Origin of the sequence: Cellulomonas sp. GbtcB1, from assembly GCF_019091725.1 — a bacterium.
Lineage (GTDB): Bacteria > Actinomycetota > Actinomycetes > Actinomycetales > Cellulomonadaceae > Cellulomonas.
In genome coordinates this window covers 1-42,853 of sequence record NZ_JAGXJG010000037.1, presented here as the reverse complement: position 1 = coordinate 42,853, position 42,853 = coordinate 1, and the positions used below count along the sequence as shown (strand labels likewise).

Sequence of the window (42,853 nt, the reverse complement as noted above, 5' to 3'; positions counted from 1 at the left end):
TCGCCCGTCCACGTCCAGAGCGACCAGTCGGCGGCGCGGGCGGTGCCGGCAGCGCGGGCGGCGCCGGCAGCGCAGGTGCCGCCGGCACCGACGACTCACCGCCCGCGGGCGCCCTCGCCTCCCCCGCGCGCTGACCGCGCCGCGCCCGGGGCCGGGTCGACCCGGCGCTTGCGCAGGTGCTCGAACACGACCGAGGTGCGCACGTCGACGACCTCCGGGCGCTCGGTGAGCCGGTCGATCACGAACCCGTAGAGCGCCTCGTTGTCCGGCACCGCCACGTGGACGAGGAAGTCCTCGGTGCCGGTCGTGACGAACACCCCGAGCGTCTCGGGCAGCGCCACCACCCAGGCGCGGAAGCCCTCGATGTTCCGGCGGGTCGGCGGCCGGATCCGCACGGCGACGAGCGCCTGGACCGGCCGCCCGATCGCGGCGAGGTCGACGTCGAGAGTCGCGCCGCGGATCACCCCGCGCTCGCGCAGCGCCCGCGTCCGGTCGAGCGCGGTGGTGGGTGCGACGCCGACGGCGGCCGCGACGTCGCGGTTGGTCCGCCGTGCGTCTGCCTGCAGCTCGCGCAGGATCGCCGTGTCGAGTGCGTCGAGATCGGCCATTCGCTCACCCTATCCGTACGTCGTACGGCGGTCGTGGACAGAGGTCGTACCGGTGCCTAGCGTCGGCCCTCGTCGTCGGACGACGACCGCCGCGGACCGTCCGTGGCGCCGTCACCCAGGAGGTCGTCGTGACCACGTCCCCCGCGCCCGCCGCCACCCGCCCCGGCGCCGCTCCCACCACCACCGGGCCGGCCCCCGGCTCCGCCGTCGGCCCCGGCCCCGCCGCGGCGCCGGCGGTCGGCTTCGCGCCCGACGAGATCCGCCTGGACGAGCCGACGCGCTCCGCCCGGCTCAAGTGGGTCCTGGTCGTCGACGAGGCGCTCGAGCCGGGCCGCGCCGCCAACGCCGTCGCCTGCGTCACCGCCGCCACCGCGACCGGCGTCCCGGGTCTCATGGGCCCCCCGCGTCCGACGCCGGCGGCGACGTGCACACCGGCCTGCCCTGGACCGGCTGCACCGTGCTGGGCGCGCCCAGCGCAGCCCTCGCGGAGCTGCGCGCGAAGGCCGCGGCGGCACCCGGCGTGCACGTGGCGGACATGCCCGCCATCGCCCAGCAGATCCGCGTGTACACGGAGTACCTGGCGGCGATGGCGGAGCGGCCGGTCGACGACCACGACTACCTGGCCCTGAGCATCGTCGGGCCGCGGAATCGCGTCGACCGGCTCGTCGGGAAGCTGCGCCTGCTGCCCTGACGCCGGTCGTCCCCAGGAAGGACCCGCGCTGACGAGCGCCGATCCCCAGCCGTGCACCGCACGTGCACACCGCGTCCACAGGTCGCGGTGCCCGTCCCGCGCTCGATCCACGGACTCGTGCACAAGGTGGGGACAACTCCTGTGGACAGAGCCCGACATATCGCCCTCTCGGGTGGTCGGAGCGGCCGTTCGGGGGACGACGACGTGTGGACAACCCCGACCACCCTGTGGGTAACCGAGCCCGGGCACGGAGAAGGGCCCCTCGGAGTAAGCGTCCGAGGGGCCCTCCCCGATCGTCGTCCCTGTGCCCCCGACGGATCGGGGACCGGCGGCCGCTCTGACGGTGCGGCTCCGCCCCGGCACCCGGCGGCGACCTCGGGGGCACCAGCCGCGGGCGGGACGGCGACGATCCGACCCTCGGGGTCCTAGCGGGCCTCTGCGTCGTCATCCGCAGCTCGCCGGGTCGCCCCGCCGAGGTGGTCCGTCGTTCTCCCTCCGGTCCCGGCCCCGCCGGCTCCGCCCCGCCGGGCACCCGTCGAGGCGGGTCTCCCTGCGGTGGTCGGTGCGTCCGTCGAGGTCGTTGGAAGAGTTCTAGACCCCCCGCGACGACGGCCGCAAGGGTCTGCGCCGGCGAATTCTCGTCCACCGCGGGGTGCACATGTTGTCCACAGCGTCACCTGCAGGATCATGCGGTGTTCACAGGGTTGTGCACAGAATCTGTGGACGACGGTGCGGTCTCGCGACCGTCAGGGGCGGGTCCGGCGCGCCTGCGTCCCGCCGAGCCCGCCGGCCCGTACCGTCGTCCCCGGATCGAGGCCCCTCGGAGTAAGCGTCCGAGGGGCCTCGCCGCGTCTCCGCGGCCGGGCGGTCAGGCCCGGACGTCGTGCAGGTGGTGCACCACGTCGTGCAGGAAGTACTGCCCGAGCGTCGTGACCGTGAACGAGGACCCGTTCGACCGGCGGCCCGCGCGGTCCCACTGGTCGGGGCGCACCGCGGCGAACTCCGCCGCGAGCGCGGCCGCGGCGTCGGCGAGCTCGTCCGCGACGCGGCCCGGGTCCTGCCGGTCGTAGCGCTCCCCGGCGGCGGTGGCGTCCTGGTCCCAGTTGGCGAACAGCGGGTCGTCCTCGGCCAGCATCAGCCGCAGCCGCTCGGCGAACACCCGGTGCACGTCCCGCACGTGCGCGCCGTACTCGAGCGTCGACCACACGCCGGGCGCCGGGCGGTCCCGGACGTCCAGGCGGTTGAGCGCGGCACGCCACCGCGGCACCAGGTCGTGCACCGTGCCGGCGATGTCCGGGCCGGCCACGTCGGTGCCGGCGAACCCGCACTCGGGGCAGCGCTCGGCGATCACCCAGGTCCAGTCCTTGGCGTCCGCGTCGGCGGGGCGGTAGTCGTCGGGGTCGGCGTCGGGGTCCGGGGGCGTCGCGGCGGTCACGTCACGCACGGTAGCCCGCCCGGCCCGCCTCCGGGGACGTCCTGCCCCCGCGGCCGAGGCCCGAGGCCGGCGCCGGCGCCGGCGCCGAAGCAGGCCAGGGTAGGCAATCCTTACCCGGTGCGGTACGTTCTGACGCGTCGTCATCTCGACGGCCGCCGCGCGCCTCCCGGGAGCAGACATGACCACCACGCACGACCTGCCCGCCGCCGCGCCGCGCGCCGATCACCCGGCCGACCCGTCCGCCGCCGCGCCGCTGTCGCTGCTGCTGCGTGAGGGGACCCGTCCCGAGCACGAGGCCGCCGAGGGCTCGTCGTTCGTCGAGGACCTGCTGGGCGGCCGGCTCACGACGGCGGCGTACGTCGACCTCGCGCTCCAGCTGCACGCCGTCTACGTGGCCCTGGAGGAGGTCGGCGAGCTGGTGCGCCGCACGCCCGCGGGCGCCGGGGTCGTGTTCGACGAGCTGAGCCGCGTCCCCGCGATCGAGGCGGACCTCGCGCACCTCGCCGGGCCGGGGTGGCGCGAGCGCGCCGTGCCGCTGCCCGCCACGGCGGCCTACGCCGCCGCCATCCGCGCGGGCGGCGCGGACGTCGGCCCCTACGTCGCGCACGCGTACACCCGGTACCTCGGCGACCTCTCGGGCGGCCAGGTCATCGGCCGGATGGTGCAGCGGCACTACGCGGTCGCGGACGAGGGCGTCGGCTTCTACGCGTTCCCCGCGATCCCGAAGCCCAAGCCCTTCAAGGACCTGTACCGCGCGCGGGTCGACGCGCTCGACCTGACGGAGGCCGAGCGGGCCGCGGTGGTCGACGAGGCCCGCGCCGCCTTCCGGCACAACCGCGCCCTGTTCGCCGCGCTGGCCGAGGCGCACCGCCCCGCCTGACCCGCGGTCGCCCCCGCCACACCTGCACGGGACCGACACACGCGCGCGACCCGGATGCTGACAGGTCGTGCGATCATGTCAGCATGCCCAAGATCATCGGCGGCTCGCTGCACGAGCACCGGGAGCAGACGCGGCTGCGCCTGTTCGGCGCGCTGTCCCGGCTGATGGCCGAGCGCGGGTTCGACTCGATCACCCTCGCCGACATCGCCCAGGCGGCCGGCGTCGGCCGCACGGCGGTGTACAACCACTTCGCCGACAAGGAGTCGATGCTCGTCGGCTTCATCATGCACGAGACCGAGCAGTACGTGGCCGCGCTGGAGGCCGAGCTCGCCGGCATCGACGACCCGACCGAGCAGCTGCGCGCCTACGTCCGGGCGCAGTGCGAGCTGAAGCGCGACTACCACCTCGCCCCGGGACCGGATCTGCGGTCGGTGCTGTCGCGCAGCACGCAGCAGCGCGTCCGCGAGCACGTCGTGCTGGTCGAGGCCATGCTGCGCCGCGTGCTGTCCGCCGGCATCGAGTCCGGCGCGTTCCCCGAGCAGGACCTGGGCACGACGGTGTCCCTGGTCAACGCCTGCCTGAGCAGCCGCGGCCTGCCCGACGACCAGCCGGCCCGCGAGCGGGCCATCGAGTCGACCGTCCTGTTCGTGCTCCGCGCCGTCGGTGCCGGCGAGCGGGCCGCGACCGGCGCGCTCGAGCCGGAGGCCGTGCCCGCCTGAGGCGCGCGTTCACCCGCACGGAGGACCCGCGGTGCGCCCGCGTGTGGGCGGGAGCCCGACACGCGATGATGTCCCGGTGACCGACGCCCCGCCGCCGGCCCGGACGAGCGCGCCCCGCGGTGACGGGGACGACGCCCGGCACTTCGCCCTGCTCGCGCACCGCCTCGGGGCCGCCGCCTCGCTCGGCGAGGTGCACGAGGCCGCCGTGGTCGCCGCCCGCGACCTGCTCGACGTCGAGGTGGCCGCCGTCGCCCGGCTCGAGCAGGACGACTGGCACGTCCTCGCCGCCGAGCCCACCGACGAGCTGCCCGCCGCCGAGGAGGCGCTCCGCGACGGGGACGCCGTGCGCGCCCTCGTGCGGCGGCGCGAGACGTGGCTGTCCGCGCCCGGCGACGACCCCGCCCGGCCGAGGCCCGCGCTCGTCGCGCCCGTCGTCGTCAACGGCGACCTCTGGGGCGTGCTGTGCGCGGTGCGCGACGAGCGCGCCCCCGTGTTCACCCCGGACGACGCCGCCCGCGGCGAGGTCCTGGGCGCGCTGCTCGGGGCGCAGGTCGCGCGGCTCGACCTCGCGGAGCAGGTGCGGCACCTGGTGTCCGACGACGCGCTGACCGGCCTGAGCACGCGCCGGGTGGCGGACGAGGCGGCGCAGGCGGCCATCGACTCCGGCGACGAGACGTGCATCGTCATGTGCGACGTCGACGGCCTGAAGCGCGTGAACGACGAGCTCGGCCACGACGCCGGCGACGAGCTGCTCCGGAGCGTGGCGGGGGTGCTGCGCCGCGCGGGCGGGGGCCTACCCGGCTCGACGGTCGCGCGGATCGGCGGCGACGAGTTCTGCGTCGTGACCTCGGGCATCCCGCGGACCACGGTCGTGCAGGTGATGGACGCGACGGTGGGCGACAGCGCCCTGCCGTTCGGCGCCTCCCTGTCCTACGGCATCGCGTCCTCGGCGCGCGGCTCGCTCGGGGCGGCGCCCACGCCGCGGTCGCTGTTCCGCCGGGCCGACGCCGCGCAGTACCACGCCAAGCGCAGCCACGCCGCGGCCCGGGCCCGGCAGTACCGCGCCGACGACCCGGGGGCGGTGCTCGGCCGCACCGTGGCCGCCTCGGTGACGGCGCTGTCCGCCACCGGTCCCGCCCCGCTGTCCCGGCTGTGCGCCCTGGCGTCCGCGGCGACCGAGGCGATGGGCGGGTCGGGCTGGTCCGTGCAGCGGCACGACGGCGGGGACCCGGTGGTGGTCGCGCGGGGTGGGACGACGTCGCTGCACGTGTCGGGCGTGCGCCAGGTGGAGCTCCGCCGCGCCCCGTGGTCGGTCACGGTCGAGTCGACCCTCCCGGACGACCGCACGGTCACGACCACGCTCCAGACCCTGCTCTCGCTGGCGGTCCTGGGCGCCTCCTGACGCTGCCGAGGGGGTACTCGACACGTCGAGCGAGCACCCAGCGGGTACTCGCTCGACGTGTCGGTTGCTCGCTCGGCGAGCGCGGCGGGCGCGGCGGGCGCGGGCCCGCGGGCGGCGCGTCAGCCGTGCAGCGGGAGGGAGAGGTCCGCCGGCGCGCCCGCGGTCACGCGGACCGGGACGCCCCAGTCCTGCGAGTTGAGGTGGCACGCCGGGAACTCGATCGCCGGGTCCGCGTCGCAGCTCGCCGCGCGGGCGGTGATGTGCAGGACGCCCTCGGCGACCTCGGGGTTGATCCGCAGGGTGCGGGTCAGCGGCACGTCGTCGCCGGCGCCGTCGAGCAGCAGCTCCGCCGGGGTCGCCGACACCCGGAGCATCGTCGAGGGTCCGAACCGGTCGTCGTACTTCTGCCCGGCGGCCGGGGTGAACACGACGTCCAGCGCCAGCTCGCCCGGGGCGATGTCGGTGACCGGGCGCTGGGTCCGGTGCGCGCCGGCGTCGAGCACCTCGCCCGCCAGCGTCGCCGGGAGCGCGATCCGGGTCAGGCGGTGCGCCGCCGACTCGACGACGAGCAGCGTCACGCCGCCCGCCTCCGCGTCCGTCTGCACGACGATGCCGCTCGGCTCGGCCAGCCCGGTCGCCAGCGTGCTGACCTCGCCGGGGCCGTCGCCGTCGGCCGCGGGCGCCCAGCGGCGGACCGCGCCGTTGTAGGTGTCCGCGACGACGACCGAGCCGTCGGGCAGCACCGCCACGCCGAGCGGGTGCTGCAGCAGCGCCTGGTCGGCCGCGCCGTCCCGGTGGCCGAAGTCGAACAGGCCCGCACCGACGGCGGTGCCCACGACCGCACCCGACCAGGCGTCCGCCGGGCCGGTGGGCGCGGTGCGCGCGGCGGCGAGCGCGGCGCCGGCCCCGACCAGGCCCGCGAACCCGCCGGCCGCCGGTTCCGCCGCGGCCGAGGCCGGGGCCGCCGCCGGCGTGCCCGGGTCGATCCAGCGCAGCGCCGACACCTCGGAGTCCGCCAGCCACACCCGGCCGTCGGCGGCGAGCGCCGTGCCGGACGTCTGCGCGAACCACGCCTCGCGCGGGTCGCCGTCGGTCAGGCCCTCGTTCATGGTGCCGGCGACGGGCTCGACCACGCCGTCCCGCGGGTCGAACGCCCAGAGCTGGTGGTTGCCGGCCATCGCGACCAGCGCGGTGCCGGTCTGCGGCGACCAGACGACGTCCCACGGCGAGGACAGCGGCACCGACGTCGCGGCGCGCGCCCCGCCGGCCCGCCACAGGTCGGTGCGGCCGGGCAGCGGGGACGGCACGGTCGGCTCGCCGACCAGGTACTGCACCCCGGTCCCGGCGACGGTGGTGACGGCGCCGTCGGACAGCCGCACGCCCCGGAGTGCGTGGTTCACGGTGTCGGCCACCAGCACGTCGTAGCCCGCCTCGGCGGCGACGTCCTCGGGCAGCAGCGTCAGGCCGTTGGGCTCGCTGAACCGCGCCTCGTCCGGGCCGCCGTCGACGAGGCCGCGCTCCCCCGACCCGATCCGGCGCACCAGGGTCTCGCCGTCCGCAGCCAGCTCGGCGAGCGAGTGGTGCCCGGCGTCGGCGACCAGCAGCGTGCCGCCCGGCAGCGCCACGGCCTTCGCGGGGAACCGCAGCGTGCCCGCGGTGGGCTCCGGCGGGACGTACGGGCCGCCGCCGCGGTGCAGCGTGCCCTTGGCGTCGTGCTCGGCGACCAGGTCGCGGACCAGGCGCTCGACGTTGCTCTGGTGCCCCTCGCCCGCCATCTGGGCGACGATGTAGCCCTCGGGGTCGATGACGACCAACGTCGGCCAGGCGCGGGCGGTGTACGCGGACCAGGTGACCAGCTCGGGGTCGTCCAGCACGGGGTGGTGCACCTCGTACCGCTCGACGGCGGCGGCGAGCGCGACCGGGTCGGCCTCGTGCACGAACTTCGGCGAGTGCACCCCGACGATCACCAGCACGTCGCGGTACTGCTCCTCGAGCTCGCGGAGCTCGTCGAGCACGTGCAGGCAGTTGATGCAGCAGAACGTCCAGAAGTCGAGGAGGACGATCTTGCCGCGGAGGTCCGCGAGCGCGACGTCCTGGCCGCCGGTGTTGAGCCAGCCGCGGCCGACGAGCTCGGACGCGCGGACCTTCGGGAGACGGGTGCTGCTGGTGGTCACAGGAGTAGTGAACACGACGCGGCCCCCGGATCGTCCCGGGGGCCGCGTCGTGGTCGGGTGGGTCAGGCCGCCGGGGGCGGGGTGCGGCCCTCGTAGCGCTCGACGACCTCCTCGCGGTGCGAGGTGTGCGCCCGCTGGCTGTTGAGCACCAGCGCGAGGATCAGCGCGAGCACGCCCGCGCCCATGCAGATGTAGCCGATGACCGTGAGGTCCACGTTCGCGAGGTTGTCGCTGACGCCGAACGCGAGGATCGCGCCGATGACGATCAGGGCGATGCCGCCGCCGATGCCCATGGTCGGACTCCTTCCCGGCCCGGGCGGGGGTGCCCGGTGCTCCGGGACCGAGTCTGGCGGCGGACCCGCAGTTCCGCGCGCCGAGCGGGAGTCCGCCCGGGTGAAAGGACGCCCGGGCCGCGCGGCCGGCGCGGCCCGGGCGCCGCCGTCAGCCCAGGACCTCGGGCAGCGGCGGGAGCTCCTCGCCGCTGAGCCCGAGCACGTGCTCCGCGAGGAACGCGTCGACCACCTGGTACCAGACCTTCGCGTGCTGCGGGCTGAGCACCCAGTGGTTCTCGTCCGGGAAGTACAGGAACCGGTGCGGGGTCTCGCCGTTCTCGTCCGCGGCGAGCGCCGACCTCGACAGCAACTCGTACCAGAGCCGCAGGCCCTCCCCGATCGGCACCCGGTAGTCCTTGTCGCCGTGCACGACCAGCATCGGGGTGACGATCTTCTCGACCGACAGGTGCGGGGAGTTCGCCAGTGCCATCTCCGGCGTCATCTCCCGCTCCCAGTAGAAGGAGTGGTCCGTCGTCGGGCCGAACTGGTCGAGCGCCCACAGGCTGGCGTGGGTGACGATCGCCCGGAACCGGTCGGTGTGCCCCGCGACCCAGTTGGCCATGTAGCCGCCGAACGAGCCGCCCATCGCGGCGGTGCGGGTCTCGTCGACGTCCGCGCGCGCGACCGTCGCGTCGGTGATCGCCATGAGGTCGGTGTACGGCGCCGCGCCCCAGGCGCCCCAGCCGCGCTGCACGAAGTCCTGGCCGTAGCCGGTCGACAGCGCCGGGTCGGGGAGCAGGACGGCGTAGCCGCGGGCGGCCATGATCCAGGGGTTCCACCGCCAGGACCACGCGTTCCACGAGTTCAGCGGGCCGCCGTGGATCCACAGCAGCAGCGGCGCGGGCGACGCGGCGGAGGCACCTTCGGGGAGAACGAGCCAGGCGCGCACCTCGGCGCCGTCCTCGGCGGTCGTCGTCACCTCGGAGAGCGTGCCGGGCAGCGCGGGTAGCGGCGCGGGTGCCGGCAGGGCGACCGCCTCGACCGGCTCCCCGCCGGCGAGGGCGGCCGCGAGGTCGATCCGGACCGGGTGCGACGGGGCCGCGTAGGACACGCGCAGCGCGTACAGCGTCGTGCCGTCCGGGCTGACCCGGAGGTCGCTGAAGACGGCGTCGTCGGCGGTGACCTGCGTGACGGCGCCGGAGTCGAGCGCGACGTGGAACACCGGGCCGCGGCCCAGGTGGTCGGCGCCGACCAGCAGGCCCGCGCCGTCGCGGGTCCAGGCGATCTCGTGCGGCCAGCGGTCCCAGCCCGCGGCGACCCGGCGGGGGGCGGCGTCGGCGGCGTCCAGGTCGGCGACCCAGAGCTGCACCTGCGGCGCGGCGGTCGGCGTCGTGATCGTCTCGCGCACGTAGGCGACGCGCCGGGAGTCCGGCGAGACCACCGGGCCGGCCAGGTCGGCCGTCGGGTCGTCGACGAGCACGCGCCGGGTGCCGGTGGCGACGTCGACGGCCACGAGGTGCTGGCGGAGCGTGCCCCGCGCGCCCGGCTGCGCCCAGGAGGTCACCAGCGTGCGGCCGTCGGGCGACAGCACCGCGTCCTGGTGCTCCAGCGCCGCGCCGGCGTCGGGGGCGAGGTCGCGCAGCGCGAGCCTCGGCGCGGCGGCCCCGGCCTCGGGCGACGCGGCGACGGTGGTGAGGTCGCCCGCGAACAGCCGCGGCCTCGCGGGCCCCAGGTCGTGGTCCCAGTACCGCACCGGGTAGGAGGAGTGCAGGATCGCGGCGACCTTGGCGTCCTTGCGGGCGCCGATCAGCCGCTCGTCCTCGGCGTCGTCGGCGGCGCTCGGCAGCACGTCCGACGGGACGACCACGACGGGCGCGTCCTCGGCGACCACGACGCCGCCGATGCCGGCCCTCCGCGACGCGATCACGCGCGCCTCGGCGCCGTCGGCGGGCAGCAGCCACAGCGCGGCGGGCGGCTCGTCGTCGGGCGCCTCGGCGTCGGCGTCCGGGCGGGCGGAGGTGAACAGCAGGTCGCCCGTCGAGGCGAACCGGGCGGCGGACTCGCCCTTCGCCGACCGCGTCAGGCGCCGGGCGGGGCGGACGCCCCGGGGGTCCACCTCCCACAGCGCGGTGACGTAGCGGGTGCGCTTGGCGTCGAGCGTCGACACCGCGGTGACGAGCCGGGTGCCGTCCGGGGACAGCGCCAGCCCGGACATCCGGGGCAGGGCGACGTAGGCGTCGAGGTCGTGGAAGGGGGTGGCGGGCGTGGTCTCAGCGGCGTCGGTCACCCCGCCGTCCTATCACGGCTCCCGGGGCACCTCGCGGGAACCCGGCGCCCCGCCCGCGTCCCGCTCCGCGAGCCGGGCCAGCATCGCGTTGTACTCGTCCATCTCCGTGTCCCCGTCGCGCGCGACCTTGCGGTCCCGGCGCTTCGCGGTGCGCTCGTCGTCCCGCGCCCAGGCGAAGGCCACCGCCACCGCGAGCGCGAGCGTCGGCAGCTCGCCGATGCCCCAGGCGACGCCGCCGCCCCGCTGCTGGTCGACGATCGCGGACGGCCCCCACTCGCGCCCGAGCAGGCCGAACCAGTCGGGGACCAGCAGCACGTCGCCGGTGGTGAGCGCGACGCCGAAGAACGCGTGGAACGCCATCGTCGCGAACAGCAGCAGCAGGCGCTGCGGGTACGGCGGCCGGTTCGGGCCCGGGTCGATGCCGACCAGGGCGTTGACGAACAGGTACCCGGCGAGCGAGAAGTGCACCACCATCGCGTAGTGCCCGACCTCGGAGGTCAGCGCCCAGCGGAACACGTCGGTGTAGTAGAAGACGACCATCGACCCGGCGAAGTTCACCGCGGCGACGACCGGGTTCGCGAGGAACCGGCCCCAGCGGCTGTGCACCAGTCCCAGCAGCCACTCCCGCGGCCCGCGGGACGCGTCCGGGGCTCCTCGCCCGGCACCGGCCCGGCCGCCCCGGGACGGCAGCGCGCGCAGCGCGAGGGTCACCGGCGCGGACAGCGCGAGCAGCACCGGGATCACCATCGCCAGGATCATGTGCTCGACCATGTGCGCGCTGAACAGCACGTGCCCGTACATCGCCGGCCCGCCGGAGGTGGTCCAGAAGAACAGCACCATCCCGGCGACCCAGGACGCGGTGCGCGCCCACGGCCAGGAGTCGCCGCGGCGGCGCAGCCGGAGCACCCAGCGCAGGTAGACGACGATCCCGGCGACGGCCGCGGACGCGAGCAGCACGTCCCACCGCCACTGCGTGATCCAGGACAGCGTGGTCGGCTCGGGCGGCAGCAGGTGGCCGGTGACGATCTCGGCCGGGGTCGGGTCGGTGATCGGGTCGTCCGGCACGGGCGGCGGCGACGAGCCCAGCGCGACGGCGACGCCCGACACGGCGCCCATGACGGTGAGCTCGACCAGCACCAGGCGCCAGAACAACCACGTGGCGGGGGCGCGGGCGTCGCCCGCGAGGCGGCCGACCACGCGGCGCCGGTGCGCCAGGCCGAGCAGGCCGAGGACGCCGAACAGCGCGATCTTGACCAGCAGCAGCACGCCGTACCGGGTCGTCCAGTCCGACCACGAGCCGAGGCGGATGACGGAGTTGACAGCGCCGGAGACCGCGACGGCGACGAAGCACCACGCGGCGACGACGGAGAACCGCGCGACGGCCGGGGCGAGGTCGGCGCCGAGCCGGTGCGCCAGCGGGGACAGCGCGAGCAGCGTCCCGATCCACAGGGCGGCGCCCACGAGGTGCAGGAACATCGACGACGTGGCGAGGTCGTGGCTCGCGGCGCCGGCGGCGTGCCCGGTCTGCGCCGACTGCCACAGGGCGATCACGACGAGCAGCGCCGTCCACGCGGCGCCGAGCGGGGACGTGGTCATCAGCGCGAGCGCCGTGACGACGGCGGCCACGACCGCGACGGTGAGCAGGACGCGGCCGAGCTCGAACTGCGTCACGAACTGGCCGAGCTCCCCGCCGAACGCCGGGTCGGCGGGCGACAGGCCGGCGACGTTCGCGTAGGTGAGGACGAGCTCGACGACGGCGGTGAGCGTCCACACCGCGGCCGCGACGGCCGTGACCCCGGAGGCCGCGCGCACGATCGCCTCGTCGCGACGGACCAGGACGGTCGCCAGCAGCACGAGGCCGCCGAGGGTCGCGGACGCGGCGAGCTCGGCGCCGGTCGACGCGATCGGCAGGCCCCAGCGCACGAGGGCACCGGGGTCACGCAGGGCGGTCGGCGCCGCCGCGCCCGTGAACGCGATGCCCGCGACGACCGCGGCCACGGCCGCGACGGCGAGCGCGGCGATGCGCAGCCAGTCGGCCTGGCGGCGCTGCCCGCCGTCCGCGGTGCGGGGGCCGCGCGCCGGGCGCGGGCCCACGGGTGCGGCGACGCCGGGGGCCATCAGCCCTCCGCCCGGCCGTCCCCGCCGGTGGCGCCGGTCGGGCCGTCGGTGCCGTCGGTGCCGCCCGCCGACCCGGTGCCGTGCGACCGGCGACGCTCGCGCACCACGAACACCGCGACGGCGCCCGCGGCCAGCACGGCCACGACGATCGCGGCGACCACGCCGGCCGCCACCCCGGCGTCCTCGTCCTCGGCGAGCTCCTGCTGCGGCGCGAGCGTCGCCGAGACCGTGGCCTCGGACGCCGGCTCCTCGGCCTGGGTCGACATCGTCGGCTCGGTGGTGGGCTCGATCGTCTCGGGCGCGGCCGGGACGGCGGTCACGGACCCGGACGTCGCGGTGAACGCCAGGGTGCCGGACAGCGGGTGGCCGTCGGCCGAGGTGACCCGCCACTCGACGGAGTAGGCGCCGGCGGGCAGGTCCGCGGCGAGCGCCTGGGAGACCGTGTTGTCCACGAGCTCGGCGGTCCCCTCGCTCACGGTGCCGCCGTCCGGCCCGAGCACGACGATCTCGGTGCCGAGCGACTGCGCCGGCTGGTCGAACGTCAGCGTGATGCGCGCGGGCGGCGCGTCCACGGTCGACCCGTCGGCCGGGTCGGTGCCCAGCAGCGCGTTGTGCGCGTCGGCGCGGCCCGCGGTCAGCAGCACGGCCGCGAGCGCCAGCAGCAGGGCCGCGACGGCGGCGAGCGCGCGGGGCGCCGGGGCCGGCGCGGCGGCCACGCGGACGCGGCCGGCGTCGCGGACGGTGCGGGCGGGCGCGGGGGCGGGGGTCGGGCGCTCGGAGGGGATCACGGCTCCATCATCACCCGCACGGGCCGCCCGGTGCGCCACGGGTGGCGCGGATCACCCGCCGCACCCCGCCTCCGGTTCCCGGCGCCGCCCACGGCGATCGGCGGTGGGCGCACCGGAAGCCGTAGGCCGGTCGCCCGGCGCCCCGGGGCCGCGGGCCGGGCCTGTGGACAACTCCGGCGGCGGTGGCCGCGACGCCCCTAGGGTCGAGGAGATGCGGACCCCGATGCTCGCCGACCTCGACCCGGACCAGCGGCCCCGGGAGCGGATGCTGCGCCTGGGCGCCGACGCGCTGTCCGACGTCGAGCTGGTCGCGCTGCTGCTCGGCTCGGGGCGGCGCGGCGCCAGCGCCCTCGACACCGCACGGGACCTGCTGGTCGCGCACGGCGGCCTGGCCGGCCTGGCGCACGCGGACCCGCCCGCCCTGCTGCGCTCCCCCGGCGTCGGCCCCGCCAAGGCCACCCGCGTGGTCGCCGCCCTCGCGCTGGCCCGTCGGTTCGGGACGTCGACCGACCGGCGCGCGACGGTCCGCACCCCGGCCGACGTCGCCCGGCTCGCGGCCCCGCTGCTCGCCGGGCCGGCCGACGGTCGGGTGGTGGCGGTCGCCGGCGACCGGGCGGCGCGGCTGCTGGGAGCGGTCGTCGTGCCCGGGGCGGTCGCGCACGACGAGCCGTTCGCCGTGCGCGAGGTGCTGGCCGAGACCCTGCGCCGCGGCGGGGTGACGCTCGCGCTCGCGCACCGGCACGACCCGGAGGACCCGGACCCGCACCCCGCCGACGGCCGGTCGGCCGCCGCGCTGGCCGAGGCCGCCGCGCACTGCGGCGTCCGGGTGCTCGACAGCCTGGTCCTGCGCGGCGACGCGTGGACGTCGGCGGCGGCCATCCCCGCGCTGGGGGCAGGATGAGGGCCGTGACCGACGCCCACCCCGTCCTCCGGATCGCCGCGGCGGTCATCGTCGACGACGCGGGCCGGTGGCTCCTCGTCCGCAAGCGGGACACCGCCGCCTACATGCAGGCGGGCGGCAAGATCGAGCCCGGCGAGGACCCGCGCGCCGCCGTGGTCCGGGAGATCGGCGAGGAGCTCGCCGTCGTCGTGGACCCGGCACGGGTCCGGGACCTCGGCCGCCGGGACGCGCCCGCCGCGAACGAGCCCGGCCACCACCTCGAGGCGCACGTGTTCGCCGTGGACGGCGTGACCGGCGCGGTCCCGGCCGCGGAGATCGCCGAGGCGGTGTGGGTGACGCCGGCCGAGGCCGCGCGGCTGCCGCTCGCGCCGCTCACCGTCGACCTGCTGCGCGAGGCGGGCGCGGCGGCGTAGCGACCGCGGCGGGCCGGGCCGGCAGGGACGCCGTCGCGCCGACACCCCGCGTTCACCCGGGCGTGATCGGCTGCGACCGATGGAACCGTCGCCCGACCTCCTCGGCCCCGCCCTGGTCGTCCTCGCCGTGGGCTTCGCGCTCGAGGTCGTCCGCATCGTCCGGGAGCAGCCGCCCGTCGACCCGAGCCGCCCGACCTGGCCGCCCCGGCAGCCCGTCCCACCCGCCGGGGTGAGCGTGCTCGTCGGCGCGCACGTGCTCCGGTGGCGCCGGCGCAGCGCCACCGCGCAGGTCGCCGAGCTCGTGCGCCGGGGCGCTCTCCGGCTCGATCCCGCCGACCCCGCGCGCGTCGAGGTCGTCGACCCGCGGGCGCTCGACCCGGTCGAGCGCGCGTTCGTCGCCGCTCTCGTCGGCGCCGAGCCGCACGTCGGGAGCCGCGCGCACCTGCGGGCCGACGACGTCGAGCTCGCGGGCCGGGTGCGGGAGGTGCAGGCCGCGGTCAACGCGCTCGTGCTCGACCTCGGCCTGCGGTACCGCCCGGCGCGGCGCCCCGAGAGGGTGCCGCTGCGGCTGGCGCTCGTGGCGCTCGCCGTCGTCGCCGCCGCGCTGGCGGTGCAGGACCCCCGCGCCTGGTTCGTGGTGATCTCGCTGGCGTTCGCGGCGCTCCTCGGGCGACGGCGCGAGGTGGTCCGGCCGCTGACCGCCGAGGGCGCGGCCCTCCGCGACGACCTGCGCGGCCTGAAGGACTGGCTGCGCTTCGCGGACCTCGACGAGTCCGCCGACCTCGGGCCGCTGCTGCCGTGGGCCGTCGTGTTCGGGGAGCTGGGGCCGTGGCGGGCGCGCGGCGGCGACGAGGGTCCGGCGCTGGGGGCGCTCCTCGTCGCGCTCGGCGGCGACCGGCCGGAGCACGGCACGGACGACGAGCAGCCCGGCGACGCGTGGCAGGACCAGGCCACCGGCGGCAGCCGCGCCGAGCACGACGGCGCGTACGTGCCGACGTCGGACTGACGACGCGGGACCGACGACGCCGGCCGACGACGCCGGACCGACGTTGCCGGGCCGACGACGCCGGACCGGCGGCCCGCCCGGTCGCGGCCTAGGGTCGGGGCATGGCCCGCTCCATCGCGACGAACACGACCGTCGACCTGCCCGAGCTGCTGGACTTCGTCCGCACCCGGCACCACCTGCTGCTCGCCACCTCGCGGCGCGACGGCCGTCCGCAGATCTCCCCGGTGAGCGGCGGCGTCGACGACCAGGGCCGGATCGTCATCTCGACCTACCCCGGCCGCGCCAAGACGGTGAACGCCGAGCGCGACCCGCGCGTCTCCGTGCTCGTGCTGTCGGACGACTGGAACGACGCCTGGGTGCAGGTCGACGGCGACGCCGAGGTGCTGCACATGCCCGAGGCCGAGGACGCGCTGGTCGACTACTACCGGTGCATCGCCGGCGAGCACCCCGACTGGGACGAGTACCGCGCCGCCATGCGGGTGCAGGGCAAGAGCCTGATCCGGGTCACGCCGACCCGCTGGGGCCCGGTCGCGACGGGCGGGTTCCCGGCCGAGGTGGCCGAGCGCCTGGACGGCTGACCGACCGCCGCGCGCGAGCGCGGGAGGTCGCGCCGGACGCTCAGCCCCAGACCAGCGCCTGCGCCGGGTCCTCGAGGACCGCCGCGACGTCCGCCAGCACCATCGAGCCGAGCGCGCCGTCCACGAGGCGGTGGTCGACGCTCAGCGCGAGCTGCGTGACGTGCCGGACCTTGATCTTCCCCTTGTGCACCCAGGGCTGCTCGCGGATCGCGCCGAACGCGAGGATCGCGGCCTCGCCCGGGTTGAGGATCGGGGTGCCGGTGTCGATGCCGAACACGCCGACGTTGGTGATCGTGATCGTGCCGTCGGACATGTCGCGCGGCGTCACCTTGCCCGCGCGCGCCGTCGAGGTCAGCGCGGCGAGGCCCTCGGCCAGGTCGTGCAGCCCGAGCCGGTGCGCGTCCTTGATGTTCGGCACCACGAGCCCGCGCGGGGTCGCCGCGGCGATGCCCAGGTTCACGTAGTGCTTGTAGACGATCTCCTGCGCGGCCTCGTCCCAGGACGCGTTGACGTCCGGGTGCCGGCGCACGGCGAGCAGCAGCGCCTTGGCGGCGATCAGCAGCGGGGTGACCCGGACGTCCGCGAACTCCTTGTCCTGCCGGAGCCGCTGGACGAGCTTCATCGTGCGGGTGACGTCGACGGTCTGGAACACCGTGACGTGCGGCGCGGTGAACGCGGAGGTCACCATCGCCTCCGCCGTCCGCTTGCGGACCGACTTCACCGGGACCCGGGTCTGCCGCCCGTCGGGCGACACCGTGCCGGACGCGAGCCAGGGCTGGTCGTCGGCGGGGTAGGTGGCGAGGACCCGCGCCTCGGCGGCGGCCTGGTGGGCGAGCACGTCCTCGCGGGTCACGATCCCGCCCGGGCCGGTCGGCACGACGGAGTCGAGGTCCACGCCGAGGTCGCGGGCGAGCTTGCGCACCGGCGGCTTGGCCAGGGCGCGGCGGCCGGAGACCGCGGCGGGCTCGCCCGTCGGCACGGCTCCCGGGCGGACGGTGGGCATGGCCGCGGGCGCGGCGGTCACGGGCGCGGCTCCGCGCGAGGTACCCGGCCCCGCGGTCGTGGGCCGGACCGCGGCGGCTCCCGCGCCGGTCGCGTCCGGGCCGGCCGCGCCCGCGTCCACGTCGCCCTCGGCGGAGGTGAACCGGGCCCGGCGCGCGGTCGGCGCGGCCGCGGTGCCGTAGCCGACCAGCACCGCACCGCCCGGCTCCTCGGCCTCGGCGGCCGACGCCGACGCGTGCCGCGCCACCGGGGCCCCGGCCTGCACCGGGTCGGCGTCCGACGTCGGCCCGTGCACCGGCACCTCGGGCCCGGCGCCGGGCGCGAGGTCCGCGGGGGCGTCCCCGGTCGGGTCGGTGTCGATCTCGATGATCGGGGTGCCGACCTCGACCGTCGTCCCCTCCTCGACCAGCAGCCGCGTCACCACGCCCGCGAACGGGCTCGGCAGGTCGACCAGCGACTTCGCGGTCTCGATCTCCACGATCGTCTGGTTGATCGCCACGGTGTCGCCGACGGCGACGTGCCAGGCGGCGATCTCGGCCTCGGTGAGGCCCTCGCCGGCGTCGGGGAGGCGGAACTGCTGGAAGGACGGCACGAGCGGTGCTCCTCGGGGTGGTGCGGGCGGTGGTCGGCGTGGGGGCGCGGGCGCCCGCGGGGTCAGGAGGCGAGCACGCGGTCGACGGCGTCGAGGACGCGGTCGAGCCCGGGCAGGTACTCGTGCTCCAGCTTGGCCACGGGGTACGGGGTGTGGAACCCGCCGACCCGGAGCACGGGCGCCTCGAGGTGGTAGAAGCACTCCTCGGTGACCCGCGCCGCGACCTCGGCGCCGGTGCCGTACAGCACGGGGGCCTCGTGCACGACGACGCACCGGCCGGTGCGCCGCACCGACTCGGCGACCGTGGTGATGTCGAGCGGCGAGATCGTGCGCAGGTCGACGACCTCCACGCTGCGCCCCTCGGCGGCGGCCGCGTCGGCGACCCGCAGGGCCGTGGCGACGGTCGGGCCGTGCGCGACGAGCGTGACGTCGGTGCCCGGGCGGAGCACGCGCGCGCCGTCCAGGACGGAGGCGGCGGCGAGCGGGTCGGCGTCGGTGTCGACGTCGCCCTTCTCCCAGTACCGGCCCTTGGGCTCGAAGAACATGACCGGGTCCGGCGAGGCGACCGCCTGCTGGATCATCGTGTAGGCGTCCTGGGGGTCGGACGGGCTGACCACGCGCAGGCCGGCGGTGTGCGCGAACAGCACCTCGGGCGACTCGCTGTGGTGCTCGACCGCGCCGATGCCGCCGCCGAACGGCACCCGGATGACGACCGGGAGGTTCAGCCGGCCGCGCGAGCGGTAGTGCATCTTCGACAGCTGGGTGGTGATCTGGTCGAACGCCGGGAAGATGAACCCGTCGAACTGGATCTCGCACACCGGGCGGTAGCCGCGCAGCGCGAGGCCGATCGCGGTGCCGACGATGCCGGACTCCGCGAGCGGGGTGTCGACGACCCGGTCGCTGCCGAAGTCCTTCGCCAGCCCGTCGGTCACCCGGAACACGCCGCCGAGGGCGCCGATGTCCTCGCCCATGAGCATGACCTTCGGGTCGCGCTCGAGCGCGGCCCGCAGGCCCGCGTTGATCGCCTTGGCGAACGTCATCCGCTGCGTGCTCACCGGTGCTCCCCTCCCGCGAACGAGGCCTCGTACCGCTCGAACCAGGCGCGCTCGGCGTCCACCACCGCGTGGGGCGTCGCGTACACGTGGTCGAACATCGTGCTGGTGGCCGGGCGGCCGAGGGCCCGGACGTAGGTCCGGATCTTCTCGCCGAGGGCGTCGGCCTCGGCGGCCAGGTCGGCCCGGAAGGCGTCGGACAGCTCGCCGGTCGCGGCGAGGTGCTTCTCCAGCCGGTCGATCGGGTCGCGCTGCCGCCAGTAGTCCTCCTCCGCCGCCGAGCGGTACCGCGACGGGTCGTCAGAGGTGGTGTGGGCGCCCATCCGGTAGGTGAACGCCTCGACCAGGGTCGGGCCGCCGCCGGACCGGGCGCGCTCCAGCGCCTCGGCGGTCACGGCGTAGGTGGCCAGCACGTCGTTGCCGTCGACGCGGACGCTCGGCACGCCGAAGCCCGGGCCGCGCGCGGCGAGCGGGACGCGCGCCTGGCGGGTCGTCGGCTCGGAGATCGCCCACTGGTTGTTCTGCAGGAACAGCACCAGCGGCGCGTTGTTCACCGCGGCGAAGACCAGCGCCTCGTTGACGTCGCCCTGGGCGGTCGCGCCGTCGCCGAAGTAGGTGACGACGGCGGTGTCGCGCTCGGGGTCGCCGGTGCCGACCGCGCCGTCGCGCTGCACGCCCATCGCGTACCCGGTGGCGTGCAGGGTGTGCGACCCGATCACCAGCGTGTACAGGTGGAAGTTGAACTTTTCGGGGTCCCAGCCGCCGTGGTCGACACCGCGGAACAGCTGGAGCAGCTGCGTGAGGTCCAGGCCGCGGGTGTGCGCGACGCCGTGCTCCCGGTACGAGGGGAACACGTAGTCCTGCGGGGCCAGCGCGCGGCCGGAGCCGACCTGCGCGGCCTCCTGGCCGAGGCACTGCGCCCAGAGGCCGAGCTCGCCCTGCCGCTGCAGGGCGGTCGCCTCGGTGTCGAAGCGCCGCACGAGCACCATGTCGCGGTACAGGCCGCGCAGGGCGTCCGCGTCGAGGTGGGCGACCCGGGCGCTGTAGTCGGAGTGGTCGACGCGCTCGCCCGCGGGCGTGAGCAGCTGGACCAGGCCGTCGTCGGTGAGCGGACCGCTGGTGCTCACGCGGTTCTCCTTCGGGCTGGGGGGTGGTCCCGGGCTTCCTCGGGGCCGTGTCTAACCTACGCCAGCGTAGGCTACGCCACCGTAGGTCCAGGGCCCCGGGCGCCGTCAAGACGGGCCTGCCCCCGTTGTGGGGTCCCGACAACCCCACCGTGGACCCGCCGCCGTCCCCGCGCACGGCGACGGCCCGCCGCCCCGGGCGGGGCGACGGGCCGGTGCGGCGTCGGACGAGGTCAGCGCTGCGGCAGCCGCACGACCTCGACGAAGAACTCGTCGATCTGCCGGACGACCTCGATGAACCGCTCGAAGTCGACGGGCTTCGTCACGTAGGCGTTGGCGTGCAGCGAGTAGGAGCGCACCACGTCCTCCTCGGCCTCCGAGGTGGTGAGCACGACGACCGGGATGCTGCGCAGCGCGTCGTCGTTCTTCATCGCCTCGAGCACCTCACGGCCGTCCATGCGCGGCAGGTTGAGGTCGAGGAGCACGAGGTCCGGCGTCGGGGCGTCGGCGTGCTCGCCCTCCTTGCGCAGGAACGCCAGCGCGCTGACGCCGTCGGAGACGACCGCCAGCCGGTTCGCGACCTTGTTGTCCTCGAACGCCTCGCGCGTCATCAGGACGTCGCCCGGGTCGTCCTCGACGAGCAGGACGTCGATCACCTTGCCGTTGCGTGCCACGCTCACTCCGATCCCTCGGCCTCTCGGCCGTCCTGGTCCTGGCGGTCGTCCTGCTCGGGCTCCGCGACGGCCGGCAGCGTCCAGCGGATGCTGGTGCCCGGGCCGTCGGGCTCGCCGAGCCAGATCCGTCCGCCGTGGTACTCCACGATCTTCTTGCACAGGGCGAGCCCGATGCCGGTGCCCTCGTACAGGTCCTTGGGGTGCAGCCGCTGGAAGATCACGAACACGCGCTCCGCGTACTGCGGGTCGATGCCGATCCCGTTGTCCCGGCACTCGAGCTCCCACGAGTCTCCCACCCGCCGGGCGCTGATCCGGACCACCGGCGGCCGCTCGGGGTCGCGGAACTTGATCGCGTTGCCGACGAGGTTCTGCAGCAGCTGGACGAGCAGCGGGCGCTCGCCGCGCACGACGGGCAGCTCGTCGTACGTGACGACGGCCCCGGTGTCCTCGACCAGGTTGTCCAGGTTGTCGAGCGCGGCGCCGAGCGCGTCGGCGAGCGGCACGTCCGCCAGCTCGCCGCCCAGCCGGCCGACCCGGGAGAACCCGAGCAGGTCCTGGATGAGCTGCTGCATCCGCTTCGCACCGTCCACGGCGAACGCGATGTACTGGTCCGCGCGCTCGTCCATCTGCCCGCCGTACCGCTTCTGCAGCAGCTGGGTGAACGAGGCGACCTTCCGCAGCGGCTCCTGCAGGTCGTGCGAGGCGACGTAGGCGAACTGCTCCAGGTCGCGGTTGGACCGGCGCAGCTCCTCCGCCTGGTCCGCGAGCCGGTCGTGGGCGTCGGCGATCTCGGCGCGCTGCGCCTCCACGGCCTGCACCTGGGCGACCAGGCCCAGCCGCATCCGCTCGACGGTGTCGGCCAGGTCGGCGATCTCCCCCGGTCCGGTGGTGCGTACGGGGTGGTGCAGGTCGCCTTCGCTGACCGCGCGCGCGTCGGCGGCGAGCGCGTCGATCGGCTCGGCGATCCACGAGCGCAGCGTCCGCCAGAGGACCGCGCCGGCGACCGCGCCGGCGATCACGAGCGCGACCAGCGAGCCGATGACGACGCGGGTCCACATCGCGAGGGACGACGCGGCCTCGTCGCGGCGCTCCCGCAGCACGTCGAGGTAGTCCTGGACCGCGGTACGCGTCTCGTCGAACAGCGTGCGGCCGCCCTCGATCTCCTCCGCGGTCACCGCGGCAGGGCCGCCCGCGGCGACGGCGGCGATCGTCGGCTGCGCGAACTCCTCGTCCCAGCGCTCCGCCGCGGCGACCGCGGCCGCGGCTGCCTCCCGGACGGGCTCGGACGCCCCGCCCTCGGCGACCGCGGCGAACGCCCGCGTCGCGTCCTGGGCGTTCTCGTACGGCTCGAGCGTGCCGTCGAAGCCGGTGAGGGCGTAGCCGCGCACCGCGGTCTCGCCGTCGACCAGCTGCGTGTACGCGGTCTCGGCGTTCGTGATCGCCTCGAAGTACCGGTCGGTCACCAGGTCCTGGGCGTCGAGCATCCGCCAGAGGGCGACGCCCGAGCCGACGAACACGAGGGCCAGCACGACGCCCGCGACCACGAGGGCGGCGCCGAGGCGGCGGCGCAGCGTCGTCCGGGGCCGCGCGGCCGGGCCGGCGGCGAGGGGGGCGGCCGTCACGCGGGGGCCCCGCCCCAGCCGAGCACGACGACCGCGGTGTCGTCGACGAGCTCGCCGCCGTGCCGGCGGCGCACCTCGCGCAGCACCTCGTCCACCGGGTCCGCGGGCGCTCCAGCCAGTACCCCGTCCACCAGCTCCAGCAGACCGGCCTTGCCGATCCGCTCGTGGGTCCCGCTGATCGTCGCCTCCAGCACGCCGTCCGTGTACATCATGAGCCGCCACCGGTCGGCCAGCTCGAGCCGCCGGGGCCGCCACGTGCCGTCCACCGGGATGCCCAGGGCGCGCCCGCGCAGCTCGCGCGGCAGCAGCTCCGACGGCCGCCCCGCGCCGGGGTCGCCGAGCAGGAACGGCACCGGGTGGCCCGCCAGGTACAGGTCGACCGTCGAGCGGTCGGGCGCGATCTCGACCATCGACATCGTGGTGAACACCTCGTCACGGGCCCGCTCGGACTCCAGCACCCGCTCCAGCAGGGGCAGCAGCTCGGGGGTCGTCGTGCCGGCGAGCACCAGGGTGCGCCAGGCCGTGCGCAGCACCGCGCCGAGCGCGGCCTCGTCCGGGCCGTGCCCGCAGACGTCCCCGACGATCGCGAGGACCGTGCCGTCGGGGCGCTCGATCACGTCGTAGAAGTCGCCGCCGAGCACGCCGTCCCGCCCCGCGCGGTAGCCCACGCGCACCTCCAGGCGGTCGTCCCGCACGGACGGTCGCGGCAGCAGCGCGCTCTCCAGCCGCACGGTCTCCTCGGCCCGGACCATGCTGCGGTACAGCTCGCGGTCGACGGCCTGCAGGCGGCGCCGCTGCACCGCGTACCGCACCGAGCGGCCGAGCAGCTCGCCGTCGACCTCGCCCTTCACCAGGTAGTCCTGCGCGCCGGCGGCGACCGCCTGCAGCCCGGTCTCGGTGTCGGTCCGCCCGGTGAGCACGACCACCGCCGGGGCGCCGGCCGACAGCAGGGTCTGCAGCGCGCCGAGGCCCACGGAGTCGGGCAGGCCCAGGTCGAGCAGGACGCAGTCGACGTCGAGGCGCGCGGTGGCCTCGTCGAGCGTCCGCGCCCGCACCAGGCGCGCGTCCAGGCCCGCGTCGGACAGGTGCTCCTCCACGAGGAGCGCGTCGCCGTCGTCGTCCTCGACCAGCAGCACCGCGATGGGGCCGCCGTCCAGGGGGTCGGCGGGGCGACCGGCGCGGCCGGGCCACGCGGGCGGCGTCACCACGCCCGGCGTCGTGCTCTCGGTCACCCCTCCACCTCTCTGCGCTCGTCGCAGCATAGGCGAGCGGGCGGCGGCCGCGCGGTGGGACCCACCCGCGACGACGCCGCGTGACCTGCGGACTCGCCCGGGCGGGCGCCCCGGTCAGTGACGAAGGTCGCGCGCGACCCGCAGGACGACGTCGGTCGCCTCGGGCTCGCCGACGCTGATCCGGACGCCGTCGCCGGCGAACGGCCGCACGAGCACGCCCGCCGCCGTCGCCGCCTCGGCGAACCGCGCGGTGCCGTCGCCGAGCGCCAGCCAGACGAAGTTCGCCTGGCTGTCCGGGACGTCCCAGCCGTGCTCACGCAGGCCGGCCAGCAGCCGGGTCCGCTCCCGCACGATCCCGTCCACGCGCTCGAGGAGCTCGCCCCGCGCGCGCAGCGACGCCACGCCGGCGAGCTGGGCCAGGTGCGACACCCCGAACGGGGTCGAGGCCGCGCGGATGCCCGCGGCGAGGCGGGCGTCGGCGACCGCGTAGCCGACCCGCAGCCCCGCCAGGCCGTAGGCCTTCGAGAACGTCCGCAGCAGGACGACGTTCGGGTGCGCGGCCAGCACGGCCAGCCCGTCCGGGGCCTGCGGGTCGCGCACGAACTCCACGTACGCCTCGTCGAGCACCACGAGCACGTCCCGCGGCACGGCGGCCAGGAACGCCTCGAGCTCGTCGGCCTGCACGGCGGGCCCGGTCGGGTTGTTCGGCGTGCACACCAGCACCACGCGGGTCCGCTCCGTCACCGCCGCCGCGAGCGCCGGCAGGTCCAGCCGGCCGTCCGCCCCGACCGGCACCGGGACGCCCGTCGCGCCCGCGAGGGTCACCGCGATCGGGTACGCCTCGAACGACCGCCAGGGGTGCACCACCTCGTCGCCCGCGTCGCAGAACGCCGCGAGCACGTGGCCCAGCACGGCCACGGAGCCGCAGCCCGCGACCACCTGGTCGGCCTGCACGCCCAGGTGGTCCGCGACCGCCTCGACGAGGTCGGTGGCGTACATGTCCGGGTACCGGTTCACGTCCACCGCGCCGTCCGCGATCGCTGCCACCACCGACGGCAGCGGCGGGTAGGGGTTCTCGTTCGACGACAGCTTGAACGCGGCCGCGCCGACGGGGACGCGGGCGCCCGGGACGTACGGGGGCAGGCTCGCGAGGGCGGGGCGCAGGGGCACGTGCTTCACGCCGCCAGGATGCCACCGCGCAGACCTCGTCGGGACGGGCGGTCGCGGGGTGGTCGGCGGGGCGCCGCGCGACGGGGCTGCCGCGGTGGCGGACCGGATGGCAGGATCGGCGCATGAGCTTCGTGCTGCGGGTCCTGATCAGCGGCGTCGCCCTGTGGCTGGCCGAGGTGCTGCTGCCGGGCATCTCGATCGTCGGCGCCGACAGCACGTGGGGGCGGATCGGCGTGATCCTCGCGGTCGCGCTGGTGTTCGGGATCGTCAACGCGATCGTGAAGCCGATCGTCAACATCATCTCGATCCCGCTGTACATCCTCACGCTGGGCCTGTTCACGCTGGTCGTCAACGCGCTGATGCTCATGCTCACCGCCTGGATCACCGAGCAGACCGACTGGGGCCTGCGGATCGACGACTTCGGCGACGCGTTCGTCGGCGCGCTCATCGTCTCCGTGGTGTCCTTCGCGCTGAGCGTCGCGATCCCGCGCAGCCGCGACCGCTGAGCCGTGCCGCGCGGCGCCGTCTGGCGTCGTCGCTGGTCAGCGCCGCGCGGTCACCCGGACGGGCGATATCACCCGCCCCCATCTGTTGCCTGCTCCGCCGGGCGCTCCTACCGTCGACGGGGTCAGGGCCCGCCAGAGACGGTGGGCCCGCCGGGGAGACTCAGGGGGAGTCGCCATGACAGCGCGACCGGGTGCCGCACAGCGTGCGCGCTCGCTCGCGTCGCGATGGGCCCGTCGGGGCCTGTACGCGGCGGGCGGGCTGACGCTCGCCGGTGCCGCCATGGTCGCGCTCGCCCCCGCCGCCTCCGCCGACGAGGCGCCGCCGCCCTCCTCCGGGCCCGTCTCCTCGCTGCTCGGCGGGGTCGGGGACCTGGTCGGCTCGGTCGCGCAGCCCGTGACGGAGCAGGTCGTGGCGCCCGTGGTGCAGGCGGTGCTGCCGCCGGCCGCGGCGACCCCGCCGACCCCCGCACCGGCCGCTCCCCCGCACCCGGGACCAGCCGCGCCGGCGCCCGCCGACCCCGGACCCGCCGCGCCGGCGGCCCACGCCGAGCACCCCGACACCCCCGCGGCCGAGGTCGTCGCCTCGACGCCCGCGGTGACGACCCCCGCGGCCGAGGCGCCCGGGCTGGTGGGCGCGGTGACCTCCGCGCTGGGCGACCAGGTCGTCGCACCTGTCGTCGACGCGGCCGCGCCGCTGGTCGACGGCCTGGCCGGTGGCGTCGTGGCGCCGGTCGCGCAGGCGACCGAGCCGCTGGCGCCGGTCCTCGGCCCGGTGACCTCCGTCGTGGTGGCCCCGGTCGCCGAGACGGTCCTCGCCCCGGTGCTCACCGCGATCGCCCCGGCGGTCACGCCGCTCGCCCCCGCCCTCACGCCCGTGGTCGCCCCTGTGGTCACCGGCGTGCTCGACCCGGTGCTCGGCGGGCTCGGCGGGACGCCGGTGGGCGACGCCCTCGCGCCGGTGGTGGGCGTCCTGCGCCCGGTGACCGACACCCTGGTGCCGCCGACCGTCACGCCCCCGACCGCCCCCGCGGCGCCCGGTGCCGTGGACGCCGCCACCGCGGACCCCGCGCACCTGGCAGCCGTGCTGCCCTGGGCCGGCGCCGGCCTCCTGGTGGACGCGCCGTCCGGCACCGGCACGGCCCCGTCCGCCGCCGCGGCTCCCGCCGACGCGGTCCTCCCGGCCGCCGGCGGCACCGACGACGCCGCCCGGTCCGCGTCTTCTCCGGTCGGCGGCGGCGACCGCCCGGTGCCGCCGGCGCCCAGCGCCCCGGCCCCGTCCGGCACCGGCTCCGCCGGCAGCCCGCTGCGCACCCCCGCCGGCCAGGACGTCCTGGCGGTCCTCACGACTCTCGCGCTGGTCCTGGGCGGGTCGCGGCTCCTCGCCGCCGCCCGCGACCGCGTCGAGCTCCCGCTCCGTCTCCGCGACGTCCCCGTCTTCCCCGCCTGAGTCGGGCCCCGGCGCCCGCGGCACCCGTGCCGCCGCGCCACACGGGCCCTCGCGCCGCACGCCGGCGCACCGACTCAGAAGCAGGGGAAGACCACCATGCACAGGAACATGAGGCGAGCGGTCCACACCGCTCTGCTGACCGGCGGCCTCGTCGTCGCCGGGGCCGTGTCGGCCTACGCCGCCGACGACGACGGCCTGCTGTCCGGCCTCGGCATCGAGGCACCCGTCGACGTCTCCGTGGACGTGACCGGCCTCGCCGCCGGCGTCCTCGGCGACGCGACGACGACCACGGCGCCCGCCGCGGCCGCACCCGCCGCGCCGGCGGCGTCCGCTCCGACGGCCTCCGTCGGCGGCGGCAGCACCGACGGGGTGGCGTCCGGCACCGCCGTGGCCGCCCCCGTGAGCGTCCCCGTGGACGTCTCGACGGTCGCCGTGGGGGTGCTCGGCGACGCGACCGCGACCGCACCTGCGGCCGCTCCGGCCGCACCCGCCGCCGCGCCGACCGCCACGGTCGAGGGCGGGGACGCCGACGGCATCGCCTCCGGGACCGGGGTCGCGGCTCCGATCAGCGTCCCGGTGGACGTCGACGGCGTCGCGCTGGGGGTGCTGGGCGACGCCACGACGTCGTCCACCGGCACCGCCGCGACTCCCACGGGCAGCGGCGCCGACGCTCCGGCCGCCACCGTCGGCGGCGGGGATGCCGAGGGCATCGCCTCGGGCACCTCGGTGGCTGCACCGATCAGCATCCCGGTCACCGTCGGGGACGTCGCGCTCGGCGTGCTGGGCGACGCCACGACGTCGTCCACCGGCACCGGCACCGGCGGTACCACCGGCGCCCCGACCGCCGAGGTCGGCGGCGGCGACTCCGACGCCCCGCTCGCGGGCACCGGCGTCGCGGCCCCGATCAGCGTCCCGGTCACCGTCGGCGACGTCGCGCTCGGCCTCCTCGGCGACGCGAGCACCACCTCCACCGGCACCGGTCCGGAGGGCACCCCCGGTGCGCCGACCGCCGAGGCCGGCACCGGCGACTCCGACGGCATCGCCTCCGCCACCGCCGTCGCCGCGCCGATCAGCATCCCGATCACCGTCGGGGACGTCGCGCTCGGCCTCCTCGGCGACGCGGCCACCACGTCGACCGGCACCTCGGGCACCGGGACCGACGCCCCGACCGCCGAGGTCGGCGGCGGCGACTCCGACGGCCTGCTGACCGGTATCGGCATCTCGCTGCCGATCTCCGTGCCGGTCTCGATCGGCGACGTCGCGCTCGGCGTCGTCGGCGAGGCCGCGGTCGTCGAGCCGGGCACGGGCACGGGCACGGGCACCGACCCCGGTACCACCGAGCCGGGTACGACCGACCCCGGCACCACCGAGCCGGGCACCACGGACCCGGGCACGACCGACCCCGGCACCACCGGCACGGCGACCGGGACCGACGACGGCACCACCGCCGCCACCGGCGTCGCCTTCAGCTCCGAGGTCCTCGCCGCGGCCGACCTGGCCGCCGCCCTGGACCGCTCGGCCGCCACGGCGGTGACGGTGCCGGCCGCGCTGGCCCCGACGGGGGCTCCGGCCGCCCTGACGGTGCTGGCCGCGCTCGGCCTGGTGGGCCTCGGCCTGCTGCTCCGCCGGATCCCGCGGGTGGTGCTCACCTGACCGCCCGCCACTGAACCCGTCGGCCGGCGGCGGATGCGGGTCCTCCGCCGGCCGACGGACCCGAGGTCCTCGGACCCCGCAGCTCGGGGCGGCTCTCGCTGACGCCGACCCCGGAACCGAAGGAAGGGAGTGGAACCGGCCACCGCGGCCGGCGACGGGTGCGGGCCCGTCGCCGGACCGCGGCACGGCGTCAGGAGGCGCGGAAGGACCGCGCCATCTCGCGCTGCTCGTCGAGCACCTCACCGATCCGGGCCTGGACCTCGTCCATGCGCCGGATCGTCGTGCTGACCGACTCGATGCCCCGGGACACCGCCGCGGTGTTCGCCTGGATGTCCGCGACCTGCTGCTCGACGCGGGAGGTCGCGGTCGAGGTGCCGCCGGCGAGGTCCTTCACCTCGGTGGCGACGACCGCGAACCCGCGACCTGCCTGCCCGGCTCGGGCGGCCTCGATCGTGGCGTTCAGCGCCAGCAGGTTGGTCTGGTCGGCGATCGACGAGATGACCCGGATGACGTCCCCCACGGCGGAGGACGAGGCCTCGAGCGTGCGGACCTCCTCGGCCATGGCGGCGGTCTGCGCGACGGCCTCCTCGGCGACCCGGACGGCCTCGGACGCGCTCTCCGACAGCCGCGCGACGCTGCCGAGGAGCGCCTCGGACGCGGCGCGGTCCCGCTCGGCCGCCCGGAGGATGTCGACCCGCTGGGACACCAGGCGCGCCACGTTGCGCAGCGAGCCGCGGCGGCTGTCGGTGAGCTCGATGGTCTCGGTGGTGAAGAAGTCCATCGTCCCGAGGACCTCGTCGCCGACGACGACCGGGATGCACACCCCGGACCGGACGCCGGCGCGCTGCGCGGCGGGCGCCCGCACGCAGTCGGTGAGCTCGCCGAGGTCCCGGACGAACACCAGGTCCCGCGCGCGCCACGCGCGCCCGGCCAGGCCGACGCCCTCGGCGAAGCTCGCCGCGAGCGTGACCCGGCGGAACTCCTCGCCCGCGGTGCCGGACTCCACCTGGAACCGCAGCACCCGCGCCTCGGGGTCGACGGCCCAGTACGAGCCGTACTCCCAGCCGAACTCCTCGCGCACCGTGTCGAGGGCGACGCGCAGCGCCTGCTCCTCCTCGGTGCACTGCCCGACCTTGGCGACCGAGGTCGTCACCGCCTGCTGGTCGCGCGCGACCTGCGCGATCTCGTCGGCGGCGCGCCGCGCCTCGAGGGCCTGCGACACCGTCCGCGCGAGCACGTCGAGCACGAGCACCTGCGCGGGCCCCTCCCCGCGGCGCTCCGTGGACAGGAAGTCGAGCACCGCCACGACCTCGCCGTGGTGCCACAGCGGCATCGTCATCGCCCCGCGGGCGCCGGCCCGCAGGAACGCCTCGCCGCGGGCGCAGTTGGTGTCGTGCTCCCGGAGGTCGGCGACCGGCAGCACCCCGTCGCGCTGCCAGGCGAGCCCGCACAGCCCGACGCCCTTCGGCATCCGGTAGCCGGGGGTCATCTCGGTCAGCTCGCGGGACAGGTGCCCCGACTGGGCGACGAACTCCAGCGCGCGCTCGCCCGGGTCCACCCGCCAGGCCGACGCGTAGTCGAACCCGAGCGCGGCGCGGATCGTCTCGACGATGTCGCCGAGCCCGCCGCAGCCCGCCGACGTCCCCAGCGCCCGGACGACGTCGTCCAGCGCCCGGAGCTCGCGCTCCGCCTCGATGCCCGGCGCCGGCTCGGCCTCCCGGCCCCGCCGTCCCCTCAGACCCGCCATGTCGTACCCCTCGCTGCTGTGCCCGCGCGCCCCTGCGTCTGCTCCGCACGGCTCCCCTGAGTGGCCTCCGCATCGGCAGCGACGGCCGCCGCGTGAGGGTTCGAGCGAGCGCTCTCCCCGTCCGGGCGCGCGGCGTCACCCGCGCGTGCGCACCTCCGGGGCCGCGCGCGGTCGCCTGACCTGCCCCGACGGGCGAGCACGGTCCGCAGGGCGTCGGCCGCGGATCACCCGATCGCCCGTCGTGGGAGGATGCGGCCCATGCCCGCGCACGAGAGCAGCCCGTCCGCCGCGCCCGTCGCCCGCACGTCGCTCGCCGACGTCGAGCCGCCGATCGCCCTCGGCCCGCTGGACGGCCGGTACCGCCGGGCCGTCGCGCCCCTGGTCGACCACCTGTCCGAGGCGGCGCTGAACCGCGAGCGGGTGCACGTCGAGGTCGAGTGGCTGATCCACCTGACCACCCACGGCGTGGTCCCGGGCGCCCCGGCGCTCTCCGACGCGGAGCAGGCGTACCTCCGGGCGGTCGTCACGGGGTTCGGCGCCGACGACGTCGCGCGGCTGGCCGAGATCGAGCGGACCACCGTGCACGACGTGAAGGCCGTCGAGTACTTCCTCAAGGAGAAGATCGCCGCGGCGCCGACGGTGCTCGGCGCGGGCACCGTGCTGCCGTCGGTCTCCGAGCTCGTGCACTTCTGCTGCACCAGCGAGGACATCAACAACCTGTCGTACTCGCTCATGGTGCGCGGGGCCGTGCAGGACGTGTGGCTGCCGGCAGCCTCGGGACTGGTCGACGACCTCGCCGCCCTGGCCCGCGACCTCGCCGACGTCCCGATGCTCGCTCTCACCCACGGCCAGCCCGCGACGCCCACCACCCTCGGCAAGGAGCTCGCCGTCCTCGCGCACCGGCTGCGCCGGCAGCTCCGCCGGGTCGGGAGCGCGGAGTACCTGGGCAAGCTCAACGGCGCGACCGGCACCTACGGCGCGCACGTGGTCGCGGTCCCGGGCGCCGACTGGCCGGAGGTCAGCCGCACGTTCGTCGAGCACCTGGGCCTGACCTGGAACCCGCTGACGACGCAGATCGAGTCGCACGACTGGCAGGCCGAGCTGTACGCCGACGTCGCGCGGTTCAACCGGGTGCTGCACAACCTCGCGACCGACGTGTGGTCCTACATCTCCCGGGGCGTGTTCACCCAGATCCCGGTCGCCGGTGCGACGGGCTCGTCGACGATGCCGCACAAGGTGAACCCGATCCGGTTCGAGAACGCCGAGGCCAACCTCGAGCTGTCCTGCGCCCTGCTGGACTCGCTCGGTGCGACCCTGGTGACGAGCCGGCTGCAGCGCGACCTCACCGACTCCACCACGCAGCGGAACATCGGCCCCGCGTTCGGGCACTCGCTGCTCGCGGTCGACAACGTGCGCCGCGGCCTCGCCGCGCTGTCGGTGGACCGGGACCTGCTGGCGCGCGAGCTCGACCAGAACTGGGAGGTCCTGGGCGAGCCCGTGCAGTCGGCGATGCGCGCGGCCGCGGTCGCGCGGGTCACCGGCATGGAGAACCCGTACGAGCGGCTCAAGGAGCTGACCCGCGGCCGCCGGCTCACGGCGGACGACATGCGCGAGTTCATCGCGGGCCTGGGCCTGCCGTCGGACGTCGAGTCGCGCCTCCAGGCGCTGACCCCGGCCGGCTACACGGGCCTGGCGGCGGACCTCCTCCGCTACCTGGACGCCTGACCCCGGCCCGGGCGCAGGGCGCCGCGTTCGGTACCTCCCGCCCGGTTCGGTGGCAGGAAGTGCCGAACTCGGCGGAAGGCACCGAACTCGCGCGGGCCGCGGGCGAGCCCGGGCGCGGGTCAGCGCGCCGGCGTCGACACGGCCGGGCGCGGGACCTCGACCGCGGCCAGCTCCGCCAGGGCGGCGGCGTACGCCGCGGCGTCGCCCGCGCGGGCGGCCTCGCGGGCGCGGACGGTCGGGGCGTGCAGCGCGGACCGCACCCGGCGGCGCAGCGCGCGGCCCTCGCGCTCGGGCAGGTCGTCGACGGCGAGCCCCAGCTCCTCCAGGACCCGGCGCCGCTCGGCCACGACCGGCGGGTTCCACTGCCGGGTGCGCAGGTCGCGCTCGAAGGTCGCGGCCTGCTCCTCGACCAGCGCGCGCGCCTCGGCGACGGTCGCGGAGTGCCCGTCGGGGGCGTGCTCGGCGACGGTGGTGAGGCTGACCAGCCGGACGCCGGGCAGCTCGCCGACGCCCGGGTCGACGTCGTGCTGGAGGGCGAGGTCGAGGACGGCCAGCGGGCGGGCGCCGAGGGCGGCCTCGGCGGACCGGGCCCGGATCAGCGCGTCGACGTCGAGGACCGCGCCGGAGGCGCCGCTGCACGCCACGACCAGGTCGACCCCGGCGAGGCTGGCCGCGAGGTCGTCGGTGGCGGCGGTGACCCCGCGCTGCGCGGCGAACTGGCCCGCGCGCCCGCTGGCCGAGTACACGAGCACGTCCTGGCAGCCGCGGGCCTTGAGCGCGGCGAGGCTCGCGCCGGCGTAGGAGCCGGTGCCGATGAGCAGGCAGCGGACGTCCGACCAGTCGGGCAGGCCGTCCTCGACCAGGTCGAGCGCGACGCCCACGACCGACCGGCCGGCGGCGCCCAGACCCGTGCGGCCCTCGACGGCGCGGGACGCGCGGGAGGCGGACTGGAACAGGCCCTCGAGGTCGGAGGTCGTGGTGCCGTCGCGGCGGGCGGCGGTGAGCGCCCGGCGGACCTGGCCCGCGATCTCCCGCTCCCCGACGACCATCGACTCCAGGCCGGAGGCGACGGCGAACAGGTGCTCGACGACCCGGGGGCCGGTGGCGGGGGCGAGCGCGTCCGCGACGCGCTCCGCGGTGTACCCGGAGCGGGCGGCGACCGTGCCGGCCACGGCGGTGCGGGCGGCGTCGGCGTCGGCCGCGTCGGCGACGTCCAGGTACAGCTCGAAGCGGTTGCAGGTCGCCAGGACGACCGCCCCCGCGATCGACTCCGAGGCCGTCACGATCTCCCGCCCGACGGCGTGGGTGTCGGCGGACAACCGCTCCAGCACGGACAGGTCGAGGTCGTGATGGCTGGCCACCAACGACAGCATCACCACGCCAAGAATTTAATCACTCCAGGGAAGACGGGGCACAATCGTCCCGATGTCGACTCCGTCACGCCCCGACGCGCCCGCGAGCGCCCCGGCGACCCCCACCCCCGCCCTCCCGTCGCTCCCCGACGGCACCGGCCTGCCCGCCGACCACCCGCTGGTGGACGGCCGCACGGCGCACGCGCCGCTGGTGGACGCGTACCGCGGCCGCACGCCGGACCGCCGCCCGGTGTGGTTCATGCGCCAGGCCGGCCGGTCGCTGCCGGAGTACCGGGAGGCCCGGAAGGGCACCGCGATGCTCGACGCCTGCCTCACCCCGGACCTGGCGTCGGAGATCACGCTGCAGCCGGTCCGCCGGCACGGTGTGGACGCGGCGATCTTCTTCTCCGACATCGTCATCCCGCTGCGCCTCGCGGGCGTGGACGTCGACATCCAGCCCGGCGTCGGCCCGGTGATGGGCTCCGCGGTGCGGACCGCGGACGACGTCGCGCGGCTGCGCGCCGAGCACCCGGCCGAGTCGCTGACCGCGGAGGTGCTGGCGCCGGTCGTCGAGGCCGTCCGGCTCACGACGGCCGCGCTCGGGTCGACCCCGCTGATCGGGTTCGCGGGCGCGCCGTTCACGCTCGCCGCGTACCTGGTCGAGGGCCGGCCGTCCCGCGACCACCTGGCCGCGCGCACCCTCATGCACGCGGACCCGGCGACCTGGGCCGCGCTGACGGAGTGGGCCGCCGACGTCACGGGCGCGTTCCTGCGGGCGCAGGTGCTCGCCGGCACCAGCGCGGCGCAGCTGTTCGACTCCTGGGCGGGCTCGCTCTCGCTCGCGGACTACACCGCCCGAGTGGCGCCCGCCTCGACCCGGGCGCTGGCGCACGTCGCCGACCTCGGCGTGCCGCGGGTGCACTTCGGCACGGGGACCGGCGAGCTGCTGGCCGCGATGCGGGACGTGGGCGCCGACGTGGTCGGCGTCGACCACCGGATCGGCCTCGACGAGGCGGTCCGCCGGCTCGACGGCCGCGTGCCGGTCCAGGGCAACGTCGACCCGGCGCTGCTCGCGGCTCCGTGGCCGGTGCTGGAGGCGCACGTGCGGGACGTCGTGGCGCGCGGCGCCTCGGCGCCGGGGCACGTGGTCAACCTGGGCCACGGCGTGCCGCCGGAGACCGACCCCGACGTGCTGACCCGCGTCGTGGCGCTGGTGCACGGGCTCTGAGGTAGGGGTCCGGTCCCACCCCCCGGTCACCGGGAGGCGGCAGGCTGGACGGATGAGGAAGGACGCGGACACGAACGACGACGACCGGGCGCCCGGCACCGCACGACCCGCCAACCCGGGGGCACCCCCGGGAACGGCCTGGGACGCGCTCGTCGTCGGTGGCGGCGTCGCGGGCCTCGTCGCCGCGCGCGAGCTGGCCCTCGCCGGCCTGCGCCCCCTGGTGCTCGAGGCGTGGGGGTCGCCCGGCGGCGTCGTGGGCCGGCACGAGGTGGACGGCCTGACCCTGGACGCCGGCGCCGAGTCGTTCGCGACCCGCGGCGGCGTCGTCGCCGCGCTCGCCGACGAGCTGGGGCTCGCCGACCGCGTGGTCACGCCCGAGCAGCACGGCGCGTGGGTGCGGCTGCCCGGCGGCGCCGGCCCGCTCCCCCGCACGGGGCTGCTGGGGATCCCGGCCGACCCGTGGGCGCCGGACGTCCGCCGCACGATCGGGCTCGCGGGCGCGCTGCGCGCCTCGCTCGACCGCATCCTGCCCGCGCGGGTCGGGACCGCGGACGGCACGACGCTCGGCGCCCTCGTGCGCGCCCGGGCCGGGCGGCGGGTGCTGGACCGGCTGGTCCGGCCGGTGGTGGCCGGCGTGCACGCGGCGGAGCCCGACGACGTCACGGCCGACGCCGTCGCCCCCGGACTCCTCGCCGCCGTGCGCCGTGAGGGGTCGCTCGCCCGCGGGGTGGCGGCGCAGCGCGCGCTCGCCCCGGCCGGCTCCGCGGTCGCGGGGTTCCGCGGCGGCCTGCACGTGCTGGTCGACGTGCTGGTGGCGGACGTCCGGGCGCGCGGCGGCGAGGTGCGCACCGGGGCGTCGGTCCGGTCGGTGACGCGCGACGCCGACGGGTTCGTCGTCGCCGTCGACGGACCGGACGGTGCCGCGACGCTCACCGCCCCGCGCCTGGTCGTCGCCACCCCCCGCGCCGTCGACCTGCTGGCCGGCGTCGCCCCGGGCGTGTCGGGGCTGACGACGGACCCGGGCGCGGACATCGTGCTCGTGACCCTCGTGCTGGACGCTCCGGAGCTCGACGCCGCCCCGCGCGGCACCGGCGTGCTGGTCGCCCGGGGCGTCGCCGGCGTGCGGGCCAAGGCGCTGACGCACGCGACGGCGAAGTGGGCGTGGCTCGCCGAGGCGGCAGGCCCCGGCCGGCACGTCGTGCGCCTGTCCTACGGCCGGGCCGGCGAGGACGGGGCGGACACGCTGCCGCGCGACCTCGACGCGCTGACCGACCTCGCGGTGCGGGACGCCGCGGCCGTGCTCGGCGTGCCCCTGCGTCCCGAGCAGGTCCGCGCCGCCGCCCGGGTCCGCTGGCGCCAGGGTCTGCCCGTCCCCAGCGCCGCGCACCGCCAGACCGTGCGGCGGGTCCGGGAGGCCGTCGCCGGCGTGGCCGGCCTCGCCGTGGTGGGCGCCTGGGTGTCCGGCAACGGCCTCGCGTCCGTCGTCCCCGACGCCCGCGCGACCGCGACGGCGCTCGCCTCGTCCACCCCGCCTGCCGACCCCGCTCGCACCCCACCCCCGGAGGCCTGACCCGTGCACCGCAGCCCACGACCCGCGGTTTCGACAGATCCGCGCGGGGTGGCCGAGACTGGGGACATGCCCCAGACGGTCCGGGTCGGCACCCGCGCGAGCGCGCTCGCCCTCACCCAGACGGGGCACGTGGCCGACGCGCTGACCGCGCTCGGCGCCGGCCCGCACGAGCTGGTGCGCGTCCGCACGGACGGCGACCGGCTCACCGGGTCCCTGGCCACCCTGGGCGGCACCGGCGTGTTCGTGACCGCGCTGCGGGACGCCCTCCTCGACGGCCGCTGCGACGTCGCGGTGCACTCGTTCAAGGACCTGCCGACCGCCGTGGCCCCCGGGCTCGTGGTCGCGGCGGTGCCGGTGCGCGAGGACCCGCGGGACGCCCTGTGCGCCCGCGACGGACGCACGCTGGCGACGCTGCCCGACGGCGCGGCGGTCGGCACCGGCTCCCCGCGGCGCGCGGCGCAGCTGCGGGCCGCGCGCCCCGACCTGCGGGTGGTCGACATCCGCGGCAACGTCGACACCCGGCTGCGCCGGATCGAGGACGACCTCGACGCGGTCGTGCTCGCCCGCGCGGGCCTGGCGCGGCTCGGCCGGCTGGACGCCGTCACCGACGCGCTGCCGTTCGACGTGATGACCCCGGCGCCGGCCCAGGGCGCGCTGGCGGTCGAGGTCCGCGCCGAGGACGCCGCCGCGGGCACCCCGCTCGCCCGGGCGCTCGCCGCCCTGGACCACCGGCCCACGCACCTGGCCGTGCTCGCCGAGCGCGCGCTGCTCAGCCGGCTCGAGGCGGGCTGCGCCGCCCCGGTGGGCGCGCACGCGCGGCTGGGCGCCGACGACGTGCTGGCGCTGGAGGCGGTGGTGCTCCGCACCGACGGCACCGAGGCGCTGCGCCGCACCGCGTCGACGACGCTGGCGGGCGGCGCGACGGGACCGGCCGACGCGGACCCCGGTGCGGCCGCCGGCCGGGTCGCGCTCGCCGCGGCCGCCCTCGGCACCCGGCTCGCCGAGGACCTGCTGGACGCGGGCGCCGCCGAGCTGGCGGAGCTGGGCGCGTGACGGGCGCCGACGGCGCCCCCGCGACCGCGCACGCCCTGGCCGCCGGACCGCTGGCCGGCCGGACCGTCCTCGTCCCGCGGGCAACCGAGGGACCGGACCCGCTGGTCATCGCCCTGCACGCGGCCGGCGCCGAGCCGCTGGTCGTCCCGCTGATCCAGACCGTCCCGCCGTTCGACCCCACCGAGCTCGACGACGCGCTGCTCGCGCTCGAGGTCGGCTACTACGGCTGGGTCGCGGTCACGAGCGCCGCGGCGGTGCCCGTGCTCGAGGACCGCGCGGAGGAGACCGGGCACACGCTCGCCGCGCTGCTCGACGGCGTCCGGGTGGCCGCCGTCGGCGGCAGCACCGCCCGGGCGCTGCGCGAGGCGGGCGTCCGGGTCGACCTGGTGCCGACCGGGCGGTCGTCCGCCGTCGCGCTGCTGGTGGCCTGGCCGGCCGCCGGCGAGGAGCCCGCCCGGGTGCTGCTGCCGCTCGGCGACCTCGCCGCGCCGACGATGGCCGAGGGCCTGGCCGCGCGCGGCTGGCCGGTCGACGTCGTCGTCACCTACCGCACCGTCCCCGGCCCGGCCCCCGAGCCGGAGGTGCGCGACGCGTACGCGGCCGGGCAGGTGGACGCGGTCCTGCTCACCTCGGGCAGCACCGCCCGCAACCTGCTCGCCATGCTCGGCGCCCCGCCCGCGGGCACACTGGTGTGCTGCATCGGCGACTCGACCGCGGCCGAGGCCCGGCGCGCCGGTCTGCCGGTGCACGCGGTCGCCGACGACCAGACCCCGGGCGGCCTCGTCGCCGCCCTCGCGCGCGCCGCCGCGGCGCGGGACGACGCCCAGGACGCGGGCGCCCCCACCGACGAGAGCCCGGCCGCGGCCCACCCCGCCGCGCCGGACGACACCCCCGCCGCCGCACCCCGGGCGGCCCACCCGGACGGAGAGCACGCATGACCGCACCCGCACCCGACACCCCGACCCTCCCGCTGTCCCCGGCCGCGGCCGTCGCCGCCGCGCGACCGGGCCGGGTCCGCCCGCGCCGGATGCGCGGCACCGCCGCCCTCCGCCGCTCCGTCAGCGAGGTGCGGCTGCACCCGGCGGACCTGGTGCTGCCGATGTTCGTCAAGGAGGGCCTGGACGAGCCGGCGCCGATCGCGTCGATGCCCGGCGTCGTCCAGCACACCCGCGACTCCCTGCGCCGGGCCGCCGCCGAGGCCGCCGCGGCCGGGGTCGCCGCCGTGAACCTGTTCGGCGTCCCGCTCACCCGGGACGCGGTCGGCTCCGGGGCGACCGACCCCGACGGCGTGCTCAACCGCGCGATCGCCGACGTCCGCGCCGAGGTCGGCGACGCGCTGGTGATCCAGGCCGACCTCTGCCTCGACGAGTTCACCGACCACGGCCACTGCGGCGTGCTCACCGCGGACGGCCGGGTGGACAACGACGCGACGCTCGAGCGGTACGCCGAGATGGCGCTGGTCCAGGCCGAGGCGGGCGCCCACGTGGTCGCGCCGAGCGGCATGATGGACGGCCAGGTCGGCGTGATCCGGGACGTCCTCGACGCCGCCGGCCGGGACGACGTGGCGGTGCTCGCCTACGCCGCGAAGTTCGCCAGCGTCCTCTACGGCCCGTTCCGCGACGCGGTGGAGTCGACCCTCGAGGGCGACCGCCGGACGTACCAGATGGACCCGGCGAACCGCCGCGAGGCGCTGCGCGAGGTCGCGCTCGACATCGAGGAGGGCGCCGACCTCGTCATGGTGAAGCCGGCGGGCGCGTTCCTGGACGTGCTGGCCGACGTCGCCGCCGTGAGCACCGTGCCGGTCGCGGCGTACCAGGTGTCGGGCGAGTACGCGATGGTCGAGGCCGCCGCCGCGCAGGGCTGGCTGGACCGCCGCCGCGCGATCACGGAGTCCGTGCTCGGCATCCGCCGCGCGGGCGCCGACCAGGTGCTGACGTACTGGGCCGTCGAGCTGGCCCACTGGCTGCGGGAGGAGTGGCGGTGACCGGGGTGACGAGCACGGGTACGTCGACGAACGAGGGGCTGTTCGACCGGGCACGGGGCGTCGTGCCCGGCGGCGTGAACTCGCCGGTGCGCGCGTTCGGCTCCGTCGGCGGGGCGCCGCGGTTCCTGGCCTCGGCGAGCGGCGCGTACGTCACGGACGTCGAGGGCCGCGAGTACGTCGACCTCGTCGGCTCCTGGGGGCCCGCTCTCCTGGGGCACGCGCACCCGGAGGTCGTCGAGGCGGTCCGCGAGGCGGCCGGCCGGGGTCTGAGCTTCGGCGCGCCCACGCTCGCCGAGGTGGAGCTCGCCGAAGCGGTCCGCGCCCGGGTGCCCGCCGTCGAGCGGCTGCGCCTGGTGTCCACCGGCACCGAGGCGACGATGACCGCGATCCGGCTGGCCCGCGGCGTGACCGGCCGGGACACCGTCGTGAAGTTCGCCGGGCTGTACCACGGGCACTCCGACGGCCTGCTGGCCGCCGCGGGCTCCGGCCTCGCGACGTTCGCGCTGCCCGGCTCGGCCGGGGTCCCCGCGGCGATCGCGGCGGAGACGATCGTGCTGCCGTACAACGACGTCGCCGCCGTCGAGGCGGCGTTCGCCGAGCACGGCACCCGGATCGCCGCGGTGATCACCGAGGCCGCCCCCGCGAACATGGGCGTCGTCCCGCCGGAGCCCGGGTTCAACGCCGCGCTGTCCCGGATCACCCGCGAGCACGGCGCCCTGCTGATCCAGGACGAGGTGCTGACCGGGTTCCGCGTCGGCCCGGCCGGCTGGTGGGGCCTCGAGGCGGCGCGCGAGGGCTGGTCGCCCGACCTGCTGACGTTCGGCAAGGTCGTCGGCGGCGGCATGCCGGTCGCCGCGCTCGGCGGCCGCGCCGAGGTGATGGACGCGCTCGCGCCGGTCGGGCCGGTGTACCAGGCGGGCACGCTGTCCGGGAACCCGGTCGCCGTCGCGGCCGGCCTGGCGACGCTGCGGCTCGCCGACGACGCGGTGTACGCGGCCGTCGACCGGGCGTCCGCGGTGCTGCGCGCGGCCGTGGACGAGGCGCTGACCGCCGTCGGCCTGCCGCACGCCGTGCAGAACGCCAGCAACCTGTTCAGCACGGTGCTGGGCACCGACGCGGGGGCGCGGGACTACGCCCAGATGCTCGCGACGGAGTCGTGGCGGTACCCGGCGTTCTTCCACAGCCTGCTGCGCGACGGGGTGTACGCCCCGCCGTCCGCCTTCGAGGCGTGGTTCGTGTCCGCCGCGCACGACGACGCGGCGCTCGCCCGCGTCGTCGAGGCGCTGCCCGCGGCGGCCCGCGCCGCGGCGGAGGCCGTTCCCCCGGCCGCGTGACGTCGATCACCGCGCCGCCGGGCCCTCTCGGTCGGGCGGCGCGGTGACCTGCGCCTTCACGGCGCCTGGAGTTCTCACCCCCGCGGCGCGGACGCGCGTCACCCGGACGGACCACGACGACCGCGGGCCGTTGACCTGCGGCGACGCCGGGCCTCACCCGTTCGGGGCAGGACATTTCGGGCATTCTCGGCGACATTCCCGACAAAGCGGATAGATCGCGCAGACCAGTTGCGCGCAAGTCCGTCCGTGCTCATCCTGGTGCCACGACGCGCGGCAGGGGGCTGGAGCGTCGACGTCCCGCGTGGCCCATCGGGCCCGGGACCCGCGGCGTGCAGGGGGCACAGCCGCCACTCAGGGGGTACTGGACCATGTCCGCAGACCAGACGACGCGCGCCCACGACGAGACGACCGAGGTCCGCCGGACGCGCGACCGCCGCTCCCGCGGCAGGCTCCGCGCCGTCCTGGCCGGTGCCGGCGTGCTCGGCATCGGCGCCGCGGTGACGCTCGCCGCGTGGACCGACACGGAGTGGATCTTCGGCGGGACCGACGATGACGGCACGCCGATCGGGACCACGGTGTTCGAGATCCAGCAGAACGTCTACGACGGCCAGAGCTTCCAGAACCGCGAGAACTGGCCGACCGACGCCACCGCGGGCCGGCTGAACTTCACCGTCGCCGCCGCCTCGCTGTCGCCGGGTGCCGTCGTGTACGCGCCGATGCAGCTCCGCGCGGCACCCGGCTCCGTCGGCGGCACCGTCGTGCTGAACGCGGCCCAGCAGGGGACGGGCACCGACCCGGGCCTGTTCGGCGCGCTGGTCTACCAGGCCCGCACCGGCGTCACGCAGGCGAACTGCAACGCCGCCGGGATCTCCGGGGGCACCGCGCTCGCGCCCGCGAGCACCCCGCTCGGCACCGGCGGCTCCGCGTCGTTCACCGTCGCGGGCGCGCCGGACGCGACCACGGCCGGGACCCCGGTCGACGTCTGCTTCCAGATCACGATGCCGGCCACGGCCACGGGCGACGCGCTGCAGGGCAAGGCCGTCGTCCCGGTGTGGAGCTTCACGGCGACCTCGCAGTCCTGACCCCGGGGCGCCCCGTGACCGGCTCGCACGCGGCGCGGCCGACGGCGGCCCGGTCCCGGCAGCGGGCCGCCGACCTCGGCCGCGAGGTGCTGCTCACCGCGGCCGCGCTGTTCGGCGCGGTCTGCCTGGTGCTCGTGGTGCTCGTCGCCACCCTCGACCTCGGGGTGATCGTGTTCCGCACGGGCTCGATGAGCCCGACGATCCCCACCGGCGCGGCCGCCCTCGTGCGGACGACGCCCGCGGACGAGGTCGAGGTCGGCGACGTGGTCACGGTGCCGGCGCCCGTCGGCGACCTCCCGGTGACGCACCGCGTCATCCACATCGAGACCCTCGACGACGGCACGACGCGGCTCCGGCTGCGCGGCGACGCCAACGACAGCGAGGACCCGTTCCCGTACGACGTCACGGAGGTGCGCCGAGTGGTCGCCTCCGCGCCCGGCGTCGGGTACGCCCTCGTGCGGATGGGCGAGCCGAAGGCCCTCGCGGCCGTGACGGTGGGCGTCGCGCTGCTGGTCGGCTGGGCGCTGTGGCCGCGCGAGCGGCGGGAGCGCACCCCCCGCCGTCGGCGCCGCGCCCCGGCGGGGGCGCTCGCCGTGGCGGCCCTCGCCGCCGCCGCCCTGCAGGTCGCCCACCCGGCGCCCGCGGCGGCCGAGGTGACCCCGCCGCCCGGGGGCTTCGAGCAGCCGGGCGCGGGCGACGGCCTGCTGGCGCTCTCCTCGTCGCTGCCCGCGGGCGACCGGTGGGAGCTGTCCCCCGGCACCGACCTGGCGTGGCGCGTCGACTCCGCGGTCCGCGAGCCGGCGGACGCCGCCGGCGCCCGCGGCACGCTCTGGGTGAGCCTGCTCGCGACCGGCCCGCTCGTCGAGCGCGGCGGCGTCGCCCTCGTCCTGCAGCTCTGCGACGGCGGGTGGGCCGCCGACGGCCTCACCTGCCCGGGCGGTGCGCGCGAGGTGCCCGCGACCGTCGCGGGCGGCACCGCCCGCGTGGACCGCGCGGAGGTCGGCGCCGTGGAGACGGGCCGCGGCCAGGGGGTCGTCGTGCGCGTGCGCGTGCCGGCCGGGCTCGCCGACGACTACCAGGGGCTCGACATGACGCTCGGCCTGCGGTTCGACGCGTTCGGGGAGGAGTTCTTCCTCAGCGACGTGCTCGCCGCGGCCGACGACGAGTCCGGGGCCGGCGCCACGAGCGACGTGCTCGGGGTGACCGGCGCCGACCTCCGCCCGGCCCTGTGGGCCGCCTTCGCCCTGCTCACGGGCTGGTCGGCGGTCGCGTGGTCGCGCGCGCGGCGGCGGGCGGGCCACGCGGTCGCCGCCGCGGACGCGCCGGAGGAGGTGGCTCACGGTGCGCCCTGACGCCGTCCACCCAGCCGCGCAGGAACCCGGCCAGCAGCCCGAGGGCCGAGCCGACCACCAGCCCGACGACGACCGCGAGC

General features: G+C 77.1%; 35 protein-coding genes and 1 pseudogene. 20 read left to right on the top strand and 16 right to left on the bottom strand.

What is annotated here, in order from left to right; all coding sequences use genetic code 11:
* Nucleotides 1-95: 95 nt before the first annotated feature.
* Nucleotides 96-608, bottom strand: coding sequence for an Lrp/AsnC family transcriptional regulator (locus tag KVT14_RS13630; protein ID WP_217616162.1), 513 nt, complete (start codon nt 606-608; stop codon nt 96-98).
* Here KVT14_RS13630 and KVT14_RS23605 point away from each other — a divergent pair.
* Nucleotides 509-1,299 (top strand): annotated as a pseudogene (locus KVT14_RS23605) (DUF2000 domain-containing protein). The gene KVT14_RS13630 and the pseudogene KVT14_RS23605 sit on opposite strands and share 100 nt — an antisense overlap.
* 868 nt (nt 1,300-2,167) lie before the next feature.
* On the opposite strand, the gene KVT14_RS13620 reads toward KVT14_RS23605, so the two are convergent.
* A complete protein-coding gene (locus KVT14_RS13620; protein WP_308161069.1) occupies nt 2,168-2,650 on the bottom strand; it encodes a DinB family protein in 483 nt (160 codons plus the stop codon).
* 262 nt (nt 2,651-2,912) lie between these two features.
* Between KVT14_RS13620 and KVT14_RS13615 the strand changes: the two genes are divergently transcribed.
* The 3 genes from KVT14_RS13615 (at nt 2,913) to KVT14_RS13605 (ending at nt 5,735) form a co-directional block, all read left to right on the top strand.
* Nucleotides 2,913-3,614: a heme oxygenase (biliverdin-producing) gene (locus KVT14_RS13615; RefSeq protein WP_217616160.1), complete on the top strand. Its 702-nt coding sequence runs from the start codon at nt 2,913-2,915 to the stop codon at nt 3,612-3,614.
* Nucleotides 3,615-3,697: 83 nt separating this feature from the next.
* Nucleotides 3,698-4,333, top strand: a complete 636-nt coding sequence (locus tag KVT14_RS13610) for a TetR/AcrR family transcriptional regulator (RefSeq protein WP_217616159.1) — start codon at nt 3,698-3,700, stop codon at nt 4,331-4,333.
* A 76-nt stretch (nt 4,334-4,409) separates the two neighbouring features.
* Entirely contained in the window at nt 4,410-5,735 is a 1,326-nt protein-coding gene (locus KVT14_RS13605; RefSeq protein WP_308161066.1) for a sensor domain-containing diguanylate cyclase, read from the top strand.
* A 119-nt stretch (nt 5,736-5,854) separates the two neighbouring features.
* Here KVT14_RS13605 and KVT14_RS13600 read toward each other — a convergent pair whose 3' ends face one another.
* The 5 genes from KVT14_RS13600 to KVT14_RS13580 form a co-directional block, all read right to left on the bottom strand.
* Nucleotides 5,855-7,909: an NHL domain-containing thioredoxin family protein gene (locus KVT14_RS13600; RefSeq protein WP_217616157.1), complete on the bottom strand. Its 2,055-nt coding sequence runs from the start codon at nt 7,907-7,909 to the stop codon at nt 5,855-5,857.
* A 62-nt stretch (nt 7,910-7,971) separates the two neighbouring features.
* Entirely contained in the window at nt 7,972-8,202 is a 231-nt protein-coding gene (locus tag KVT14_RS13595) for a DUF6458 family protein (protein ID WP_217616156.1), read from the bottom strand.
* 148 nt (nt 8,203-8,350) lie between these two features.
* Nucleotides 8,351-10,396, bottom strand: a complete 2,046-nt coding sequence (locus tag KVT14_RS13590) for an alpha/beta fold hydrolase (protein ID WP_217616165.1) — start codon at nt 10,394-10,396, stop codon at nt 8,351-8,353.
* Between the two features lie 84 nt (nt 10,397-10,480).
* Complete coding sequence (locus KVT14_RS13585; RefSeq protein ID WP_217616155.1) at nt 10,481-12,586, bottom strand: cytochrome c oxidase assembly protein; 2,106 nt, start codon at nt 12,584-12,586, stop codon at nt 10,481-10,483.
* Nucleotides 12,586-13,374, bottom strand: a complete 789-nt coding sequence (locus tag KVT14_RS13580) for a copper resistance CopC family protein (protein WP_217616154.1) — start codon at nt 13,372-13,374, stop codon at nt 12,586-12,588. Before KVT14_RS13580 ends, KVT14_RS13585 begins: the two co-directional genes overlap by 1 nt.
* Before the next feature lie 211 nt (nt 13,375-13,585).
* Here KVT14_RS13580 and KVT14_RS13575 point away from each other — a divergent pair, with 211 nt between their 5' ends.
* The 4 genes from KVT14_RS13575 to KVT14_RS13560 all read left to right on the top strand — a co-directional run bounded on the left by KVT14_RS13575 (nt 13,586) and on the right by KVT14_RS13560 (nt 16,272).
* Nucleotides 13,586-14,275 carry a UPF0758 domain-containing protein gene (locus KVT14_RS13575; RefSeq protein WP_217616153.1) on the top strand — a complete coding sequence of 230 codons (690 nt, stop codon included), beginning with the start codon at nt 13,586-13,588 and terminating at the stop codon, nt 14,273-14,275.
* Between the two features lie 5 nt (nt 14,276-14,280).
* The gene (locus KVT14_RS13570; protein WP_218707394.1) at nt 14,281-14,688 is read left to right on the top strand and encodes an NUDIX domain-containing protein; all 408 of its coding nucleotides are present in this window, start codon (nt 14,281-14,283) and stop codon (nt 14,686-14,688) included.
* A gap of 79 nt (nt 14,689-14,767) precedes the next feature.
* A complete protein-coding gene (locus KVT14_RS13565; RefSeq protein WP_217616151.1) occupies nt 14,768-15,694 on the top strand; it encodes a DUF2207 domain-containing protein in 927 nt (308 codons plus the stop codon).
* A 101-nt stretch (nt 15,695-15,795) separates the two neighbouring features.
* Entirely contained in the window at nt 15,796-16,272 is a 477-nt protein-coding gene (locus KVT14_RS13560) for a PPOX class F420-dependent oxidoreductase (RefSeq protein WP_217616150.1), read from the top strand.
* A gap of 40 nt (nt 16,273-16,312) precedes the next feature.
* Here KVT14_RS13560 and KVT14_RS13555 read toward each other — a convergent pair whose 3' ends face one another.
* The 7 genes from KVT14_RS13555 to hisC all read right to left on the bottom strand — a co-directional run bounded on the left by KVT14_RS13555 (nt 16,313) and on the right by hisC (nt 24,749).
* A complete protein-coding gene (locus tag KVT14_RS13555) occupies nt 16,313-17,866 on the bottom strand; it encodes a dihydrolipoamide acetyltransferase family protein (protein WP_217616149.1) in 1,554 nt (517 codons plus the stop codon).
* Between the two features lie 62 nt (nt 17,867-17,928).
* Complete coding sequence (locus tag KVT14_RS13550) at nt 17,929-18,906, bottom strand: alpha-ketoacid dehydrogenase subunit beta (protein WP_217616164.1); 978 nt, start codon at nt 18,904-18,906, stop codon at nt 17,929-17,931.
* Nucleotides 18,907-18,917: 11 nt separating this feature from the next.
* On the bottom strand, nt 18,918-20,045 hold the full coding sequence (pdhA, locus tag KVT14_RS13545; protein ID WP_217616148.1) for a pyruvate dehydrogenase (acetyl-transferring) E1 component subunit alpha: 1,128 nt from the start codon (nt 20,043-20,045) through the stop codon (nt 18,918-18,920).
* A 230-nt stretch (nt 20,046-20,275) separates the two neighbouring features.
* Nucleotides 20,276-20,722 (bottom strand): response regulator, encoded by a 447-nt coding sequence (locus tag KVT14_RS13540; protein WP_246854927.1) that lies wholly within the window; start codon nt 20,720-20,722, stop codon nt 20,276-20,278.
* Nucleotides 20,719-22,338, bottom strand: coding sequence for an ATP-binding protein (locus KVT14_RS13535; protein ID WP_217616147.1), 1,620 nt, complete (start codon nt 22,336-22,338; stop codon nt 20,719-20,721). Before KVT14_RS13535 ends, KVT14_RS13540 begins: the two co-directional genes overlap by 4 nt.
* Entirely contained in the window at nt 22,335-23,570 is a 1,236-nt protein-coding gene (locus KVT14_RS13530; protein ID WP_308161065.1) for a SpoIIE family protein phosphatase, read from the bottom strand. Before KVT14_RS13530 ends, KVT14_RS13535 begins: the two co-directional genes overlap by 4 nt.
* Before the next feature lie 114 nt (nt 23,571-23,684).
* Entirely contained in the window at nt 23,685-24,749 is a 1,065-nt protein-coding gene (hisC, locus tag KVT14_RS13525; RefSeq protein WP_217616145.1) for a histidinol-phosphate transaminase, read from the bottom strand.
* Between the two features lie 113 nt (nt 24,750-24,862).
* Between hisC and KVT14_RS13520 the strand changes: the two genes are divergently transcribed.
* The 3 genes from KVT14_RS13520 (at nt 24,863) to KVT14_RS13510 (ending at nt 28,346) form a co-directional block, all read left to right on the top strand.
* The gene (locus KVT14_RS13520; RefSeq protein WP_217616144.1) at nt 24,863-25,246 is read left to right on the top strand and encodes a phage holin family protein; all 384 of its coding nucleotides are present in this window, start codon (nt 24,863-24,865) and stop codon (nt 25,244-25,246) included.
* A 175-nt stretch (nt 25,247-25,421) separates the two neighbouring features.
* A complete protein-coding gene (locus KVT14_RS13515; RefSeq protein ID WP_217616143.1) occupies nt 25,422-26,693 on the top strand; it encodes a hypothetical protein in 1,272 nt (423 codons plus the stop codon).
* A 108-nt stretch (nt 26,694-26,801) separates the two neighbouring features.
* Nucleotides 26,802-28,346, top strand: coding sequence for a chaplin family protein (locus KVT14_RS13510; protein WP_217616142.1), 1,545 nt, complete (start codon nt 26,802-26,804; stop codon nt 28,344-28,346).
* 190 nt (nt 28,347-28,536) lie between these two features.
* Here KVT14_RS13510 and KVT14_RS13505 read toward each other — a convergent pair whose 3' ends face one another.
* Entirely contained in the window at nt 28,537-30,093 is a 1,557-nt protein-coding gene (locus KVT14_RS13505; RefSeq protein WP_217616141.1) for a methyl-accepting chemotaxis protein, read from the bottom strand.
* A gap of 258 nt (nt 30,094-30,351) precedes the next feature.
* Between KVT14_RS13505 and purB the strand changes: the two genes are divergently transcribed.
* Nucleotides 30,352-31,818: an adenylosuccinate lyase gene (gene purB / locus KVT14_RS13500; RefSeq protein WP_217616140.1), complete on the top strand. Its 1,467-nt coding sequence runs from the start codon at nt 30,352-30,354 to the stop codon at nt 31,816-31,818.
* A 119-nt stretch (nt 31,819-31,937) separates the two neighbouring features.
* Here the strand turns inward: purB and KVT14_RS13495 are convergent, their stop codons facing one another.
* Nucleotides 31,938-33,191 carry a glutamyl-tRNA reductase gene (locus KVT14_RS13495; RefSeq protein ID WP_217616163.1) on the bottom strand — a complete coding sequence of 418 codons (1,254 nt, stop codon included), beginning with the start codon at nt 33,189-33,191 and terminating at the stop codon, nt 31,938-31,940.
* A gap of 52 nt (nt 33,192-33,243) precedes the next feature.
* On the opposite strand from KVT14_RS13495, the gene hemE reads away from it, so the two are divergent.
* From hemE to KVT14_RS13455, 8 genes are all read left to right on the top strand, one after another.
* Nucleotides 33,244-34,398, top strand: a complete 1,155-nt coding sequence (hemE, locus tag KVT14_RS13490; RefSeq protein ID WP_217616139.1) for a uroporphyrinogen decarboxylase — start codon at nt 33,244-33,246, stop codon at nt 34,396-34,398.
* A gap of 52 nt (nt 34,399-34,450) precedes the next feature.
* A complete protein-coding gene (locus tag KVT14_RS13485; RefSeq protein WP_217616138.1) occupies nt 34,451-35,968 on the top strand; it encodes an NAD(P)/FAD-dependent oxidoreductase in 1,518 nt (505 codons plus the stop codon).
* Between the two features lie 66 nt (nt 35,969-36,034).
* Nucleotides 36,035-37,021, top strand: coding sequence for a hydroxymethylbilane synthase (gene hemC / locus KVT14_RS13480; RefSeq protein ID WP_217616137.1), 987 nt, complete (start codon nt 36,035-36,037; stop codon nt 37,019-37,021).
* On the top strand, nt 37,018-37,959 hold the full coding sequence (locus KVT14_RS13475; protein ID WP_217616136.1) for a uroporphyrinogen-III synthase: 942 nt from the start codon (nt 37,018-37,020) through the stop codon (nt 37,957-37,959). The genes hemC and KVT14_RS13475 overlap by 4 nt, the downstream gene beginning before the upstream one ends.
* On the top strand, nt 37,956-39,005 hold the full coding sequence (gene hemB, locus KVT14_RS13470) for a porphobilinogen synthase (protein WP_217616135.1): 1,050 nt from the start codon (nt 37,956-37,958) through the stop codon (nt 39,003-39,005). Before KVT14_RS13475 ends, hemB begins: the two co-directional genes overlap by 4 nt.
* A gap of 5 nt (nt 39,006-39,010) precedes the next feature.
* A complete protein-coding gene (hemL, locus tag KVT14_RS13465) occupies nt 39,011-40,339 on the top strand; it encodes a glutamate-1-semialdehyde 2,1-aminomutase (protein WP_308161068.1) in 1,329 nt (442 codons plus the stop codon).
* A 368-nt stretch (nt 40,340-40,707) separates the two neighbouring features.
* Entirely contained in the window at nt 40,708-41,421 is a 714-nt protein-coding gene (locus KVT14_RS13460) for a SipW-dependent-type signal peptide-containing protein (RefSeq protein ID WP_217616133.1), read from the top strand.
* 14 nt (nt 41,422-41,435) lie between these two features.
* Nucleotides 41,436-42,773 (top strand): signal peptidase I, encoded by a 1,338-nt coding sequence (locus KVT14_RS13455; RefSeq protein ID WP_217616132.1) that lies wholly within the window; start codon nt 41,436-41,438, stop codon nt 42,771-42,773.
* The last annotated feature ends 80 nt before the right edge of the window (nt 42,774-42,853 follow it).

Coding starts and splice junctions, on each gene's coding strand:
- KVT14_RS13630 (WP_217616162.1), bottom strand. CDS start 608: ATGGCCGATCTCGACGCACTCGACACGGCGATCCTGCGCGAGCTGCAG.
- purB (WP_217616140.1), top strand. CDS start 30,352: ATGCCCGCGCACGAGAGCAGCCCGTCCGCCGCGCCCGTCGCCCGCACG.
- KVT14_RS13460 (WP_217616133.1), top strand. CDS start 40,708: ATGTCCGCAGACCAGACGACGCGCGCCCACGACGAGACGACCGAGGTC.
- KVT14_RS13595 (WP_217616156.1), bottom strand. CDS start 8,202: ATGGGCATCGGCGGCGGCATCGCCCTGATCGTCATCGGCGCGATCCTC.
- KVT14_RS13575 (WP_217616153.1), top strand. CDS start 13,586: ATGCGGACCCCGATGCTCGCCGACCTCGACCCGGACCAGCGGCCCCGG.
- KVT14_RS13610 (WP_217616159.1), top strand. CDS start 3,698: ATGCCCAAGATCATCGGCGGCTCGCTGCACGAGCACCGGGAGCAGACG.
- KVT14_RS13505 (WP_217616141.1), bottom strand. CDS start 30,093: ATGGCGGGTCTGAGGGGACGGCGGGGCCGGGAGGCCGAGCCGGCGCCG.
- KVT14_RS13560 (WP_217616150.1), top strand. CDS start 15,796: ATGGCCCGCTCCATCGCGACGAACACGACCGTCGACCTGCCCGAGCTG.
- KVT14_RS13585 (WP_217616155.1), bottom strand. CDS start 12,586: ATGGCCCCCGGCGTCGCCGCACCCGTGGGCCCGCGCCCGGCGCGCGGC.
- KVT14_RS13550 (WP_217616164.1), bottom strand. CDS start 18,906: ATGACGTTCGCCAAGGCGATCAACGCGGGCCTGCGGGCCGCGCTCGAG.
- KVT14_RS13485 (WP_217616138.1), top strand. CDS start 34,451: ATGAGGAAGGACGCGGACACGAACGACGACGACCGGGCGCCCGGCACC.
- hemE (WP_217616139.1), top strand. CDS start 33,244: ATGTCGACTCCGTCACGCCCCGACGCGCCCGCGAGCGCCCCGGCGACC.
- KVT14_RS13590 (WP_217616165.1), bottom strand. CDS start 10,396: ATGTCCGGGCTGGCGCTGTCCCCGGACGGCACCCGGCTCGTCACCGCG.
- hemC (WP_217616137.1), top strand. CDS start 36,035: ATGCCCCAGACGGTCCGGGTCGGCACCCGCGCGAGCGCGCTCGCCCTC.
- KVT14_RS13615 (WP_217616160.1), top strand. CDS start 2,913: ATGACCACCACGCACGACCTGCCCGCCGCCGCGCCGCGCGCCGATCAC.
- KVT14_RS13520 (WP_217616144.1), top strand. CDS start 24,863: ATGAGCTTCGTGCTGCGGGTCCTGATCAGCGGCGTCGCCCTGTGGCTG.
- KVT14_RS13515 (WP_217616143.1), top strand. CDS start 25,422: ATGACAGCGCGACCGGGTGCCGCACAGCGTGCGCGCTCGCTCGCGTCG.
- KVT14_RS13565 (WP_217616151.1), top strand. CDS start 14,768: ATGGAACCGTCGCCCGACCTCCTCGGCCCCGCCCTGGTCGTCCTCGCC.
- KVT14_RS13495 (WP_217616163.1), bottom strand. CDS start 33,191: ATGCTGTCGTTGGTGGCCAGCCATCACGACCTCGACCTGTCCGTGCTG.
- KVT14_RS13510 (WP_217616142.1), top strand. CDS start 26,802: ATGAGGCGAGCGGTCCACACCGCTCTGCTGACCGGCGGCCTCGTCGTC.
- hemB (WP_217616135.1), top strand. CDS start 37,956: ATGACCGCACCCGCACCCGACACCCCGACCCTCCCGCTGTCCCCGGCC.